The 57172-nt window shown below is 62.1% G+C and carries 53 protein-coding genes (2 of these 53 running past the window's edge); 28 read left to right on the plus strand and 25 right to left on the minus strand.

Annotated features, from left to right (window positions below):
- Together IE243_RS23845 and IE243_RS06265 are read right to left on the minus strand one after the other, a co-directional pair.
- Positions 1-453: the 5' portion of a Smr/MutS family protein gene (locus IE243_RS23845; RefSeq protein ID WP_308432020.1), read on the minus strand. 210 nt of this gene lie to the left of the window's left edge; the window shows 453 of its 663 coding nt (coding positions 1-453); the start codon lies at positions 451-453; its stop codon lies beyond the left edge, outside the window.
- A 202-nt stretch (positions 454-655) separates the two neighbouring features.
- The gene (locus tag IE243_RS06265) at positions 656-1378 is read right to left on the minus strand and encodes a Tim44/TimA family putative adaptor protein (protein WP_191318479.1); all 723 of its coding nucleotides are present in this window, start codon (positions 1376-1378) and stop codon (positions 656-658) included.
- Between the two features lie 341 nt (positions 1379-1719).
- On the opposite strand from IE243_RS06265, the gene secB reads away from it, so the two are divergent.
- On the plus strand, positions 1720-2205 hold the full coding sequence (gene secB, locus IE243_RS06270) for a protein-export chaperone SecB (RefSeq protein WP_191318480.1): 486 nt from the start codon (positions 1720-1722) through the stop codon (positions 2203-2205).
- Positions 2206-2315: 110 nt separating this feature from the next.
- On the opposite strand, the gene dnaQ is transcribed toward secB, so the two are convergent.
- From dnaQ to IE243_RS06295, 5 genes are all read right to left on the minus strand, one after another.
- Entirely contained in the window at positions 2316-3053 is a 738-nt protein-coding gene (gene dnaQ, locus IE243_RS06275) for a DNA polymerase III subunit epsilon (protein WP_191318481.1), read from the minus strand.
- A 99-nt stretch (positions 3054-3152) separates the two neighbouring features.
- Positions 3153-3779 carry a dephospho-CoA kinase gene (gene coaE / locus IE243_RS06280; RefSeq protein WP_191318482.1) on the minus strand — a complete coding sequence of 209 codons (627 nt, stop codon included), beginning with the start codon at positions 3777-3779 and terminating at the stop codon, positions 3153-3155.
- Positions 3776-4642: a shikimate dehydrogenase gene (locus IE243_RS06285; RefSeq protein ID WP_191318483.1), complete on the minus strand. Its 867-nt coding sequence runs from the start codon at positions 4640-4642 to the stop codon at positions 3776-3778. Before IE243_RS06285 ends, coaE begins: the two co-directional genes overlap by 4 nt.
- A gap of 3 nt (positions 4643-4645) precedes the next feature.
- The gene (locus IE243_RS06290; protein ID WP_191318484.1) at positions 4646-5266 is read right to left on the minus strand and encodes a Maf family protein; all 621 of its coding nucleotides are present in this window, start codon (positions 5264-5266) and stop codon (positions 4646-4648) included.
- A gap of 13 nt (positions 5267-5279) precedes the next feature.
- Positions 5280-6158, minus strand: a complete 879-nt coding sequence (locus IE243_RS06295) for a pyruvate, water dikinase regulatory protein (protein WP_191318485.1) — start codon at positions 6156-6158, stop codon at positions 5280-5282.
- A gap of 466 nt (positions 6159-6624) precedes the next feature.
- Here IE243_RS06295 and hemE point away from each other — a divergent pair, with 466 nt between their 5' ends.
- From hemE to IE243_RS06335, 8 genes are all read left to right on the plus strand, one after another.
- Entirely contained in the window at positions 6625-7671 is a 1047-nt protein-coding gene (hemE, locus tag IE243_RS06300) for a uroporphyrinogen decarboxylase (protein ID WP_244642851.1), read from the plus strand.
- Positions 7634-8113, plus strand: a complete 480-nt coding sequence (gene hemJ, locus IE243_RS06305; protein WP_308432021.1) for a protoporphyrinogen oxidase HemJ — start codon at positions 7634-7636, stop codon at positions 8111-8113. The genes hemE and hemJ overlap by 38 nt, the downstream gene beginning before the upstream one ends.
- A 238-nt stretch (positions 8114-8351) precedes the next feature.
- Positions 8352-9617, plus strand: coding sequence for a transcription termination factor Rho (gene rho, locus IE243_RS06310; protein WP_191318486.1), 1266 nt, complete (start codon positions 8352-8354; stop codon positions 9615-9617).
- A gap of 169 nt (positions 9618-9786) precedes the next feature.
- Positions 9787-11154, plus strand: a complete 1368-nt coding sequence (gene mnmE / locus IE243_RS06315; RefSeq protein WP_191318487.1) for a tRNA uridine-5-carboxymethylaminomethyl(34) synthesis GTPase MnmE — start codon at positions 9787-9789, stop codon at positions 11152-11154.
- Positions 11155-11216: 62 nt separating this feature from the next.
- Positions 11217-13088: a tRNA uridine-5-carboxymethylaminomethyl(34) synthesis enzyme MnmG gene (mnmG, locus tag IE243_RS06320; RefSeq protein WP_244642853.1), complete on the plus strand. Its 1872-nt coding sequence runs from the start codon at positions 11217-11219 to the stop codon at positions 13086-13088.
- Positions 13085-13738: a 16S rRNA (guanine(527)-N(7))-methyltransferase RsmG gene (rsmG, locus tag IE243_RS06325; protein ID WP_191318488.1), complete on the plus strand. Its 654-nt coding sequence runs from the start codon at positions 13085-13087 to the stop codon at positions 13736-13738. Before mnmG ends, rsmG begins: the two co-directional genes overlap by 4 nt.
- Complete coding sequence (locus IE243_RS06330; RefSeq protein ID WP_280514579.1) at positions 13735-14604, plus strand: ParA family protein; 870 nt, start codon at positions 13735-13737, stop codon at positions 14602-14604. Before rsmG ends, IE243_RS06330 begins: the two co-directional genes overlap by 4 nt.
- Positions 14605-14651: 47 nt before the next feature.
- Positions 14652-15536: a ParB/RepB/Spo0J family partition protein gene (locus IE243_RS06335; RefSeq protein WP_191318489.1), complete on the plus strand. Its 885-nt coding sequence runs from the start codon at positions 14652-14654 to the stop codon at positions 15534-15536.
- Between the two features lie 75 nt (positions 15537-15611).
- Here IE243_RS06335 and holA read toward each other — a convergent pair whose 3' ends face one another.
- From holA to leuS, 3 genes are all read right to left on the minus strand, one after another.
- Positions 15612-16640 (minus strand): DNA polymerase III subunit delta, encoded by a 1029-nt coding sequence (gene holA / locus IE243_RS06340; protein ID WP_191318490.1) that lies wholly within the window; start codon positions 16638-16640, stop codon positions 15612-15614.
- A gap of 165 nt (positions 16641-16805) precedes the next feature.
- Complete coding sequence (locus IE243_RS06345; RefSeq protein WP_191318491.1) at positions 16806-17366, minus strand: LPS assembly lipoprotein LptE; 561 nt, start codon at positions 17364-17366, stop codon at positions 16806-16808.
- Entirely contained in the window at positions 17353-19983 is a 2631-nt protein-coding gene (gene leuS / locus IE243_RS06350) for a leucine--tRNA ligase (RefSeq protein WP_191318492.1), read from the minus strand. The genes IE243_RS06345 and leuS overlap by 14 nt, the downstream gene beginning before the upstream one ends.
- A 377-nt stretch (positions 19984-20360) precedes the next feature.
- Between leuS and IE243_RS06355 the strand changes: the two genes are divergently transcribed.
- On the plus strand, positions 20361-21056 hold the full coding sequence (locus IE243_RS06355) for a YggS family pyridoxal phosphate-dependent enzyme (RefSeq protein ID WP_191318493.1): 696 nt from the start codon (positions 20361-20363) through the stop codon (positions 21054-21056).
- Between the two features lie 103 nt (positions 21057-21159).
- Here IE243_RS06355 and IE243_RS06360 read toward each other — a convergent pair whose 3' ends face one another.
- Positions 21160-21690, minus strand: a complete 531-nt coding sequence (locus tag IE243_RS06360) for a L,D-transpeptidase family protein (protein WP_244642856.1) — start codon at positions 21688-21690, stop codon at positions 21160-21162.
- A 113-nt stretch (positions 21691-21803) separates the two neighbouring features.
- Between IE243_RS06360 and IE243_RS06365 the strand changes: the two genes are divergently transcribed.
- Together IE243_RS06365 and IE243_RS06370 are read left to right on the plus strand one after the other, a co-directional pair.
- Complete coding sequence (locus IE243_RS06365; RefSeq protein ID WP_191318494.1) at positions 21804-22490, plus strand: response regulator transcription factor; 687 nt, start codon at positions 21804-21806, stop codon at positions 22488-22490.
- Positions 22491-22561: 71 nt separating this feature from the next.
- Positions 22562-23020 carry a Crp/Fnr family transcriptional regulator gene (locus tag IE243_RS06370; protein WP_191318495.1) on the plus strand — a complete coding sequence of 153 codons (459 nt, stop codon included), beginning with the start codon at positions 22562-22564 and terminating at the stop codon, positions 23018-23020.
- Positions 23021-23134: 114 nt separating this feature from the next.
- Here IE243_RS06370 and xth read toward each other — a convergent pair whose 3' ends face one another.
- From xth to IE243_RS06400, 6 genes are all read right to left on the minus strand, one after another.
- Complete coding sequence (gene xth / locus IE243_RS06375; RefSeq protein WP_191318496.1) at positions 23135-23965, minus strand: exodeoxyribonuclease III; 831 nt, start codon at positions 23963-23965, stop codon at positions 23135-23137.
- Positions 23966-24129: 164 nt separating this feature from the next.
- Complete coding sequence (locus IE243_RS06380) at positions 24130-24687, minus strand: outer membrane lipoprotein carrier protein LolA (protein WP_191318497.1); 558 nt, start codon at positions 24685-24687, stop codon at positions 24130-24132.
- Between the two features lie 595 nt (positions 24688-25282).
- Complete coding sequence (locus tag IE243_RS06385; RefSeq protein ID WP_191318498.1) at positions 25283-28627, minus strand: DNA translocase FtsK; 3345 nt, start codon at positions 28625-28627, stop codon at positions 25283-25285.
- 204 nt (positions 28628-28831) lie between these two features.
- Positions 28832-30331, minus strand: coding sequence for an ammonium transporter (locus IE243_RS06390; protein WP_191318499.1), 1500 nt, complete (start codon positions 30329-30331; stop codon positions 28832-28834).
- Positions 30332-30363: 32 nt separating this feature from the next.
- Entirely contained in the window at positions 30364-30702 is a 339-nt protein-coding gene (locus tag IE243_RS06395; protein WP_191318500.1) for a P-II family nitrogen regulator, read from the minus strand.
- Positions 30703-31193: 491 nt separating this feature from the next.
- Entirely contained in the window at positions 31194-32078 is an 885-nt protein-coding gene (locus IE243_RS06400; RefSeq protein ID WP_191318501.1) for an acyl-CoA thioesterase, read from the minus strand.
- Between the two features lie 178 nt (positions 32079-32256).
- On the opposite strand from IE243_RS06400, the gene IE243_RS06405 reads away from it, so the two are divergent.
- On the plus strand, positions 32257-33489 hold the full coding sequence (locus IE243_RS06405; protein WP_244642858.1) for an FAD-dependent monooxygenase: 1233 nt from the start codon (positions 32257-32259) through the stop codon (positions 33487-33489).
- A gap of 504 nt (positions 33490-33993) precedes the next feature.
- Entirely contained in the window at positions 33994-34953 is a 960-nt protein-coding gene (locus IE243_RS06410; protein ID WP_244642860.1) for a GDP-L-fucose synthase family protein, read from the plus strand.
- 168 nt (positions 34954-35121) lie between these two features.
- Here the strand turns inward: IE243_RS06410 and rfbD are convergent, their stop codons facing one another.
- The 5 genes from rfbD to ccmA all read right to left on the minus strand — a co-directional run bounded on the left by rfbD (position 35122) and on the right by ccmA (position 39191).
- A complete protein-coding gene (gene rfbD / locus IE243_RS06415) occupies positions 35122-36024 on the minus strand; it encodes a dTDP-4-dehydrorhamnose reductase (protein WP_191318504.1) in 903 nt (300 codons plus the stop codon).
- Between the two features lie 39 nt (positions 36025-36063).
- Positions 36064-36621 (minus strand): dTDP-4-dehydrorhamnose 3,5-epimerase, encoded by a 558-nt coding sequence (rfbC, locus tag IE243_RS06420; RefSeq protein ID WP_191318505.1) that lies wholly within the window; start codon positions 36619-36621, stop codon positions 36064-36066.
- Between the two features lie 28 nt (positions 36622-36649).
- Positions 36650-37711: a dTDP-glucose 4,6-dehydratase gene (gene rfbB, locus IE243_RS06425; protein WP_191318506.1), complete on the minus strand. Its 1062-nt coding sequence runs from the start codon at positions 37709-37711 to the stop codon at positions 36650-36652.
- A 122-nt stretch (positions 37712-37833) separates the two neighbouring features.
- Positions 37834-38502: a heme exporter protein CcmB gene (gene ccmB / locus IE243_RS06430; RefSeq protein ID WP_191318507.1), complete on the minus strand. Its 669-nt coding sequence runs from the start codon at positions 38500-38502 to the stop codon at positions 37834-37836.
- Positions 38499-39191, minus strand: a complete 693-nt coding sequence (gene ccmA / locus IE243_RS06435; protein WP_191318508.1) for a heme ABC exporter ATP-binding protein CcmA — start codon at positions 39189-39191, stop codon at positions 38499-38501. The genes ccmB and ccmA overlap by 4 nt, the downstream gene beginning before the upstream one ends.
- A 333-nt stretch (positions 39192-39524) precedes the next feature.
- Here ccmA and acnA point away from each other — a divergent pair, with 333 nt between their 5' ends.
- Positions 39525-42209, plus strand: a complete 2685-nt coding sequence (gene acnA, locus IE243_RS06440; protein WP_191318509.1) for an aconitate hydratase AcnA — start codon at positions 39525-39527, stop codon at positions 42207-42209.
- Positions 42210-42318: 109 nt separating this feature from the next.
- Here acnA and IE243_RS06445 read toward each other — a convergent pair whose 3' ends face one another.
- On the minus strand, positions 42319-43098 hold the full coding sequence (locus IE243_RS06445) for an ABC transporter ATP-binding protein (RefSeq protein ID WP_244642861.1): 780 nt from the start codon (positions 43096-43098) through the stop codon (positions 42319-42321).
- A 12-nt stretch (positions 43099-43110) separates the two neighbouring features.
- Positions 43111-43827, minus strand: a complete 717-nt coding sequence (locus IE243_RS06450; RefSeq protein WP_191318510.1) for an ABC transporter permease — start codon at positions 43825-43827, stop codon at positions 43111-43113.
- A gap of 480 nt (positions 43828-44307) precedes the next feature.
- Between IE243_RS06450 and IE243_RS06455 the strand changes: the two genes are divergently transcribed.
- The 7 genes from IE243_RS06455 (at position 44308) to IE243_RS06485 (ending at position 50745) form a co-directional block, all read left to right on the plus strand.
- Positions 44308-44589 (plus strand): acyl carrier protein, encoded by a 282-nt coding sequence (locus IE243_RS06455; RefSeq protein WP_132004164.1) that lies wholly within the window; start codon positions 44308-44310, stop codon positions 44587-44589.
- 73 nt (positions 44590-44662) lie between these two features.
- A complete protein-coding gene (locus tag IE243_RS06460) occupies positions 44663-45127 on the plus strand; it encodes a 3-hydroxyacyl-ACP dehydratase FabZ family protein (RefSeq protein ID WP_191318511.1) in 465 nt (154 codons plus the stop codon).
- Positions 45128-46270 carry a beta-ketoacyl-ACP synthase gene (locus tag IE243_RS06465; RefSeq protein WP_191318512.1) on the plus strand — a complete coding sequence of 381 codons (1143 nt, stop codon included), beginning with the start codon at positions 45128-45130 and terminating at the stop codon, positions 46268-46270.
- 30 nt (positions 46271-46300) lie between these two features.
- The gene (locus tag IE243_RS06470) at positions 46301-47584 is read left to right on the plus strand and encodes a beta-ketoacyl-ACP synthase (protein WP_191318513.1); all 1284 of its coding nucleotides are present in this window, start codon (positions 46301-46303) and stop codon (positions 47582-47584) included.
- 66 nt (positions 47585-47650) lie between these two features.
- Entirely contained in the window at positions 47651-48403 is a 753-nt protein-coding gene (locus IE243_RS06475; protein ID WP_191318514.1) for an SDR family NAD(P)-dependent oxidoreductase, read from the plus strand.
- Positions 48404-48552: 149 nt separating this feature from the next.
- Positions 48553-49575 (plus strand): zinc-binding dehydrogenase, encoded by a 1023-nt coding sequence (locus IE243_RS06480; protein ID WP_191318515.1) that lies wholly within the window; start codon positions 48553-48555, stop codon positions 49573-49575.
- 90 nt (positions 49576-49665) lie between these two features.
- The gene (locus IE243_RS06485; protein ID WP_191318516.1) at positions 49666-50745 is read left to right on the plus strand and encodes a MaoC family dehydratase; all 1080 of its coding nucleotides are present in this window, start codon (positions 49666-49668) and stop codon (positions 50743-50745) included.
- 174 nt (positions 50746-50919) lie between these two features.
- On the opposite strand, the gene IE243_RS06490 is transcribed toward IE243_RS06485, so the two are convergent.
- Positions 50920-51807 (minus strand): LysR family transcriptional regulator, encoded by an 888-nt coding sequence (locus tag IE243_RS06490; RefSeq protein WP_191318517.1) that lies wholly within the window; start codon positions 51805-51807, stop codon positions 50920-50922.
- A gap of 353 nt (positions 51808-52160) precedes the next feature.
- Here IE243_RS06490 and sdhC point away from each other — a divergent pair, with 353 nt between their 5' ends.
- The 6 genes from sdhC to zapE all read left to right on the plus strand — a co-directional run.
- Positions 52161-52580, plus strand: a complete 420-nt coding sequence (gene sdhC / locus IE243_RS06495; protein ID WP_191318518.1) for a succinate dehydrogenase, cytochrome b556 subunit — start codon at positions 52161-52163, stop codon at positions 52578-52580.
- A gap of 9 nt (positions 52581-52589) precedes the next feature.
- Positions 52590-52994 carry a succinate dehydrogenase, hydrophobic membrane anchor protein gene (gene sdhD, locus IE243_RS06500; protein ID WP_373301590.1) on the plus strand — a complete coding sequence of 135 codons (405 nt, stop codon included), beginning with the start codon at positions 52590-52592 and terminating at the stop codon, positions 52992-52994.
- Positions 52995-53099: 105 nt separating this feature from the next.
- The gene (gene sdhA / locus IE243_RS06505; RefSeq protein ID WP_191318520.1) at positions 53100-54920 is read left to right on the plus strand and encodes a succinate dehydrogenase flavoprotein subunit; all 1821 of its coding nucleotides are present in this window, start codon (positions 53100-53102) and stop codon (positions 54918-54920) included.
- Between the two features lie 89 nt (positions 54921-55009).
- Positions 55010-55795: a succinate dehydrogenase iron-sulfur subunit gene (locus IE243_RS06510; protein ID WP_132004132.1), complete on the plus strand. Its 786-nt coding sequence runs from the start codon at positions 55010-55012 to the stop codon at positions 55793-55795.
- A 177-nt stretch (positions 55796-55972) separates the two neighbouring features.
- Positions 55973-56605, plus strand: coding sequence for an AprI/Inh family metalloprotease inhibitor (locus IE243_RS06515; protein ID WP_191318521.1), 633 nt, complete (start codon positions 55973-55975; stop codon positions 56603-56605).
- Positions 56606-56715: 110 nt separating this feature from the next.
- Positions 56716-57172: the 5' end (the start) of a cell division protein ZapE gene (gene zapE / locus IE243_RS06520; RefSeq protein WP_191318522.1), read on the plus strand. Its footprint extends 770 nt past the window's final position; the window shows 457 of its 1227 coding nt (coding positions 1-457); its start codon is at positions 56716-56718; its stop codon lies off the right edge, out of view.

The following is a 57172-nucleotide window of genomic DNA, read 5'->3' on the forward strand; positions in this document are numbered from 1 at the left end:
TACGGTGCGGCAACCCGCAGCCGCGGAACGCAGCAGAAATGTTCGCAAAATATGTTGGGCTGCATCCTGACGTACGCCATGCAGGTCAAGTTTGGCGTCAATCTGCACGGCGCCCCGAACCACGGCCCGACGCTCCTTCCGGGCCATGGCGACCATGGGAGGCAGGGCTGCTGGCGCCAGTGGCCCAACGGACAGATCTCGCAGGCTCCTGGCCTTTCTCGCGGGTTGGGAAGCTGTTTCCTGAGCCTGTGACGGAGGCGAAACAATCTGTTCCACTGGCTGTGGTTCAGCGGAGAGTGACGGCGGCGGCCGACCCGGGAGCGGCGTCACGGTCCGCGCAACCGTTTCCCACAGGAGGCGCTCCTGCCGGTCAAGCTCCCGCGAGCGTTTGCGCGTCATACGGAACTCCAGCCAGGTCATTTGCGGCCGGTCAGGCAAAGTCTGAACCAACATAGTCCGGCGACGTATATCCGGCGCAACCGAAATGCTTCACGTGAATCATACCCGCCGGACGGTCGTCTTTGGCGTTCCAGCTGCCCGCAAGCTTTCTACATCCGGAAGCGCATTAACGAAATGGAGCGTTTCCATGACCTGGAAACGCTCCCGACTCAATCCATCACGTCACCCAAAGCGGGGGTAACCAACCAGACGCCGCTCAACCGGCAGCTTCGGTCGCCACCAGCCGCCAGTTGGGGTCACGGCTGCCCAGGGTGCGGGCGAACGTCCAGACGTCGGTGACATCAACCAGGCCTTCCGGATCACCGTCAACAACCTCCCCTGCCCTGTTACGGGTGGCGGCGATCAGTTTCGAGGTGAAGCGCAATGTTAACTGGGCATTCTTGCCGTTGACCTCAGCGTCTGAGATCACCGGCTGGGAGATGGCGACAAATGTTGTTTCTGCCCGCTGCCCCTCCTTCTCGCGCTCAGCGATCACCCGTTCAAAGCCTTCATAGACCTCCTGCGACAGCAGCGATTTCAGGGTAATGCGATCACCCCGCGAAAATGCCAGAACGATGGTCTCATAGGCGGATTTGGCGCCTTCCAGAAATTGTTTGGCGTCAAACTGGGGCTCAGCCGAAGCGATGCTGTCCAGGGCGGCGGCTATGGGCGTGTCCTTTTCAGCGATCCCCATCCAGCGCTCAGCAGATGGCTGGCTGGCGGGCGCCGCCGTGCCGCTGCCAGGCAAATGGATAACATTGCCGCCGCCATCCGGCTGCGAGATCTTCTCATCGGGTTTCGCCGCGTCCTTCCGGGAAAACGGATCGTAGGGCGGACGTTCGCTGCCCGTGCGCTGGCCGAGCACCGATCTCAGTTTCCAGATGATGAAAACCGCCAGGGCCAGAAAGATAATGGTAAGCGGGTCGAACGAATCCTGCATGGTCCCTGGAAGCCTGTAAAAAATAGCCAGTAAGAACCGCCGCTGGCCACGTCAGGCGCTACCCGCGGCGGACTGCTTTCAGACGTGGCGGGCGATATCGGTAACCGCCAGAACCACGTGTTTGCGAATGCTCCGGATAATATGGTGTGCTATCCTCCAACATCTAGCCTTTTCATCATTCCGACGACGGACAGGCAGCGCTTGTATGGGAGCCTGTTCCATGTTAGCGCGCCGCTTCCGCCCGCATGGCGTCATGGCTTCTGACGTCCGTCACGAATCATTCGCCGACAGATAACCGGCGACGCCGAGTATACGCGACGCATCCTGGAGAGGATCCTTTCATGTCAGACACGTCTGTAAACGGCGGCCCGCAGCCGCAAGACGGCGCTCCGCTGCTTAACGGCCTGGCGCAGTACACCCGCGACCTGTCGTTCGAGAACCCGAACGCGCCACGGTCGCTGACTCCCCAGGAGAAGGCCCCGCAGATCTCCATTCAGGTCAATGTCGGCGCCCAGCAACTGTCGGAAACAGACTTCGAAGTCGAGCTCAAGCTCGAGGGCAACGCCAAGATCGACAACGACACCCTGTTCGCCTTCGACCTGACCTATTGCGGCATCTTCCGCGCCCAGAACATCCCGGCGGAAGACCTGCATCCGGTCATCATGATCGAGTGCCCGCGCCTGCTGTTCCCGTTCGCCCGCCAGATTGTTGCTGACGCTGTGCGCGGCGGCGGTTTCCCGCCGCTGTATGTCGATCCGATCGACTTCGCCGCCCTGTACAGGGAACGCGCCCAACAGTTCGCCGAGCCCCCGGCGCAAGCCCAGTAAGACAGGCGTCTTTCAGGCCAGACAAAAAGGGCGGTGACTGGATCACCGCCCTTTTTGTTTGCCGTAAAAATCTGACGCCTGACTGCGGACTTGCCTGTCAGCTTACCCGGTCAATTTTCTGTCGCTCCACCATCGAGCTGGATATAGTCCAGCCAGATTGCCTTGTCCTTCATGCTGGCGACCAGGGCCCGGTGCGCCGCCAGATCATCTTCCGCCAGAAGGGAGGGCAACGGTGCGCTGCGCACCAGAATCTCCGTTTCCGAAACTGTCGTCTGGACAACAACCTTCGCGCGGGGCGACGCCTCGGCGACGCTCAGATCCAGACCTGTCTGCCGGCCGCCGCGCAGTTCCAGATACACTTCCGCCAGAATTTCTGCGTCGAGCAAGGCGCCGTGCTTTGTGCGCCGGCTATTATCGATGCCGTAGCGCGAGCAGAGGCCGTCCAGAGAATTGTTTGCGCCTGGATGCTTGCGACGGGCTATAAACAGCGTGTCGACAATCCGCCCCCTGTCGAGCTCGGGAATGCCGAGACGGGCAAATTCAGCATTGATGAAATTCACGTCGAACTGGGCATTATGAGCAACCAGCGGCGCATCGCCAATAAAGGCGCGAAACTCATCCGCCACAGACGCGAAAACCGGCTTGTCTGACAAAAACTCAGCGCTCAGTCCATGAACGGCGAACGCTTCGGCGGGCATGTCGCGCTGTGGGTTGATGTAGCAATGAAAGGTGTTGCCTGTCGGAAGATGATCAAGAATTTCGACGCAGCCGATCTCTACAACGCGATCGCCCTTGTTGGGGTCAACGCCCGTGGTTTCCGTATCGAAAACGATCTCCCTGAGCTTCAAGGCTGATCTCCGGTTGGCTAACGTTCATTGGCGGCAACCGCGCGGACATTCTCTCCGCGCCTGCAAGTTACCTTCGCGGCGGCGACCTGCCAGCAAAATTCAAGCGGCGGCCAGCAGCTGTTTTGCGGCCACGCCTTCACGCCCGGCGATGGCTTTGAGGATATCAGCCACCTGACGCCGCGCATGGTCGAAGCCATGGCCCGTGTCGATGATGAAATGGGCCCTGCGGCGTTTTTCAGCATCGGGCATCTGTTTCACGTGAATCATTTCAAATTTTTCAGCTGTCATGCCTGGACGCGCCAGAACGCGCTCGCGCTGCACTTCCGGATCGGCGCTGACCACAGCCACGGCATCGCAACGCCGCTCGCCGCCCGTCTCGAACAGCAGCGGCACATCCATAACGAGCACCGCGATATGCGCCTCAACGGCCTGCTGGACCAGATCAAACTGATGCTGGCGCAACAAGGGATGAACAATGCCCTCGAGACGCTTGAGCGCAGCGGGATCGCCCAGAACCGCTGCGGAGAGCCGATCACGATTCACAACGCCATTTTCATCGGCGACGCCCGGAAACGCCGCTTCAACCAGAGGCGTCGCCGGGCCGGCATAGATGGCGTGCACCGCCGCATCTGCGTCGTACACCCATGCGCCCATCTCGCGGAACATGGCCGAGGTAGCCGACTTGCCCATGCCAATGGAGCCGGTGAGTCCGAGAATGAAGGTCATGCCGCGCTCCTGTTCATGTCGTCGATAACCAATTGCCGAAGTTCGTCCGTTACCTGCGGCTTCTGACCAAACCAGCGGGCAAAGCCGGGCGCTGCCTGATGCAGCAGCATGCCGAGGCCATCGACCACCGGATTTCCACGCTGCCGGGCCGTACGCAACAGGTCTGTTTCCAGCGGCGCATAAACGATGTCGTGCACCACAGCCTGGATGGGCAGCGCCTCCAGGGAGAGGTCCAGCGCCGGTTGGCCGGTCATGCCCAGCGATGTTGTGTTGACAAGGATGGTGGCGCCATTCAGCGCGCCGGAGCGCTCCGCCCAGTCAACCGGAACCAACCTTCGCGCACCTTGTGGCTGCAAGTCTTCAGCCAGTTGCCGAGCGCGGGACGGGGAACGGTTGACGATGTCGATTTCATGAAAACCACGCGTCAACAACCCATAGATGATGGCGCGCGCAGCGCCGCCGGCGCCAAGAACTATCGCTTTTTCCGGCTTGCAGTCCCATCCAGGGCTACGTTCATCGAGATTGGCGAGAAAGCCGGTAACATCGGTATTGTCGCCCCAGACCTTGCCATTGTCTTCCCATACCGTGTTGACGGCGCCCAACCGCTGCGCTGTTTCGGTGAGGACGTCGACATGGCGCGCAACTGTCTCCTTGTGAGGAACAGTGACGTTGCCACCCCGGAGGTTGCCAGCGCGCACCTCCTGCAAAAATGCTTCGACCTCGCCAGTGGCCACCCTGCGACGGTCATAGACTCCTGTAATTCCCAGGCGCTCCAGCCAGTGACCATGAATCAGCGGTGATCGTGAATGGGAGATCGGGTCGCCGATAACGCATGCCCGCGCAACATTGTCTGCCTGTCCCACGCTTTACTCCGCCAGATAGCCCGCCGCCCGCAGATGGCCCATCAGGGGCAATAGCGGCAGGCCGAGAATGGTGAAATGATCGCCATCAATGCGATCGAACAGCTGAGAACCGAGACCCTCAAGCTGGTAGCCGCCAACGCTGGTCATGACCTTGCGGCCAACGGCCGTCACGTAAGCGTCAATGAATTCCGGGCCAAGACGGCGCATGGTCAACTCCGCCGATGACTGGGTTTCCGCCACCAGACCGCCGTCCTTTACGAGCGCCGCAGCGGAATGGAGATGATGGGCACGGCCGGAAAATGCCGCCAGATGCTCCCTGCCCTCCGCCACATTGGCTGGCTTGTCATATTGCCGGCCCTCGCACGCCAGGGTCTGGTCGGCTCCAAGCACCAGCCGTCCCGGATAGCGGGCCGATACTTCCATGGCTTTGGCCCGCGCCAGCAATGCCGCGACGGTCGCCGCCGCGGCGCCGGCGCGGCGCGCGGCGTCATCCACGTTCCGCTCGTCAATCATGGCCGGGCTGGTCTCGACAGGGATACCCGCCGCTTCCAGCATCCCGCGACGGGTAGCGCTACCGGACGCCAGCACCAGCGGCATGTCAGCAAGCCAGAGTCCCCTGGTCATGTCTTCCCTCTTGTCATGATGTCGTCCGGCCTGTTGCCGCTCCCTGCCCCCGGGCTTCCCACGAGCTGGTCTGACGCATCCTGTGATCGCGATACAGGTCCATGATAGCCGCTGCAGTCTCTTCGATTGACCGCCGCGTGACGTCAATTACCGGCCAGCGGTTCCTTGCGCAGATACGGCGGGTATCGGTGATCTCGGCGGCGACGGCGTCCTCATCCACATAGGATGAACTGTCGGACGCGTTCAGGCTGAGCAAACGGTTCTGACGAATCTGGACAATGCGCTCGGCGCTGGCCACCAATCCCACGACCAGCGGTCCGCGGAACTCGGTCATGCCATGGGGAACCGGAACGCCCGGCACATAGGGCACATTGGCGGTTTTGACGCCACGGTTGGCCAGATAGATGCTTGTCGGCGTTTTGGAGGTTCTGCTGACGCCGAACAGGATGACATCGGCGTCAGCAAGACCACTGACCAGCTGACCGTCATCATGCATCATCGTATAGTTCATGGCGTCGATGCGTTTGAAATAGTCGGCGTTGAGGGTGTGCTGGGCGCCGGGACGCCCGCGTGAGGCCGCGCCAAGATAGGCTTCGAACATGTTCACAACCGGCGATAGCACCGAGAGACAGGGCGAACCGGTTTCCAGGCAAACCTTTTCCACCTCCAGCGCCAGATCCGGGTCTACCAGGGTGTACAGCACCATGCCTGGCGCTGCCTGAATCCCTTCAGTGACGCGTTCCAGCTGGGAGCGTGAGCGCACCAGTGGGTAAACATGCTCGATCGCCGATATGCCGTCGTACTGGGCTGAAACTGCCCGCGCCACCGCGATGAGAGTCTCCCCGGTTGAATCCGATATCAGGTGAAGATGGAAAAAGCTCCGGCTGCCCAATTGACTGCTCCCGATCCCGATGGCGGCGACATTGTGACCGCGCCGGCAGCGCCACGCCACAGCAATCTTCAACGCCAACGACTGGCCGGAGCCTGTGGCGCCGGGTCCCTGCCCCCTTCAGGCGGGGACAGATGTGGACGCCTGTGCATGAACGGCCACTTTTGTCAGACATCCTGACGGTCGCGTGAATCCATGCACGTCCTTCTCAACACGAGCCGGCCTGTGAGTGGAATCCCCCCAGCGAACGCCGAAGGTGCATAACTTTGCCCGGAAGCCGCCACAATTATTAACGGACCGTTAACGCGCTTGCGTTCACGAAGCATTAACCATTTGTCCGGTCGAGGCGGCTTTGGACCGAGGGCTGGGGATGGTATGTGGACGGGATTGGGTAGGGGAAATCCCCCGCCTAAAAAGAAAAAACAGATTCAAAGATTCATATCTCTCTTTTTAAAGGACCGCTGTGCGCATGGGACAGGACGCATCGCTCTTCATGCAGGCATTGTCGGGAACAAAGACCCAGCGGCCGCCGCTCTGGCTCATGCGACAGGCAGGGCGCTACCTGCCTGAGTATCGGGCGACCCGGGCCAGCGCGGGCAGCTTTCTCGACCTCTGCTACAATCCGGCGCTGGCCGCCGAGGTCACCATGCAGCCGATCCGTCGCTTTGGTTTCGATGCTGCAATCCTGTTCAGCGACATCCTCGTGATCCCCCATGCGCTCGGGCAGAATGTCTGGTTTGCGGAGGGGGAGGGTCCCCGCCTTGATCCCGTAACCAACAATAGCGGATTGCTGGCGCTGGGTGCTCCCGGGAATCTCGGCAAACTCGATCCGGTTATCGAGACGGTCGTACGTGTCAGGAAGCAGCTGCAGGAAGAAACCGGCGGAGCGACTGCGCTGATTGGCTTCTGTGGGGCGCCATGGACCGTCGCCAGCTATATGATTGCCGGCAAGGGCACGCCGGATCAGGCGCCTGTCAGATTGATCGCCTATCAGGACCCTGCCTTCTTGCAGGCGATGATCGACCTTCTCGTGGAAGCGTCGACCACCTACCTCGTCGCCCAGATTGATGCTGGCGCTCAGGCCGTGCAGATTTTTGAGAGTTTTGGCGGCGCCTTGCCTCCGGCGCTGTTCCAGCGTTGGTGCTACGAGCCGGTTACGCGAATAATCCGCAGCGTGAAGGCGCAGCGGCCACAGGCGAGAGTCATCGTGTTTGCTCGTGGTGTCGGCCACAATCTGATGGCGTTTGGGGGCGTGGCTGAAGTCGACGCGCTGGGTCTGGATTGGGGCGTGGACGTGAACTGGGCTGCGCGGGCTCTACAGCCGATGAAAACGGTGCAGGGCAATCTGGATCCCCTGGCGCTGATGGCAGGTGGAGAGGCGCTGGCAGAGGGCGTCAGGCGTATCCTTGGCGCGCTGTCCGATGGTCCACATATTTTCAATCTTGGCCACGGCATCCAACCGACAACGCCGGTGGCGCATGTTGAGGAACTCGTTCGCCTGGTCAGGGGCGCCTGATACGGAGCTTGCCGTGCTGTATCTCTGGATCAAGACGCTCCATATAGCTGCGGTCATCTCGTGGATGGCCGGCATGCTGTATCTGCCGCGCCTGTTCGTCTACCACGCTGATGCACAGCGCAACGGGGAAGCTTCGACAACATTCCGGGTGATGGAACGCCGGCTGTTGAAGGGCATCATGAACCCGGCGGCTGCGGTGTCAGTCTTGGCTGGCGCATGGCTCGCCTGGGACGCCGGGCTGTGGCGTGACGGATGGTTTCACGCAAAAGTTGCATTAGTTATTCTACTGCTCGTTTTTCATATATTTCTGTCCCGTCAGGCGCGGGCATTTCAGGAGGACCGTAACCGTCACTCCAGCCGGTTTTATCGCCTCATCAATGAAATTCCGGCGGTGCTGATGCTCGGCATTGTCGCCCTTGTCGTCATCAAACCATGGCTTTGAGGCATCGGGATGGGCTTGTTATCGTTGAGGCATTGCGCTATGCATAGCCTCCCCTCCAATCCGTGTGGCGTGTGAGTGAGTACCGGTTTCACGGGAAATCCAGCGCATCCGGGCCATCCGAACTGTTGCGTCCTGGCTTGATGTTCGCCAGTCAGAGCGTATGCGCCATCTGGCGGTGGTCTATTCTTCCTTCCATTAAGAACTCCATCCGGAGTTGTAATTCGTGAGAGATTCCCCCATGCGGGAGATCAAGCTTCAGGATCTCAAATCCAAAACCCCTACTGAATTGCTTGCTTCCGCGGAGGAGCTTCAGGTCGAGAATGCATCGATCATGCGCAAGCAGGAGCTGATGTTTGCCATCCTGAAGCAACTGGCCGCGCAGGAAACCGATATCATCGGGGAAGGCGTCGTAGAGGTTCTTCAGGACGGATTTGGCTTCCTGCGCTCGCCGGATTCGAACTATCTTCCAGGACCCGACGACATTTACATCTCGCCATCGCAGATCCGGCGTTTTGGTTTGCGGACTGGCGATACCGTCGAAGGCCCAATCCGCGGGCCGAAAGAGGGGGAGCGCTATTTTGCGCTTCTCAAGGTCAACACGATCAATTTCGAGGATCCGGAGAAGATCCGGCACAAGGTCCATTTCGACAACCTGACGCCGCTGTACCCTTCTGAGCGTCTGCGTCTCGAAATTGAAGATCCAACCCGCAAGGACTATTCAGCGCGGATCATCGATATCGTCTCGCCCATAGGCAAAGGTCAGCGCGGTCTCATCGTGGCGCCGCCTCGTACCGGTAAAACGGTGCTGCTGCAGAATGTGGCGCAGGCTATCACCACGAACCATCCGGAATGCTATCTGATCGTACTGCTCATCGACGAGCGGCCTGAAGAGGTCACAGATATGCAGCGTTCGGTGAATGGCGAGGTAATCTCCTCGACATTCGATGAACCTGCCGCCCGCCACGTTCAGGTCGCAGAAATGGTGATCGAGAAGGCCAAGCGGCTGGTTGAGCATGGCCGGGACGTTGTCATCCTGCTGGACTCAATCACCAGGCTCGGCCGCGCCTACAATACGGTTGTGCCGTCATCCGGAAAAGTGCTGACCGGTGGCGTAGACGCCAACGCTCTGCAACGTCCGAAGCGGTTTTTCGGCGCCGCCCGTAATATCGAGGAAGGCGGGTCTTTGACGATCATCGCCACCGCGCTTATTGATACCGGCAGCCGGATGGATGAAGTGATCTTCGAAGAGTTTAAAGGAACTGGTAATTCGGAAATCATTCTTGACCGGAAGGTTTCTGACAAGCGCGTGTTCCCGGCGATCGATATTACCCGCTCAGGCACACGTAAGGAGGAGCTGCTTGTTCCCGCCGACGTCCTGAAGAAGATGTATGTGCTGCGCCGCATTCTGAATCCGATGGGCACGGTGGACGCCATTGAGTTCCTGCTCGACAAGTTACGCCAGACAAAGTCAAACTCGGATTTCTTCGATTCGATGAATACCTGAAACGCGGGTCTATGATTCACGTGAAACAACGCCAGGCCCCGGCCTGGCGTTTTTGTATCCAGACGGGGAACTGTGCTGTGGATCGCCGCTTCGGCTGTAGGGCATGTGTTGGTGTCCTGCTGGAACTGCGAATGATTCACGTGAAACAGGGCGTTATGAAAGCGCTGCCATGAAGTTCACATACGGCTCTGATGCTGACACGATATATGCGCCAGCTACTCCGGTTGGGCGAAGCGCACTGGCCATTGTCAGAGTATCTGGTCCTCAGACACAGCAGGTTTTTTTGCAGCTGTGTGGGCGCATTCCCGAGTCGCGCAAAGCCACCCTCTCGACCCTGAGGGACCGGACGGGGGTTCCGATTGATCAGGCCCTTGTACTCTACTTCCCGGGCGCGAGCAGTCCGACCGGTGAGGAAGCGGGTGAGTTTCATCTACACGGCAATATGCTTCTGGTCGACGCGTTTGCGCTTGAGCTTGAGCATTTGGGTCTCCGGCTCGCGCAGCCCGGAGAGTTCACGCGGCGAGCTGTCCTGGCAGGAAAGCTTGATCTGACCCAGGCCGAGGCGCTGGCCGACCTGGTTGAAGCGGAAACGACAGCCCAACGACGCCAGGCAGTATCTCAGCTTTATGGGGCCTTGGGCGATCCCGTACTGAGGTGGCGCAATAGGCTGCTTGATGCGCTTTCCCTGATTGAGGCGGACATCGATTTCTCTGACGAAGATGACGTCGGTGAGGGACTGTTTATGTCGGCACTGACAATCGCCTCCCAAGTGAGTGACGAAATTCAGACAGTGCTGAGAGATCGCGGAATTGGGGAGCGTGTGCGCGACGGCTTTCGGGTGGTCATCGCTGGTCCGCCGAATGCCGGAAAATCGACGCTCCTCAATTGCCTCGCTGGCCGGGATGTGGCGATTGTCACCGACATTCCTGGCACGACGCGAGATGTTCTCGAAGTTCGTCTTGATCTGGGTGGATTGCCGGTTCGGCTGTTTGATACCGCCGGTCTGCATGAATCAGGTGACGTTGTCGAGCAAATCGGCATGGCCCGAGCCAATGACCAGCTGGATGCTGCCGACGTGGTTCTTTGGTTGAAGCCCGCCGTAGGTCCGGATTCTGACCAGTCTCGAATTCCGCCGCCCCTGGTAGCCAAAGTTATTCACGTTCTGACCAAGGTCGATCGGCTTGGGGCCGGGGAGGCTACAATACAGGGGACTGGTGCTGACGTTGCTGTTTCGGCGGTTAGCGGAGCTGGCGTTGATGCGCTGGTTTTGGCCATACAGCAGGCGTTGCCCGTTAGCAGTGTCAATGAAGGAATGGCCATTACACGGCGTCGACATCGGGAAGCGCTTACTGCCGCTGTGGCCGCTCTTTGCCGGTTGCCACAAGGCACGGAAGAAAACCCAACGGATTGGACAGAGCTGGTTCTGTGGGCAGAGGATCTTCGCCAGGCCGTGTTCCATGTTGGTTGCATAACCGGTCACGCGCGCCCAGATGACGTGCTCGACCGGATTTTTACAGCTTTCTGCATTGGCAAGTGATAGAACTTCATCAGTGTTTGAGTCTGTTGGTTTTACGTGTTTCACGTGAAACAGGAGTTATCGTGAGTTCGATTTCCTACGATGTCCTGGTAATTGGCGGCGGACATGCTGGCGCCGAGGCAGCGGCGGCTTCCGCGCGTGTTGGCGCCAGGACTGCAATTATTACGTTAGCGGACGACAATATCGGCGTTATGTCCTGCAATCCGGCTATAGGCGGATTAGGGAAAGGGCACCTTGTCCGTGAAATTGATGCACTGGATGGCCTGATGGGGTTGGCTGCTGACCTCGGTGGTATCCAGTTTCGGGTTTTGAACAGGCGTAAGGGTCCTGCTGTTCGCGGACCTCGCGCTCAGGCGGACCGGAAGTTGTACGCTCGGGCTGTACGGTCGCTGCTTGGCACCTATGGGTCAAATCTTGATATCCTGGTTGGAGAGGCAAGCCAGCTTGTGCTTCGGGATGGGCGCATTGCTGGCGTGCAACTGGCTGATGGACGATTTCTTCGTTGCGAGGCCTGTATCCTGACAACTGGCACATTCCTGAACGGACGCATCCATATTGGCGGGGAAAAGCATGCGGCTGGTCGGATAGGCGAGCAGCCATCTGTCGCACTGTCTGGAAGCCTGCGTGCTCTGGGATTGTCGTTAGGGCGTCTGAAAACTGGCACGCCAGCCCGGATAGATACGAACTCGATTGCCTGGCATAAGCTCGATATGCAGGAAGGCGATACGCCCCCAGAGCCGTTCTCAGAATTGACGGATTCCATTTGTAATCCCCAGGTCGCCTGTGGGGTTACCCGTACAAATGCAAGAACCCATGAGCTTATTCGGGATAACTTGCATCGCGCGCCGATGTACTCCGGTGATATCGTCGGCCGGGGTCCGAGATACTGCCCCTCAATTGAGGACAAGGTCGTTCGGTTTGGCGATCGCGAAAGTCATCAGGTTTTTCTTGAACCGGAAGGGCTGGATAGTCCTCTGGTTTATCCAAACGGTATATCCACATCGCTTCCTGGAGATGTGCAGGAGGCCTTTATCCGGACGATGGAGGGGCTTGAGCAGGCGCGGATTGTCCGACCCGGCTATGCCGTGGAGTATGACTTTGTCGATCCACGATCCCTGGATTCCAGCTTGGCGGTTCGATCGGTTCCGGGTCTCTATCTTGCAGGACAGATCAACGGGACGACCGGCTATGAGGAGGCGGCGGCGCAGGGGCTTGTTGCTGGCATCAACGCTGCCCGGTTTGGCGGCGGGCTGGATCCGATCCAGTTTGACCGCAGTCGCTCATATATTGGCGTGTTGATCGATGACCTTGTGACGAACGGGGTCACGGAGCCGTATCGCATGTTTACTTCGCGGGCAGAGTACCGCCTGAGTTTGCGCGCGGATAATGCGGACGAGCGGCTTACCTCGTTTGGCCTCTCCATTGGTTGTGTCGGAACTGTTAGGGCGGGGCGCTTTACCGAGAAGCAGAAGCTTTTGGATGAGCTCAGACAAATTCTGAGCACGGCGACCCTGACTCCAAACGAAGCCGAACAGATTGGCATTCGGGTCAACCGCGACGGAATTCGTCGAAGTGCAATGGAGTTGTTGTCCCGGCCTGATTGTTCGTTTGAACAAATTGCAGCGGTCGATCCACGTCTTTCTTCAGCGTCAGAGGCATCGCGTGAGCGGCTGAAAACCGATGCTACCTACGCTGTTTACCTCGATCGGCAGCAGGCCGATATTTCCGCCTTCAGACGCTCGGAAGCGGTTATCATTCCCCGTGAGATGAGCTTTTCCATTCCCGGCCTTTCAGCGGAAATTCAGGCCAAGCTTGATGCTGTGAAACCGGAGACAGTCGGTCAGGCTGCGAGAATCGAAGGCATAACCCCAGCGGCGCTAACGTTGCTATCGGCCATGGTGAGAAAGTTTACATCCCAGAGGTCAATCGCATGAGCTCAGTTCATCCAGCTGGGCGACCGGATCTTGAGGTTCTAGGCGCCCTTGGAATTGTTTCACGTGAAACGATAGCCAGGTTCGGCATATATGTTGATGAGCTGTTTCGATGGCAGAAGGCCAAGAACCTGGTCAGCAACTCGACGCTTCAGGATGTCTGGCGGCGCCACGTGATCGATTCAGCGCAACTGTTTACGCTTGCTCCCGACGCCCGTCGCTGGCTCGATCTGGGCTCTGGAGGCGGAGCGCCAGGCGTGATGCTGGGCATTTTGCTCGCCGAAGCAGGGGGGCATATTCATCTTGTGGAAGCCAACGCCCGAAAGTGCGCCTTTCTGCGTCATGTCATCAGGATGACCGGGGCCTCAGCTACGGTTCATCAAAAGCGGGTTGAAGCCTGCATTGGCGACTTCGTTGGCGTCACCGATGTGGTGACCGCCCGCGCGTTGGCGCCGCTTTCACAGCTCATCGACTGGTCCAAAGACGTGTTGAGAAGTGGCGCTATCGCGCTGTTTCCAAAGGGACAAGATGTTGTGTCGGAGTTGACCCAAGCATCCATATCCTGGAGTATGGAGCACGAATTGATCACGAGTCGGACAGACAGTGCGGCGCGGGTTGTGCGGATCAGGTCAATCAGGGAAACGACGCCATGACGACGGTTGTCTCGGATAAACCGGCTTCCAATCAGTCTGATGAGGTTGCCGCTGGATCCATCGTCCGATCATTGCCGCGCGTCTTGGCTCTGGCAAACCAGAAGGGTGGGGTTGGCAAGACAACGACTGCGATCAATCTTGGCACAGCGCTGGCTGCTATCGGTGAGCGCGTTCTGATCGTTGATCTGGATCCCCAAGGTAATGCTTCTACAGGCCTAGGAATTGATGTTCCAGCCCGTCGGCTGTCGACATATGACGTGCTTATGGATGGCGTTTCCCTTGCTGAGTGTGCGCAGGAAACCGTCGTTCCAGGGCTTTGGGTGGCTCCCTCCACGTTGGACCTGCTTGGCGTCGAGCTTGGCATCGCTGCAGAACGGGACCGCGCCCAGCGTTTGAAGAATGCCATTGCTGCGATGGTGGCCGCTGATGGAGTTGAGGCGTTTACCTACGTTCTGGTTGATTGCCCCCCATCGTTCAATCTGCTGACGATCAATGCTCTGACTGCGTCAGATGCGGTTGTGGTTCCCCTCCAGTGTGAGTTTTTTGCATTGGAGGGCTTGAGCCAGTTGCTCAAAACTGTCGAGCAGGTGAAGGCGGCGCTCAATCCGCGCCTTGGTATTCATGGCGTTGTTCTGACCATGTTCGATCCCCGGAACAATCTGTCTAACCAGGTGGTTGACGATGTTCGACGCTATATGGGGCATAAGGTCTATGACACTGTGATCCCGCGCAACGTGCGGGTGTCAGAGGCGCCGTCGCACGGCAAGCCGGCGTTGCTGTATGATTTCAAGTGCGCGGGCTCCCAGGCGTATCTCAAGCTGGCCTCCGAGGTCATTGCGCGCGAACGCATGATCCGGGCCGCCTGAGCGCCCGTCTTTCAGTTGGTGGTTTGACATATTACAGGACGGCGGAAATGGCTGATGAACCTCGCCCGCGGCTCGGCCGTGGTCTGGCGGCGCTGATCGGCGAGGCCAGCAATGATGTTGCTTTGGGTGAGGTCAGTGGCGTGCGCGGACAGCGTCGGGTCGCCATTGAATTTGTGCGCCCCAACCCGCGCAACCCGCGACGGAATTTTGCCGAAAGCGATCTGGAAGAACTGGCTGCTTCGATTGCTGAGCGCGGCGTTATTCAGCCTGTGGTTGTGCGGCAACTACCGAACTTGCCCGATGTCTTTGAGCTGATCGCGGGTGAGCGTCGTTGGCGCGCCGCGCAGCGCGCTGGATTGACCGATATTCCGGTTGTTGTCATCGAGGCCGACGACAAGCTGTCGCTGGAACTGGCTATCGTTGAGAATGTTCAGCGCTCCGATCTGAATCCTATCGAGGAAGCGATGGGCTACGATCAACTCATGCAGGATTTCAGCTATACCCAGAATGATCTTGCCAAGATTATTGGCAAGAGCCGGAGTCATGTCGCGAACACATTGCGGCTGCTGAAACTGCCGGATTCCATTCAGAAACTGGTTAACAACGGTGATCTCACTGCTGGGCACGCCAGGGCGTTGCTGGCGGTCGCGGACCCGGAAGCGGTAGCCCAGAAGATCATCGAAAATGGTCTGAACGTGCGTGAAGCTGAACGCATCGCGCAAGAGGAAGCCGATCAGGCTGCGGACACGGCTCCCGCACGGTCCCGCGCCCGGGCGCCCAAGGATGCCGATACACGGGCGCTCGAAAAGGTTCTTGAGGACGTTCTGGGTGCGCGGGTGCGCATTTCCCACAACGGCGACAATGGCGAATTGCGTCTGCGCTACAGCTCGCTGCAGCAGCTGGACATGATCTGTCAACGTTTGCGGGGGTGAACAGGGCGGAAGCGATCTGTTCCGCAGATTTTGCACCTTGCCAGGCCGATCTGAAGCGGCTGAAAAAGCCGCTCTTCAGTTTCGGGTGCGGTGGCGCGCTGCGCGCATGGCGACCGCCCACATCGACACGCGCGCAATCTCATGCCGCATCTGCGCGTTTTGCCGACATCTCGCAATAGCCTGGCCCAGGTCGCCCGTAACAGAAAGCAGATCCCGGGCAGGCCAGATGTGCAGCTGACGCTCAATCGCGTCCTTTCGTTTGAAGTGAAGGCGCATCCTGTCAAGCGTCTGGCCGGCTGGGGCGCCGCGCTCGATCTGGGTGCGGGCGGACAGCAACATCAGGCTGTGTCTGAGGAGGAAACCCACCAGAACTCCAGGATCGTTGCCATCGGCGAACAGACGCCCGCTATTCATGTCGAGCCGCGGGATGTCACCAAGGAATGTGGCGTCGACGAGGGAATCGATGGCCAGTGAAGCGGCGTCGCCACAAATTGCATCGACATCCTCGATGGTCACGACGCCTGCCCCGCGTGCATAGAGCGCCAGCTTCTCGACCTCATTGCGCGTGGTTTGCCTGTCGGCCCCGAGGAGCGACAGAAGGTGAACGCGTGCATCGCCTTGCAGACGAAGTTCATGGTTGGCCATAACGTCGTCCACAAGGGCCGCGAGCTCACGCGGCCCGTCCGGGTAGCAGGGGATGGCCAAAGCCGCCCTGGAGCGCTCGCAGAGCGTTCTGAGAGGCGACGTTCGAGCCAGATCACCTGCCTGCACGATGATCAGGGCGTCCGGAGGCGGCGTATCAAGCACCGGCTTCAAAGCCGGAGCGATATTCTTTGAGCCGGCGCGAACAACGATGGCGCGCTTGCCGCCAAACAGGCTGATGGTGTTGGCTTCATCAGCCAGCCGCATGGGGTCAGCCGTTACTACCTCGCCATCCAGACGCACCAGGCGAAACGGATCATCGTCGTCTTTGATGACGAGGGCGGTCAGCTTGCCGACACGCTCCGCTACCAGGCCTGCGTCAGGCCCATAGACCAGCACCGCAGCGACATCTGGCGTGCGATTCAGAAGGGCGTTGATATCAGCTGGCTTGACAGCAACCATGTGTACCTGCTTGCCGGATCAGCATTCCGGGCTAACTGGCCCTGTTCTGATCGGCTTGTGCAAATCCGCGTCGCCGGCATCTGGCGTACGAGCCGAAGGAACGCGCCAGCCGGACGGGTTGGCGCGCTCCTCTTTTGAAATTCATCCAGATCCCCCTGACTACTCTCAGGGTCGCGAGACGAACCAACCGGCGAGCTTGGTTTGCAACTGCTCGGCGAGAACCTTTGACGCCCGGATTTCAGCATCGCGCGCCGCGCGCAGATTGGAATAGCGTTGCGGCGTGCGGTCATAACCGGCCGAGGCGCTGGCGCTGCCTTCTGCGAGCACCTTCGTGGAACCGCCCTCAATCAGCTTGTAGTTGGCCTTGATGCGCAGGATCGCGGCCACGGCCTGACCTGTGGTCTGGTTCACCGACGATGTCAGCACCTCCTGGCTCAGATCCAGTTCAAGCCGGTAAGCCTTGGCGGCCGGGCGTCCGCTTCCGTTCAGGTTGAAGCGCAGCTCCTGCTCCACATAATGGGCAAGGCGTTCCTGGGAGGTTTTCGGCAGGACCACCACGTCCACGGATGCCAGCTGGTCGGCTACGTTATGGCCCGTAGGCGAGGTCCCGTACAGCGGCCGGAAACAGCCGCCCAGGGCCAGGGATACGCCAACTGCCAGCAATGGCAGCACACGCGCCGGCTGAAGGCGGCTGCGAACCGTACGTCCACTATCAGATGACGACATTCACGATCCTCTGCGGCACGATGATGATCTTCTTCACGGCGGCTTCGCCGATAGCCCGCTTCACGCTGTCCGCCGCAAGCGCAGCTTGCTCGATGGTAACGCGGTCCGCGTCGCGGGCAACGGTGATGTCAGCGCGCCGCTTGCCGTTCACCTGAACCGGCAGGGTTATCTCATCTTCCACCAACATGGCCGGATCGTGAACGGGCCATGATGCTGTCGCCACCAGCCCCCCATGACCCAGCGCCTGCCAGCAGCTTTCTGCAAGGTGCGGCATCATCGGCGCGAGCAACTGAATAAGGACGGTGTTGGCTTCGCGCAGTGCATTGATGACATCAGCCGAGCCGTCCTCCGCTTCCGATGCGCTGTTGATGGCGCCCTGGATGGCGTTGGCCAGCTCATAGATCTGGGCGACGCAGCGATTGAAGCGCAGCTTCTCGACGTCGTCACTGACCGTAGCGATAGCATGGTGGGCGGCTTTGCGAAGGATCCTGGCCACCGGGGAAGAGGCTGCGCCCGTTCCGGCCTCCAGCGAGGCGACTTCCTGAGTGATGCGCCAGACGCGCTGGATAAAGCGCCACGCGCCCTGGACGCCCTCGTCGGTCCAGATCACGTCGCGCTCGGGCGGCGAGTCTGAAAGCATGAACCAGCGGGCCGTATCGGCGCCATAGGCGGCGATAATGTCGTCAGGATCGACCGTGTTCTTCTTCGACTTGGACATTTTCTCGATCGGTCCGATCGAGACTGGTTCGCCAGTTTTCACGTGAACCGCGTGACGATCGGAGCCAGAGCCTTCGATGCGGACGTCGCCAGGTTCGGTCCACGCGCCGCTGGCGTCACGATAGGTCTCGTGCACCACCATTCCCTGTGTGAACAGGCCGGTGAATGGCTCGTCCAGATCAACGTGTCCCGTTTCCTTCATCGCGCGAGTGAAGAAGCGTGAATACAGCAGGTGCAGAATGGCGTGCTCGACGCCGCCAATATACTGGTCAACCGGCATGAACCTGGCGACGGCCGTCGCGCTCGTGGGCGCGCCAGCGTTCCACGGATCGGTGAAGCGGGCGAAATACCAGGACGAGTCGACAAAGGTGTCCATGGTGTCGGTTTCACGACGGGCAGGCGCGCCGCAGTGCGGACAGTCGACTTTCCCCCATGTGGGGTGCCGGTCGAGTGGATTGCCCGGCTTGTCGAAGCTCACATCTTCCGGCAGCGTCACCGGCAATTGATCGACTGGAACCGGCACTACGCCGCAGGCGTCGCAGTGGATCATCGGGATCGGGCAGCCCCAGTAACGCTGACGGGAAATGCCCCAGTCTCGCAGGCGGAAGTTGGTCTTCCGCTCGCCCATTGGCGCCCCATCGAGTTGCGCAGTCTCCAGGCGGCGGGCGACGTCCTCATAAGCGTCACGAGCCGACATGCCGTCGAGGAAGCGCGAATTGATCAACCGGCCTTCACCGTCATAGGCTTCATCGCCAATGATAAATGTAGCCGGATCAACATCAGGCGGGCAAACGACAGGCGTGACCGGAAGGTCGTGAGCGCGGGCAAAATCCAGGTCGCGCTGATCATGGGCGGGGCAGCCGAAAATGGCGCCTGTTCCGTATTCGAGCAGGACGAAATTGGCTACATAAACCGGCAATGTCCACTCGGGATCAAACGGGTGGGCGACGCGAAGGCCAGTGTCAAAGCCGCGCTTCTCCGCCCTGTCGATCGCCTCCTGGGCGGTGCCTGTCCTTCGGATATCTTCGATAAAGCCAGCCAGGGCCGGATTCTGCGCCGCCAGCGCCTTCGCCAGCGGATGGTCAGCGGCGATGCCTATGAACGAAGCGCCGAACAGCGTATCCGGGCGGGTGGTGTAAACCTTCAGATCACGCTGATCTTCCGCGCCGGGCGTCGCCGCGGCGTTGGCGATGGCGAAGCGCACCAGCAGGCCTTCCGAGCGGCCGATCCAGTTGCGCTGCATGATGCGCACCTTTTCGGGCCAGCGGTCCAGGCTATCGAGAGCAGTATCAAGTTGGTCGGCAAACTTTGTAATGCGCAAGAACCATTGCGTCAGCTCGCGCTGCTCCACGACGGCTCCGGAGCGCCAGCCGCGACCATCGATGACCTGCTCATTGGCCAGTACGGTGTGATCGACCGGGTCCCAGTTGACCTTGGCGGTTTTGCGATCGACCAGGCCAGCCTTGTAAAAGTCGATGAACAGGCGCTGCTGATGTTTGTAATAGGCCGGATCGCAGGTGGCGAACTCCCGCGCCCAGTCCAGCGACAGACCAATCGGCTTCAGCTGATTGCGCATGCTGGCGATGTTGGCCCAGGTCCATTCGCCGGGATGCACCTTGTTCTGCATGGCGGCGTTTTCGGCCGGCATGCCGAAAGCGTCCCAACCCATCGGATGCAGCACGGAGAAACCTTTGGCGCGCTTGTAACGCGCCAGCACATCGCCCAGGGTGTAGTTCCGAACGTGGCCCATATGGATGCGCCCGGACGGGTAGGGGAACATCTCCAGCACGTAGTACGCCGGGCGGCCGTCGTCATTGGACGTTGAGAAGAGCTTCTTCTCTTCCCAGGCTGCCTGCCAGCGTGGTTCGGTTTCCTTCGGGTTGTAGCGCTCGCGCGTCATCTTGCAGCCTGGTCCAGTTCATCATCTGCCGGATGACGGCGTCCCGCCCCGGCAAGCGCCCACGGGCGCTCGGGTCAAACTGGCGCGGACTAGGACACGATTGCCGGCAGGGGTCAATGCGGCGCGGGCGCAAGGCAATGACCGGCGCGCCATGGATAGCCTGGCGGCGTCCGCCGGGCCGCGCCGTTCGACATCCGTGCGAGCGTCGGAGACGCATATATTTCCCTCCCTGGCCGGGCTGATGTACGAAGGGCGTCGCGTTCCCGTACACGCCCGGATGTTCGGGAGGGCCCTCATTTTCCGCGACCTGTCGCAAATCCGGGCGCAGGCCGCCTGCGCTTCTGCGGCGTCCGCCCTGACCAGGCCAGAGATTGTTCATGAACGCTGCAACGCCAACCTCCGCCCCTCTCCAGTCTGCTGGCGCGCGCCTGGCCGCCGTCCGCCACGCGTGCGACCGCGCGGCGGCGGAGAGCGGCCGGAAGGGGGGAGACGTCACCCTGATCTGCGTCTCGAAAACCTTCGGGTCGGAGGAGATCGCGCCGGTGCTGGAAGCTGGGCATCGTGTGTTCGGAGAAAACCGCGTCCAGGAAGCCAGTGGCAAATGGCCAGCGCTCCAGGAACGGTTTGGCGGCGTTTCCCTTCACCTGATCGGCCCCCTGCAGAGCAACAAGGTTCGGGAAGCTGTCGCGTTGTTTGACGTCATTCATACCCTGGACCGGCCGAGCCTTGCGGAGGCGCTGGCCCGGGAAATCGACCGGACGGGCCGCAAGCCGGAGCTGTTCATTCAGGTGAACACGGGCGAGGAGCCGCAGAAGGCCGGCGTAACGCCCGCTGACGCAGATGACTTCATTGCCCGTTGCAGGGGAGAGTTTGGCCTGGAGATCATCGGGCTGATGTGCATCCCGCCGGTTCAGGACCCGCCCAGCCCGCATTTCGCTCTGCTTGGCAAGATCGCAGCGCGGAATGGTCTGTCCCGGCTGTCAATGGGCATGAGCGGCGATTTCGAGCAGGCGATCATGCTCGGCGCCACGCACGTTCGCGTTGGCAGCGCCATCTTTGGGTCCAGGGCCTGAGTGTTTTCACACGGGGCCATGTATCCCCAGCTGATTCGCGAAAATGTGAACATTCCCCCGTCGCCATTGGATTTTGTGGCTGTCGCCGCCCCCGATGCGTAAATTATCGGATCTCGATTACCGTTTCGGGCGATATCAGGCGCAGCAACAGGCGCAGATCGCGCGGACGCAGGGCGACGCATCCCTGGGTGGGCGACCGCCCAGGGTGCATCAGATGAATGAACACGGCGCTGCCTCTTCCCTGGATGCGCGGACGCAGGTTGTGGTCGATTTCCACAACGAGATCATAGAGATGATCTTCCCGCCACATGTGTTCGCAACCATATTTGCAGGGCAGTTTGACGTGACGGTTGTAGGCTCCGGCTCCGGCGGAGTCGCACCAGCCGTCCGTCCGCCGCAGTGGGGCGACAGGGAGGGTGGTAATGGGTCTCTTAACCCGATCGGCCCGGTAGAATATCTTGCGGGCGCGGAAGCGTCCCTGGGGCGTTACGCCGTCACCTTCAGTTTTCAGCGCCTGAGGCCGCAGGCCGCTTCGGCCGATTACGCATGGAAAGCGCATGAAACCTGCAATCAGGGTTGCGCTTTTGGGATTACCTGGAGTTTGATAAACAACGACGCGCGTAATTTTTTTCATGCTGGACGTCTTGAGTAGCAACAGCCGCAGTCTGGCTGACCTGCGGGCCAGATGTTGCCTGAAGGTCGCCACCTGGTCTACCTGTGGGCTGGCGCCGTCTGGGAGAGAATCGCTTGAGCCATCGTAGCCACATTCTCATCGTCGATGACGAGAAGGATTTGCGGGACACCCTGTCGGAGCAGTTATTGCTCAATGACGAGTTTACCGTGGAGGGCGCCGAAACGGCCAGCGCCGCAATCGAACGGGTCAGGGACCGTCGTGTCGATCTGGTCGTCATGGATCTGGGGCTTCCCGACATGGACGGCCGTGACGCCGTCAAGGTGATGCGCCAGAACGGGTTCAAGAGCCCGATTATCGTGCTCACCGGCTATGACACCGACACGGACACGGTGTTGAGCCTTGACGCCGGGGCCAATGATTTCGTTGTCAAACCGTTCAAGTTCGCCGTGCTGCTGGCGCGCATCAGGGCCCAGTTGCGACAGCATGAGGCCAGCGAAGACGCGGTTTTTACCATCGGACCCTATACCTTCCGGCCGAGCGCCAAGCTGTTGGTCAACAGCCGCGGCTCCAAGCTGAAGCTGACTGAAAAAGAGACGGCGATCCTGCGGTTCCTGTATCGCGCTGACCGCAAGGTTGTGAGCCGCGAAACCCTGCTTCAGGAAGTGTGGGGGTACAATGCGACCGTGACCACGCACACCCTGGAAACCCACATCTACCGTTTGCGTCAGAAAATTGAGGAAGACCCGGCGCGGGCGCGGATTCTCGTGACCGAAGCCGGGGGGTACAGGCTGGCGCCATAGTGGCGATGTGGGAGAATGACCACCTCGCCAGTCGCTGTGGCGGTTTCAGGAAGCAGGCGGGCTGGTAGCTGATGTCACTGGACCAGGATGTCGCCGTATTGGCGCGAATGCCTGCACTGCGTGGTTTTGAGCCGGACGCCCTGCGTTTGCTGGCGTTCGCGGCGACCCACGCCACGTTTCAGCCCGGCGACCTGCTGTTCGAGGCGGGCGCCGTCGCCGAGGGCGCCGTCGCCATCCTCTCCGGTCGTGTGATCCTTGCAGATCTGGCCCTCGATATCCGCGCTGAGGCTGGACCTGGCGATCTGCTCGACGAAATGGCCATGTATGTGGACACCGAGCGCGCCGTGCGGGCCGAGGCCGTGGAAACAGCCACAGTGATGGTGTTGCCCCGCGACATGGTGCGGCGCGTGCTGGTCGAATTTCCGGCGTCGGCGGCTGCAGTCAGGGACAGCCTGTCAGGCCGTCTCGACCAGCTGTCGGATGAGATCGGCCAGATCGGCCAGCGTCTGGGGAAACTGGACGCGGAATAGGGCGCATCCAGCAATGTGATATTGATTTGTGCGCCTGGAGCGCGAGCAGCGCCCCCGGCGCCTCACTTCTGAAGAGCGTGAGAAAAGCCTGTTTCAAAATGAGCGGATTTGGCTTCAGGCCGCCGCTTGCTGAACCGCTTCCAGATTGAGCCGCACCGTGACGGGCACATGATCCGATGGTCGCTCCCAGCTTCGCGCATCCCTGGAAATCACGAAATCCTCCAGGCCTGCGGCGACGCCTGGCGATAGCCAGATGTGATCCAGCCGGCGGCCACGATCATTCACCGTATGATCTTTCGAGCGGTAGCTCCACCAGGTAAAAATTTTCTCGGGCTCGGGCGCCAGTTTGCGGACGGCGTCGACAAAACCTGCCGTTGCCCGGATGTTTTCCAGCGCTTCGGTTTCGATTGGCGTGTGACTCACGACGTTGAGTAGCGCCTTGTGATTCCAGACGTCGGTGACGTAAGGCGCGACGTTCAGGTCGCCCACCAGGATGCTGTTGCGCCGGGCCGGCTGGTCAGCGTCAGTCCAGGCCAGCATTTCCCCCAGAAAATCAAGCTTGTGGCGAAATTTCGGATTAAGCTCCGGGTCCGGAACATCGCCGCCGGCCGGGACGTAGAAATTGTGAATTTCCAGGTCTGCGCACTGCGACGGCAGACGCACCGAGATATGACGGCAGTCATTCTGGCCGCAGAATGCCTTCACGTCCGTTCGCACGAACGGGATGCGCGAGAGAATGGCCACCCCATGGTAGCCCTTCTGACCATTGACAGCGATGTGCCCGTAACCACGTTGCCGGAATACGGAGCTCGGAAACTGCTCGTCAGGGCATTTGGTTTCCTGAAGGCAGACGATGTCCGGATTACATGCCTCGATGTGGCGGATGACCTGATCGGCGCGCAGCCGCACCGAGTTGATGTTCCAGGTGGTAACGGAAAGCGGCACAGCTGCTCCGGCAGTTCAGGACGTCAGCAGCGGTTTCCGGTTCAGTTGCGCTGATCTGGACGTTAAACCTCAGGGATCGCCCGCATGTAGAGCAAGTGGCCGCTGAAGGGAATTGTTAATGGCGGCGGACGCGCTCACACTACGCTGTGGCGCTCCTATCAGGCTCACCGCCGCGATTCCTGAATGTTGTAGAGCGCCACCGTGGTCCGGTAGCCTTGCGGGTCAACAATATTCCACTGCTTGAGCTGGTTGGCGCGGGAATCGAAGATCAGGGTGATCTGCGATGTGCCGCCCAGCGTCGAGGAATCGGACAGCGCCACCCGCACGATGCCGTCGGCGTCGGTCGCCACATTCAGCAATTTTGTATCGCTGGCGAGGTTGATGCGATCCTTCAGCAGGAACTTCAGCGGCGTCTGGCTGATGGAATAAACGTCATTGGTGCGCAGTTTGCTGTCACGCACCGCGACGGATTTGCCATCCGCCACCACTTCGAGGGTGCTGGGCGGATCATACTTGAACACCAGCTGGCCCGGGCGCCGCACATAAAGCGAGCCTTCAGCCTTCTGGCCTTGGGCATTGTGCTGAATGAAGCGCGCCTGAATCGCCTCATAGCTGTTGAGCCATTCATTGACCCGCGCCAGAGCCTCGGCAGACGAGGTGGGAACGGGATTTGCGCCCGTGCGCGTCGCTGCTTTCGCGGCCTCCGCAGCGGCAGCCTGCACGCCCGGACGCAGCGGCGTAGCCGCGGGCGCGCCGGCGGTTGCTGGCGCGGCGCCCTGGAGATTGGCGGGCCGCTTCGGTGGCAGGGGAGCCGTTGCCTGAGGAGAATCCGGCTGCGGCGCAGCCGGGGATGTTGTCGCCTGGACCGGCGTCGGGGCGGCCGCGGGTTTGGCAGCCGCCGGATTCTGCGGTTTCGGTTTACCAGGTGCTGTCGCTGGCTGCGTCTTGCCCGGCGCGGTCAGGGAAGCGGGTGGGGGCGCGACCGGGAGACGTTCTTCCTGAGGCGCAACCTGCTTGCCAAAGCCCGGTTTGAAAGGGTTCCACTGGAATTCCGCCTGGGCCCTCCCAGCGAAGCCAAGGCAAATGACCGCAGCAACGCCAGGCGCAATCCAGAGGGCTGGGCGATGTCCAGGCAGGCGATGCGCCTTGCGGGTCCCTGCAGAGACTGTCTCTGGCGACACATGCCGCATGACGTCACGCTCTCTGTTGTTCGTCTGCCGCGTCGGGAATGATGTTTCCCACGAAGGCTTGTCAGTCAAATGGCTCATTTTTCACAATATAGGCCGGGAAGCCGACATTGTGAGGGCGGGCTGGGAATCAGTCGTCTTCCTGCTCCCCACCGCCCTGAGCCAGAATCTCGCGCTTGCCGGCGTGGTTGGCCGCGCCAACGATGCCCTCCAGCTCCATGCGCTCCATCAGCGATGCAGCGCGGTTGTAGCCGATCTGCAGGCGGCGCTGGATATAGGACGTCGACGCCTTGCGGTCGCGCAGCACGATGGCGACAGCCTGATCGTAGAGGTCGCCGCCGGCGGAGGCCATGGCGCTCTGGTCGAAGACCGCGCCGCCTTCCTCGCCCTCGCCCTCTTCCATGGCCGTGACGGCTTCCAGATACTGCGGGCGCCCCTGCGACTTGAGGTGGGAAACGACCTTTTCCACCTCATTGTCGGAGACGAACGGACCGTGCACGCGGGTGACGCGACCGCCGCCGGCCATGTAGAGCATGTCGCCCTGGCCGAGCAGTTGCTCGGCGCCCTGTTCGCCAAGGATGGTGCGGCTGTCGATCTTTGAAGTGACCTGGAAGGAAATACGCGTCGGAAAATTGGCCTTGATCGTGCCGGTGATCACGTCCACCGACGGGCGCTGGGTGGCCAGCACCACATGGATGCCGGCGGCGCGGGCCATCTGGGCCAGACGCTGGATTGTGCCTTCGATCTCCTTGCCCGCCACCATCATCAGGTCGGCCATTTCGTCGACGATGACGACGATATAGGGCAACGGATCCAGATCCATCGCCTCTTCTTCGTACACCGGCTCGCCAGTTTGCTTGTCGAAACCGGTCTGCAGGGTGCGGGTGATGATCTCACCCTTGCGCCTGGCCTCGCCGACGCGGGTGTTGAAGCCGTCGATGTTGCGCACGCCGAGCTTCGACATCTTCTTGTAGCGGTCTTCCATCTCGCGCACCGCCCATTTGAGGGCGACGACCGCCTTCTTGGGGTCGGTGACGACCGGCGTCAGCAGGTGCGGGATGCCGTCGTAAATCGACAGCTCCAGCATCTTGGGGTCGACCATGATGAGACGGCATTCATCCGGCCGCAGCCGATACAGCAGCGACAGGATCATGGTGTTGATGGCGACCGACTTGCCCGATCCGGTGGTGCCGGCCACCAGCAGGTGCGGCATGCGGGCCAGGTCGGCGATCACCGGCTCGCCGCCGATCGTCTTGCCGAGGCACAGGCCAAGACGGGATTTGGACGACGAGAAATCTTCGCTGGCCAGAAGCTCGCGCAGATAGACCGTCTCGCGGTTGCTGTTGGGCAGTTCGATGCCAATGGCGTTGCGGCCGGGCACCACCGCCACGCGGGCCGAGATGGCGCTCATGGAGCGGGCAATGTCGTCGGCCAGGGAGATAACGCGGGAAGACTTGGTGCCCGGCGCCGGCTCCAGTTCGTACAGCGTCACCACCGGGCCAGGGCGCACATTGATGATTTCGCCCCGCACGCCGAAATCTTCCAGCACGCCTTCCAGTAGCGTGGCGTTCTGTTCCAGCGCTTCCACCGACAGCATGCTGTTGGCGGCTGGACGACGCGGCTCCGCCAGCAGCGCCAGTTCCGGCAACTGATAGCTCTCCGTATCGAACGTCGGCTGGGGCGGGGCTGCGGGGGTGCTGGCGACCGGCCGCGCCGTCGCCACGGCCACAGCGCCGCCCTGGGTCAGGGAAGGGCGCGACGCGACGGCGTCATCGTTCGCGGGACCTGCGGAGGTCATGGCGGCGGGAACCCCGACCCGGAGCGCATGAGGTGGAATCCGTGGCGCCATGGGGGCGACGGGGGCCGATTCCCCAGCCACGTCCACGTCGGCGTCGCTGATGGCGTCGTTGTCGTCTTCTGCTTCTTCCAGATCAGGCGCAAGGTCGCTCTCAGGTTCCTTGCGCTTGCGGCGCAGAACGAATGGCTGCGTTGCTTCGACAGGTGCGGTCCCCATCGTGTCGGTCACGCCAGAGGGATAGCCAGTCGTGTCGTCGCCGGCTGTATCTTCGCCATCGGGATTTTCCTCCGGCGCTGAGGCCTTCCTGCGGACGCGGGCGGCAAAGCGCGACGACAATTCAGCGGCGGCGGCAATTGCAGCGGCAGTCGGAATGATCTTCTGCGGAGCGGCCGCAACCCGGGTCGCAACGCCGGCTGCAGTGCGGGCTGCGACCGCCGTCGTCTCGGCCACATGCGTTATGGCGTGTGGGGTAACGGCCGCAGGCTCATGAGCCCGGACCGGCTGAGGTTGGGCATAGGCCGTTGGTGCTTCAACTGGCTCGGACCAGGCGGGAGCGACAGTCATATGCGACGCGGCCATGTCGGCTTCCGCGCCATAGCCAGCGTCCACCTCCTGACTGGCGGCGCGCATATGTGCGGGGGCATAGGCGGCATGCACCGGCGAGGGTGCTTCCTCCTGGCGCCACGGCGGTTCGATGACGCCCGACGGGGCTGCGACGCCCGGCGCTTCTTGCCACGTCGGCGGCATGCGCACGCGGGAGCGGGGAGCTTCGGCTGGCTGCGCCGAAGCTGCTGCATGCGCCAACGCCGGGGCGTAGTCTGGGCCGGTGTGGGAAAACTCATCAGGGAACGCGGCGGGCTCGACACGACCGCCGGACGTCCTGGCTGCGGCTCGGGAAGCCCCTGCCATGGCCGCAGCGCCAGCCGTGGCGGCCGTCATTTTGTTGCGGCGGCTGCGCCGGCGGCCAATCGCGGCCTTGAGCATCATGAAGCCATGCACGACGGCGCCGAGCGATACGATGCCGAGGCCGGGTTCGTCCGAATCAGTCTCCTTGCCCCGGGAGGCGCGCCATGAATCCATATCCGTGTCGTCTTCGCTGGCCTGATCGTCAAATCCGTAGCCGCAGGCCGCACTGAGGGCGAGAATGGCGATTGCGGCCATAATGAAGCCGGCGAGAACCCTGCCGAAGGCGCCGAGCACGCCCAATACGCCGCGTGCGGCGGACAGCAGGCCGTCGCCAACGACTCCGCCCAGCCCCGTGGGCAGCGGCCAACTACCCGTTGCCGGCATGGCGCTGGCGACGGCCGCTGCGGCGGCGGCGCCGATGATCCAGAGTGGAATCCGCCATTTCATGCCAGGCATGGTTCGGCGCGCCACCAGCGACACGCCCCAGACCGCCAGCGGCAACAGCCAGGCCACTGAGCCGAGCCCGAACAATTGCATCGCCATGTCGGAGATGACAGCGCCGGGCGCGCCCAGCCAGTTGGAAATCCGGCCATCGGTGGCGTGGGTCAGGCTGGGATCGCCGACCGACCACGTGATGAGGGCGATCGCCATGGTGATGGCGAAAACGATCAGGGCGATTCCAACCAGATCGAAGGCGCGCCGCTTCATGAAGTAGCGGGCGGCTAACGAGAGATCATGGGCTGGCGAGGTGGAACGTCTGACGGTGCGCATGCCGACCTGGCGGTTCGTGGAGATAGGGTGTGAGGCTAGCGGGCGGGGGTTAAGACCCGCTTAACCTTGTGACGGCGGCGCACGGCATTTGCCGGGCCCTGCGTGAAAAGAAAATCTCCGCGCCACGGGGCGCGGAGACGTGTGACGACTGTCGGGTCCGGGAGGAATTTCCAGGTCTGTTTCTCAAGGCCCCGGAGGTTTCCCTCAGTAGTTGTAGGCGCGTTCGCCGTGGTCGGAGATGTCGAGGCCTTCGCGCTCCTCCTCGACCGAGACCCGCAGGCCGATGACCAGATCGACGATCTTGAACAGGATAGCCGAGCCGACGCCCGAGAAAACGATGGTGAACAGCACCGCCTTTATCTGGGCCCAGACCTGCGTCGCCATCACATAGGTCGCAGGCGAGGCGGTTCCGGGATTGGCGGCGTAGTCGACAAGTCCGACGCCGCCAAGCGCCGGGGCGACGAGAACGCCGGTGGCGATGGCGCCGACGATCCCGCCGATGCAGTGCACGCCAAAGACGTCCGCCGTGTCGTCATAGCCAAACGTGTTCTTCACGGTGGTGCAGAAGAAGAAGCAGACCACGCCGGCGACCAGACCGAGGATGATTGAACCCATCGGACCGGCGAAGCCAGCCGCCGGGGTGATGGCGACCAGGCCGGCGACGGCGCCCGACACCAGACCGAGGAGCGACGCCTTGCCCTTGAAGGCCCACTCCACGAACATCCACGCCAGAGCCGCGGCGGCCGTGGCCACGAAGGTGTTGACGAAGGCCAGGGCGGCGCCGCCCGTCGCTTCCAGATTGGAGCCGGCGTTGAAGCCAAACCAGCCCAGCCACAGCAGCGATGCGCCGATCATGGTCATGGTCAGGGAGTGCGGCGCCATCAGTTCGCGCCCATAGCCAATGCGCTTGCCGATGATCAGGCAGCCGACGAAACCGGCAATGCCCGCATTGATGTGAACGACGGTGCCGCCGGCGAAGTCGAGCGCGCCCCACTTGAACAGCATGCCGGCGTCGGCGTTGACCGCGTCCAGCTTGGCCTGCGCCGCGGCCTTGGCCGTTTCGGTGGTCGCCGCCGCCAGTTCACGCGCCGCAGCCGCCACCGCGTCGGGACCGGCCCAGTACCAGACCATGTGCGCCATCGGGAAGTAGATGAAGGTGAGCCACAGACCGACGAACACCAGCAGCGCCGGGAAGCGGACGCGCTCGGCGAAGGCGCCGACGATCAGCGCCGGCGTGATGCAGGCGAAGGTCATCTGGAACGCCATGTAGATCAGCTCGGGAATCACCACGCCGTTGGAGAATGTGCCAGCGGTGCTCTCAGGCGTAATTCCGGACAGGAAAGACTTGGAGAAGCCGCCGACAAAGCTGTTCAGGGAGCCGCCATCGGTGAAGGCGAGGGAGTAGCCGTAGCAGACCCAGATCATCGCCGCGAGGCAGACGATGGCGAACACCTGGGTCAGGACGGAGAGCATGTTCTTGGTGCGGACCAGGCCGCCATAGAACAGGGCAAGGCCCGGGATCGACATTGCCAGAACGAGGATGGTCGAGATCGCCATCCAGGCAACGTCGCCCTTCGCTGGCGTGGGCCCGGCTGCGAGCGCCGCGGGAGCGCCCGCGAACAGGGCAAGCCCAATGCCGGCGGCGGCGGATCCCAGGGCCCTGGGCAGGCGCCGTGGCGCGCCGGTTGTGCGCATGAGCGTCATGTCATTTCTCCAGATACTGGCCGGCAGCGGGCTCAGAGTGCGTCTTCGTCAGTTTCGCCAGTGCGGATGCGCAGGGCTTTTTCAATGGCGGTCACAAAAATCTTGCCGTCGCCAATCTGGCCGGTGCGCGCCGCGCCAGCGATGGCCTCGACCGTCGCCTCGACCATCGCGGACGGCACTGCGACCTCGATCTTGATTTTGGGAAGGAAACTGACGGCGTATTCGGCGCCGCGATAGATTTCCGTATGGCCCCGCTGACGGCCGTAACCTTTGACTTCCGTTACGGTGAGGCCGTGGACGCCCAGGGAGGTGAGCGCATCGCGCACTTCCTCAAGCTTGAACGGCTTGATGATCGCCATGACGATCTTCATTGCTTTCCCCCGATTGCTGGTCGCGCGACAGGCCGGCGTGTCAGCCAGCATGTCGGTCGGCCCCAGTTCCTCCATGCATCCGTCGCAACGGCGGCCATGGCTCTGGATACGGAAAAGCAAGAATGGCGCCAGTTCTACGCGAACCAGTTATATTTTAATAATATTGTTTTGTTTCAATATGATATGAGATTGTCAGCAGGCCGTTTGACAGGCGCTGTCTCAGGCTGACGCCGGAATATATGGGACGGCCGGTCAATCGCGCCGATGTTCAACGGCCCACGGGAACAGTTCTGAACCGCCATGACGGCCTGGGAGCGCTGTTCCCAAAAAGTGGTTCTGAATCAGAACGATAAGGAAATTGATGGCAGTTGACCCCAAGGCCAGACCCGGGAGTGACTTCTGACGATATGGCGGGCAGGAAAGAGTACAGGCGCCGTTCGTATGGGCGCCTGTTTTTTAATCAGCGGCAATGACGTCTGCGTGTGCGCTTCCTAATCACGCGCCAGATCGGGGCGGGGACGGATCAGGCCTTCCTGCGCCACAGACGCGATCAGGCGGCCGTCCCGGGTATAGATGTTGCCGCGGGAGAGACCGCGGGCGCCGCCGGCGACTGGCGTGTCCTGAACATACAGCAGCCACTCATCGGCGCGGAAATCGCCATAGAACCACATGGCGTGATCAAGGCTGGCGCTCTGGATCGTCGGTTCGATGACGCTACGACCGTGGGGAAACAGGCTGACGTCCAGCAGCGTCATGTCGGAAGCATACGCCAGCACGCATTGATGAATGGCCAGATCGTCGGGCAGGCGGTTGGCGGCCCGAATCCACACGCAGAACGGCAGGGTCGTTGGTTCGCGGGCGAAATAGCGCGAGAAATAGTGTTGGTAGTCGACGGCCTTGATCTCGATTGGCTGCGCCGTTGAATAGTAGCGGCGCTGGTTCTCCGGCATTTTCGCCAGCAAGGCCGGATCAATGTCCGATTGGCTGGGAAGGTCTTCGGGCTGCGGCACATCTGGCGGCGGCTGGATATGTTCGAGCCCGGTCTCATCGACATGGAATGAGGCCGTGAGTGAAAAGATGGGTCGGCCGTGCTGGATGGCCGACACGCCACGCGTGGTGAAACTGCGTCCGTCGCGGATCCGGTCCACTTCATAGACAATTGGGACACGCGGATCGCCGCCGAGCAGAAAATAGCAGTGCATCGAATGCAATGTGCGCTGCTCGACGGTGCGGCACGCTGCGACCAGGGCCTGGCCGATGACCTGCCCGCCAAATACGCGCTGCCAGCGATCCTGCGGGCTTCTGCCGCGGAACAGGTTCACCTCAATCGGTTCGAGATCCAGAATCGACAGAAGGTTGTCGATGGCCTTGCTCATGGCGCCTCCGCCGGCCCTTCCGGGCCGATTGACCGTTGTTCCGGCGAAGTGTGACGCCTTTGCCGGTTGCTGTCATGTCCGTCCGGCGCGAAGGACAGGCGCTGGCATCCGCGCCGGCGTGAAAGTTGTGAGCGGGCGCGCTATATAGCGGATGTCCCGATCACAGGCAGGAAGCGTCGTGTCCCATTCCCCCCAGACCATCATCATTGCAGGCGGCGGCATTGCGGGAATGGCGCTGGCGGTGCTTCTGAAACAGGGGCTCGGCTCCGGCCTGGAGGTCGTGGTCTGCGACCCCGCGGCCCCGGAGGCCGCGCGAAATGCGCCAGGCGACAGTCCTCTCCGGGTCTCGGCGCTGGCGGCGGACGGCAGGCGGCTGCTTCAGCGCCTTGGCGTCTGGGAGGGGATTGCCTCCCGCGCACAGGCAATCGACAGCATGGACATCACCGACAGCATGCTGGCTGATCCGGTGCGTGCGAAACTGCTTTCCCTTTCAGGGGATGTCGGCGCCGGCGAACCATTCGCTCATATGCTGGCGAATGACCATGTATTGCACGCCCTGGCAAAAGCCGCTGTCGATGCTGGCGTCGAACTGTGCGAGGCGCGCGTCGAGCGCTGGCGGTGGAACGGGGCGGCGGCCGGCTTATCCGGAACGGCGACCCTTTCCGGTGGAGCGCAGCGTCAGGCCAGCCTGCTGGTGGCGGCCGACGGCTCCCGCTCGCGCCTGCGCGCTCTGGCAGGCATTGGCTGGCATGGTTGGGGCTACGGGCAAACCGCCATTGTCGCCACGATCGCACATGAGCGTCCGCACGCGGGCAGGGCCACCCAGCACTTTCTGCCTTCCGGTCCGTTCGCCATCTTGCCGTTGACCGGATGCAGGTCATCAATCGTCTGGACCGAAAGGGCGGCCGACGTGCCAGCCCTTATGGCGATGGACGCCGAGGATATGCTCACGGAAATCCGCCGCCGGTTTGGCCTGGAGCGCGGTTCACTGCGGCTTGAAACGTGGCCTGTGGGCGTGTTTCCGCTTGCGCTCGGCGTGGCGCGCCGCTTTTACGCCGATGGTCTGGCCCTCGTGGGCGACGCCGCCCACCAGGTTCATCCGATTGCCGGCCAGGGGCTCAATCTGGGCCTGAGGGATGTGATGGCGCTGGGCGACGCTTTGATCGACGCCATTCGCATTGGTTTGCCGGCTGGCGGCATGGATTTGCTGCGCGCCTATGACCGTAACCGGCGCACTGACGTTATCGCCATGGCGGTGGTGACCGACGGACTGAACCGGTTGTTCTCCAATGATTTTACTCCGGTACGGCTGATTCGTGATCTGGGCGCGCGGCTGGCCGGACGTTCTTCAACTGTGAAACAGATGTTGATCCGCGAAGCGGCTGGCGTCGGCGCGCCCACACGCAACTGAGAGGTAGAAGCGGCCCCTGTCATTGGGGAACAAGGGCTTGGAAAGTTCAGGTTCCATCGGAGCGCACGCAACCTGGCCTCTGGATGTTGCGCCTGATGAAGGCAGCAACTATGTGTTCCTGCCTTCTGTTCCTCCTGCTTTCATTTGTCTTCTTCCAACTGGACGTGTGCATACATGTGGCCTTCAGTTTGCCGAAGAAGGCGGCCAGTTATCGATAGGCAGACGTAAAAGATTTTATATGAAAAAATAATGAAAATTGTTGTATTGATATTTCAATTTATTTGGTAGCGTTCGCTTAAAGCTACATGAGTGATGAGGCGACGCTCAATGAAGGCGCTTTCTTATGTCGGCCATGCAAGATTAACGTCGGGCGCTGCGACACAGGGCCAAACTATTAGTGCACCTCACATTTCTCCACTTCCGGGCATCGTCGGGCGCATTGATCTGCCTGCGCCAGGAAATGATGTCCTCCCGGCGCCCTCGTGCAGGCTGGAGCGCGCGCGGGTGTTCATCGCGGGTCACGCCGGGCTGGTTGGCGGTGCGTTGCGGCGACGGCTGTTGCAGGAGCGCTGCGATATCCTGACAATCGACCGGCGGCGGCTGGACTTGCGACGGCAACAGGACGTCGAAAACTGGATGGCGGAAAACCGGCCCGACATCGTGTTGCTGGCCGCGGCGACAGTCGGCGGCATTGTCGCCAACAACACCCGGCCAGCGGAGTTTCTGACGGATAATCTGGCGATTGCCTGCAATGTCATCGAAGCCGCTCGCAAATACGATGTTGGCAAGCTGGTATTTCTTGGATCAAGCTGCATTTACCCTAGAGATGCGTCGCAGCCGGTGACGGAGGACGCCTTGCTGACGGGTGCGCTGGAACCGACCAACGAGGCCTACGCCGTTGCCAAGATCGCTGGACTGAAGTTGGCGCAGGCGATCCGGCGACAATATGGGCGGGACTTCATATCGGTGATGCCGACTAACCTGTATGGGCCGGGCGACAGGTTCGATCCGGAGCGCGGGCATGTCATCCCGGCCCTGGTTCATCGCATGAGTGAGGCAAAAGCTGCAGGAACTCCTGAATGCGTGATCTGGGGCTCGGGGCTTGTCTGGCGTGAGTTCCTGCATGTGGATGACTGCGCCGACGGCGTCGTTCATGCCCTGCAATATTATTCTGGCGATGCGCCCCTCAACATCGGCTCGGGCGAGGAAGTGTCGATCGCGACCCTGGCGACCCTGATCGCGCAGGCGGTGGGCTATCGGGGCCGGATTGTTTTCGACCCGGCGCGTCCGGAAGGTCCGCGGCGCAAGTTGCTCGACAGTTCGCGGATCCGGGCGCTTGGCTGGCGTCCCCGCGTTGGTTTGCGCGATGGCCTGGTGGATACGGTGCGCTGGTGGCGCGCGCAGGGCCATGTGGCGCCGGCGCCCAGTTCCGCACGACTGGCCCTATGCCATGCCGAGGTTTGATCCGCCGGAGTTCGATTGTGAGGCAACGCCCCGAACTGGATCCGTTCCCGGGAGATTGCTCCTGAGATCCCCGTGAATGGGGAACCGACTGTCCTCACAAGACGGGGGTCCTGATCGAATTGCTCTTCGGCACAATCAGGATCGCGTGCTGGCGAGACGTCGCGCGCTTCAGCCGTCGGCCAGAATGCGCCGGACGATATCCGCCACCGGCTTTTCCCAGAATGGCAGGCGCACGCCGTGCGCCTGTTCCAGTCGTGTGCAATCGAGCAACGAGTTGCGCGGCCGGGCGGCGGGGGTTGGATATTCGGCTGTGGTGATGCGGCGCACCTGAGCCGAGGGGCCGCCAAGATCGCGGGAGGCGCCGAAAATCTGTTCGGCGAAATCCGCCCATGTCGGGGCCGTGCTGCCTGCGGTCGCCGTCATGTGGAACACGCCGTGCAGCGCACGATCATCAGGATGGGCGACAAGATGGCGGGCTACGGCGATCACGCCGTCAGCGATGTCAAGAGCTGAGGTTGGCGCCCCGGTCTGGTCGGCGACAACGGACAGCTCGTCACGGCTTTCAGCAAGTCTGAGCATGGTTCTGACGAAGTTCTTGCCGAACGGGCTATAGACCCAGGCCGTGCGCAGGATGACAGCTTTTGGCGTGGCCGCCTGCACCGCCATTTCGCCGGCAAGTTTGGTCTTGCCATAGACAGAAAGTGGATCGGGGCTGTCGTCCTCGGTCCAGGCGCCGGCCTTCTGGCCATTAAAGACATAGTCGGTTGATATCTGGATGAAGGGGATGTTGGCCCGCGCCGCCGCCTGGGCCACGGCTTCGGCGCCATCGCAATTCACCGTCTGGGCGACGCCGGGTTCGGATTCGGCCTGATCCACCGCCGTATAGGCTGCGGCGTTGACGATCACATCGCAGTCGACGCGGGCCAGCGCACTGGCGATGGCGTGCGGCCGCGTCAGGTCAAGGTCCGGCCTGCCCATGGCGATAACCGACAGGTCGTCGTCTGCAACCTTGGCCCGCTCCAGCAGCGAACGCACGAGCTGCCCTTCCGTTCCGGTCACCAGAATCCGCATGCGATCTCCACCGTCATGTTCCGTCATGCCTGTCGGCGCTCAATCGAACCAGGGCTGAAGCTCGGCCAGGCGCGGCTGCTTCTGGTCCTTCGGCGACAGCAGGGCCTGGGCGCCCGATACCGGCCAGTCGATGCCGATATCCGGGTCGTTCCACAATACGCCATGGTCGTTGGCGGCCGAATAGGGCGCCGTCACCTTGTACTGGACCTCGGTGTCAGGCTCGAGCGTGCAGAAGCCATGGGCAAACCCCACAGGCACCCAGAGCTGGCGCCAGTTTTCGGCGGAGAGCTCAACAGCCACGTGCTGCCCGTAGGTCGGCGATGACCTGCGCAGGTCGACGGCGACGTCGAGAATCCGTCCGCGCGACACGCGCACCAGCTTGTCCTGGGCGAACGGCGCCGACTGAAAGTGCAGGCCACGCACTGTGCCAACCGGACCGGACAGCGAATGGTTGTCCTGGACGAAATCGGCGTCGACGCCCGCTGCGCGCATGGCCTCCCGATTCCAGGTTTCACTGAAGAAGCCGCGCTGGTCGCCGTGGCGCGCCGGCGTGATGATTTTGACATCCGGTAGAGCTGTGGAGGTGACGGAAAGCATGGGAAGCCTACTGTTTTTCTATGGCGGATCAGGCGGACAGACCGAGGCGTTCACCACGATAGCCCCCCGAACGGACCCGCTCCCACCATTGCTGGTTGGCGAGGTACCATTCAACGGTTTTGCGCAGGCCGCTTTCAAACGTCTCTTTCGGCTTCCAGCCCAGTTCGCGCTCAATCTTGCCGGCGTCGATGGCGTAGCGCTGGTCATGGCCGGGACGGTCCGCGACCCAGTTGATCAACCGCTCATGGCCGCCTGCGGCGCCGTCAGGCGCCAGTTCGTCGAGCAGGGCGCAGATGGCGCGCACCACGTCGATGTTCGTCCGCTCGTTCCAGCCGCCGATATTGTAACTTTCGCCGACGCGGCCGCGCGTCGCCACTTCGATCAGCGCCTCGGCGTGATCGTCGACGTACAGCCAGTCGCGCACGTTGTCGCCCTTGCCGTAGACCGGCAGCGGCTTGCCCTCGAGCGCGTTGATGATCATCAGCGGGATCAGCTTCTCGGGAAAGTGATACGGCCCATAATTGTTCGAGCAATTGGTCATCACCGTGGGCAGGCCATAGGTGTGATGCCAGGCCCGGACGAAATGGTCGGACGCCGCCTTGGAGGCGGAATAAGGCGAGTTGGGCTGGTAAGGCGTTTCTTCGTGGAAAAAGCCGTCGGCGCCCAGGGAGCCGAACACCTCGTCCGTCGAAATGTGATGAAAGCGGAACGCCGCGCGTCCAGCTTCGTCCAGACCGCGCCAGTAACCGAGGGCGGCCTGCAGCAGGATGAAGGTCCCGGTAACGTTGGTGGACAGGAACTCGGCTGGGCCGTCGATCGAGCGATCGACGTGACTTTCGGCGGCGAGATGCATGATGACGTCCGGCCGGAAAGAGGCCACTGCTGCGTCCATGGCGTCTTGGTCGCGAATGTCGGCCTGCAGGAAGCGGTAACGTGGGCTGTTGGCGACCGGCTCGATCGAATCGAGGTTACCGGCGTAGGTCAGCGCGTCGACAACGAGCACGTCGTGTGGCGTGTCGCGCACCAGTTTGCGGACCACTGCGGATCCGATGAAGCCCGCTCCGCCAGTAACCAGAAAACGTTTCGCCATAACCTGCCTGCATAGCTTCATCTAAATAAGGATTTGCACCGACCATGTATCATGGGGGGCGTTTCAGGCCCAGAGTGGGCGCCGTTGCCTTGCTGTCAATCCTCGGATCGGCCGGCCTCGGCTCAATCGTTCGCCCGGAGCGCTGCGGCCGACGCCGCGCAGCCGACAACCATGGAGAACAGACTCAGCGCCGCCAGCGCCAGTATGGGCGTCCGGAATGGCGTCAGGCCGTCCAGAGCCGCCATGGTGGCTGATACGCCGAAAATCAGCACGGGCGTCATCAGCGGCAGCGACAGGATCGCCAGCAACAGGCCGCCGCGTCGCATTCCGGAGGTCAATGCGGCTCCGGTGGCGCCGATAAAAACCAGCGCTGGCGTGCCAATGAGCAGGGTGATGGTGACAGCCAGCATGGCGACCGGCGATAGCGCCAGCAGCAGCCCATAGACGGGAGCGGCGATCACCAGGGGCAGACCGGTTACAAGCCAGTGCGCCGTGGCCTTGGCCAGCACAACCAGTTCCAGCGGAGCCGATGACAGTCGCATCTGCTGCAGCGAACCATCCTCGACATCAGCCTGAAACAGGCGGTCCAGGCCGAGGAGGATGGACAGGACGGCCGCGAGCCAGAGCATCGCCGGCCCAATACGCGCCAGCAGCGCCGGATCAGGTCCGATGGCCAGCGGCGTCATGGTGACGATCAGCAGAAAGAAAACCAGGCCAAGCGCCGCCCCACCGCCCTGACGCAGGGCGAGACGAATGTCGCGCTGGAGGATGGCCGCCAGCGCTCCGGTCATTGTCCGGCCCGCGCTGGAGCGTATCCCATCAGCAATTCGTCTTCGCAGTCATCGTCCTCCCAGAAGGGCTCTTCGTCGCCGGCGTCAACCGGAGGAGGGGCAAGATGCAGCGTCTGGGCGTCATCAATGCCAAGGGGTTGATGGGTCGCTGCAACGATAATGCCGCCTTCCGCCAGGTGCCGTTGCATCAGACCGGTGAGGCCGCGAATCGCGCGTTGGTCGAGGGCGCCCGCCGGTTCATCCATCAGCCAGATCGGCCGGCTGCATGACAGGAGACGCGCAAGGGAAACCCGACGGCGCTGCCCGGCTGAAAGATGCTCCACCGGCATAGCGATGGCATGGCTGAGGCCAACAGCCAGCAAGGCTTCGTCAATGTCCATGGCGGAGGCGCCCAGAAGGTTCCGCGCCCAGGACAGGTTTTCCTGGACGGTCAATGACGGCTTCAGACCGTCGCGATGCGCCATCAGGCCGATCAGTTCGCCGGGCGTTTGCTCAGGATCGCCGGAGAGCGCGATCTCGCCTTCAGCCGGCGTCAGAAGTCCGGCAATCATGGCGATGAGGCTGGATTTTCCCGCGCCATTGTCTCCGGTGACGACAAGCGCTGATCCTGACGCCACGCGAAAGGAGATGTCGCGGAAAATGAGGCGGCCGCCACGGCGGCACGACAGGTTGCTGGCTGTGAGGATCATGATGGCTGTGTGCCATGCCGCGAAGCGCCGGGCAACGGGCCGGAAAGGCGTCGAACCGACTGGCGAATGGCGGCGCGCGTAGATTGGAATGACTCGCGGCTATGGCGGAAGATGAAGAAACGCTCTATAAAATCAGGAGCTGCGCCGCGCGCGTGACGCGCGGGGCCTGGGCACTCCCGGGGCGGCGCGCGCATTGGGCGCCCAGACGATGCCGGCCATACCGGCGACGTCAGGGGTCCGCTGTCATCCGGAAGGTGACCGGTCGCCCTGTCCGCAGGCGTTGGCGACACAGGCGTCGGTCGGTCTCCCCCGCAGTCACGCTCAGGAATCGCCATGACTTCTCTCGACAGTTTCAAAAGCCGCCAGATGCTTCAGGTCGGCGAACGCGCCTATGCCTATTATTCTTTGCTGAAGGCAGAGGAAAATGGCCTTCCGGACGTATCGCGCCTGCCGTTTTCTCTGAAAGTTCTGCTCGAGAACCTGCTGCGGTTTGAAGATGACCGCTCCGTCCGCAAGGACGACATTCTGGCGATCGCCGCTTTCGTCAATAACCGGGGCGCCGAAGAGCGTGAAATCGCCTTCCGTCCGGCTCGCGTACTGATGCAGGATTTTACTGGCGTGCCGGCGGTGGTGGATTTGGCGGCCATGCGCGACGCCATGAACAGCCTCGGCGCCGATCCGGTGAAAATCAATCCGCTGGTGCCGGTTGATCTGGTTATCGACCACTCGGTGATCGTCGACGAGTTCGGTACGCCGAGAGCCTTTGGCGACAATGTCCGTCTGGAATACCAGCGTAATGAAGAGCGCTACAAGTTCCTGCGCTGGGGGTCCGAGGCGTTCAACAATTTCCGCGTCGTGCCGCCCGGCACGGGCATTTGCCACCAGGTGAACCTCGAATACCTGTCGCAGACCGTCTGGACCCGTGATGAAAACGGCGTCGAAATGGCCTACCCGGATACCTTGGTCGGGACCGATTCGCACACCACGATGGTCAACGGCGTCGCCGTGCTTGGCTGGGGCGTCGGCGGTATCGAGGCTGAGGCGGCCATGTTGGGGCAGCCGCTGTCGATGCTGATTCCTGAAGTGGTCGGCTTCAAGCTCGCTGGCAAATTGCGCGAAGGCGTCACCGCGACCGACCTGGTCCTGACCGTGACCCAGATGCTGCGCAAGCGCGGTGTGGTCGGCAAGTTCGTTGAGTTCTACGGCCCAGGCCTCGACGCCATGACCGTTGAAGACCGCGCCACCATCAGCAACATGGCCCCGGAATATGGCGCCACCTGCGGTTTCTTCCCGATCGATCAGGCGACGGTTGACTGGCTGGCCAAGACCGGCCGGGCTCCGGAGCGCGTGGCGCTGGTGGCCGAATATGCCAAAGCTCAGGGTCTTTTCCGCACGACCGATACGCCGGATCCGGTTTTCAGCGACACGCTGTTTCTTGATCTGAACGATGTGGAGCCATCACTTGCTGGCCCCAAGCGTCCGCAGGACCGCGTACTGCTGAGCGGCGCGAAGCAGGGCTTTGTTGTTTCAATGGAGAGCGAGTTCAACAAGGCTGCCGAAATTGCAAAGCGCTATCAGGTCGAAGGCAAGAACTTCGACCTTGGCCACGGCGATGTGGTGATCGCCGCCATCACCTCCTGCACCAATACCTCCAACCCCAGCGTGATGATCGGCGCCGGCCTGCTTGCCCGCAACGCCGCCGCGAAGGGGCTGAAGTCGAAGCCGTGGGTCAAGACTTCGGTGGCTCCCGGATCACAGGTCGTGGGCGAGTACCTCGCCAAGTCAGGGCTGCAGGCCGAACTCGACAAGCTGGGTTTCAACCTGGTCGGCTTCGGCTGCACGACCTGTATTGGCAATTCGGGTCCGCTGCCGGCGGAGATCTCCAAGGCGATCAACGACAATGATATTGTCGCCGCCGCCGTGCTGTCGGGTAACCGCAACTTCGAAGGACGCGTCAATCCGGACGTGCGCGCCAACTATCTGGCTTCGCCGCCCCTGGTCGTCGCCTATGCCCTCGCAGGATCGCTGCAAGTCGATCTGACAAAGGACCCGTTGGGCGTCGGTTCTGACGGCCAGCCGGTGTACCTGCGCGACATCTGGCCGAACTCCGCCGAAATCCAGGAGTTCATCGACCGGAACATCTCGCAGGCGCTGTTTCGCGCCCGATATGCTGACGTGTTCACTGGCGACGAAAACTGGCGGAAGATCGAGATTTCTGGCGGTAATACCTATGGGTGGGACAACAAGTCCACCTATGTGCAGAATCCGCCCTATTTCGTCGGCATCACCAAAACGCCGAAGCCGGTCGAGGACATTGTCGGCGCCCGCGTGCTCGGACTGTTCCTCGACTCGATCACAACCGACCACATTTCGCCCGCCGGCTCCATCAAGGCGGCGAGCCCAGCCGGCAAATATCTGCTGGAGCACGGCGTCGCGGTGGCGGATTTCAACCAGTACGGCACCCGCCGCGGCAACCATGAAGTCATGATGCGCGGCACCTTCGCCAACATCCGCATCAAGAACCAGATGGTTCCGGGCGTGGAAGGCGGCGTCACCGTCCATTATCCGGATGGCGAACAGATGCCGATCTACGACGCCGCCATGAAGTACCAGGCCGAAGGCACGCCGCTGGTGGTGTTCGCAGGCAAGGAATATGGCACCGGTTCGTCGCGTGACTGGGCCGCCAAGGGCACCAATCTGCTTGGCGTGCGCGCCGTGATCACCGAGAGCTTCGAGCGCATCCACCGTTCGAATCTGGTCGGCATGGGCGTATTGCCGCTGGTGTTCGAGCCTGGGACAAACTGGCAGACCCTCGGTCTGAAGGGCAACGAAACTGTCACGATCCATGGCCTCGGCGAAAGCCTGAGGCCGCGTCAGACGCTGACGGCGGACATCACCCGCGCCAACGGCGAAAAGCTGAGCGTGCCGCTGATTTGCCGCATCGATACCCTCGATGAGCTGGAGTATTTCCGCAACGGCGGCATCCTGCACTATGTGCTGCGTCAGCTCGCGGCCTGAGGCGACGACGCACGCAGCTGCAAATGAAATGGCCCGGGACAGATGTCCCGGGCCATTTTTTTGTCAGGGTATATGGCTGGCGGGCCGCCGGGGCCGGAACCCGCAAGGACTACGCGCCGCTTACCGCGGAGGTTTCTTTTTTCATCTCAGGAATTTCCATCCCATGCCGCACGATAGCCTCCTCAATTGGGCCGTCGAAGGCGATCTGGCCATGCTCCATGACGATGCCGCGCGTACAATATTCCAGCAACGATTTTGGGTCATGCGAAGCCAGCACAAGAATGCCGGCGCTGGCGATCAGTTCCTGTACCCGTTGCCGCGCCTTGCTGGCGAAAGCGGCGTCGCCGACGCTGATCAGCTCGTCCATTAGCAGGATGTCGGGGCGGATCGCCGTGGAGATGGCGAAGGCCAGTCGCATGTTCATGCCGGATGAATAGGTCCGCATGGGCAAATCGAGAAAATCACCGATTTCGGCGAACTCGGCGATTTCTGGAATACGCTCCCGCGCTTCCGGAATGGTCATGCCGATGATCGCTCCACGCAGGACAATGTTTTCAGCGCCGCTCATCTCCGGGTCCATGCCCATGGTGATGTCGAGCAGTGACGACACGGCGCCCTGGATTTCGGCGGAGCCTGACGATGGCTCATAGGCGCCCGAGAGCACCCGCAGCAGCGTGGATTTGCCGGCGCCATTGTGGCCGAGAAGGCCCAGCCGGTCGCCATTGGTCAGCCTGAGATTGACGTTCTTCAGGGCGTTGACAGAAACAACGTCGCCGTCAGCAGCGACAGAGCCACCGACGCGAGCCATCAGATTGCGCCGGATTGAGCGGCCGCGTGCGTTATAGATCGGGAATTCGACGCAGGCGTTTTCAAGGATAATCGAGGCCAAGGCGTCTCTCCCTCACAGCCAGTAAACGATACGCGCGCGCAACCTGGCGAACAGGGGGCCGGTGACGGCGTACAGCAGCGCGATCATGAGAAAGGCGACGCCCCAGGTCCACAGGCTTGGCGCACGTCCATTCATCGGTTCGGCGACGATCCGCAGGAATATGGCGAAGGGATTGAGGCCGACGACGAAGGGGGCGGCGGAGCCCAACTGGTCGACCTTCCACATGATGGGCGTGAGGAAGAAAGCGATCTGCAGTACGTTCTGGATGATCACCGGGGTGTCACGAAAACGGGTGGAGATCATGCCAATCAACATCACAACCGGATAGGCGGCGACCAGCAACATGATCATGCCCGGAATGGCGAGCAGCATTTCCCAGTCGGGCCAGATGCCGAACAACAGGAACACCAGCGGAATAATGATAATGTTATGCGCAAACATAATGAGGTTGCGCATGATAAGTCGCATGGCGAACAGGGTTTTCGGCATCGCCTCCTGGCGGAGATAAACGCCCGAGCTGCTAAATACGCCCGTTGCGTCCATGATGATGCCCTGGATCAGCGTCCAGACCACGTAGTTAACCGCCAGATAGGGCAAATAGGTGCGAATATCCTGCTTGAACAACGTCGAGTAGACAAGGCCAATGCCGCCCACGAACGCCGCCATGCTGAGGGTGATCCAGAAAGGACCGACGCGCGAACGCTTGTAGCGCTGGCGTATGTCGGTCATCGCCAGCAGGTTCCAGACATGCCACGCTGACAACCCCTGTCGCGCGTCTGCGATCGCCCGTTGCCAATCCCGGGGTGATGGCTTGAGAGACATGATACTCCTGGAGCCTGGTCGCCCCATCGGGGCGATGGCGGGGCGGACGCGACGCCGGCTCACCGCTCTGTTAGAAAAATGTGACCTTGTATGAGTGGTGGGCCACCAGATCGAAAGGCGCACCTATACATCATGGACGCATGCCGCGATACGGCGTCTTGTGGTGGATGACAGGCTGATGGTTCATGTCACAATCGGCCAAACCTCTGGATAATTGCGGCGCGAACGCGGGAAGCGCCGCGATCAAATCCGCCGAACGCCATTGGACAACACCCCCGACGGCGGTATAGGTACGCCCAAACCGGGCAGCGCACGCTGGCTGGAATCATTTCAGCAAGTTGATGTTTCTGCGGATGCATCAGGCTTGTACAGGATCAGGAGTGCGTAATGGCGTCCACTTTCGACACCGTTGCAGACATCATTGCCGACACCTGCGATATTCCGCGCGAGCAGATTACGCCGGAGTCGCACGCCATCGAGGATCTCGGCGTTGATTCGTTGGCCTTCCTCGACATTGCCTTCGCGATCGACAAGGCTTTTGGCATCAAGCTGCCGCTTGAGCAGTGGACCCAGGAAGTCAATGAGGGCAAGGTCCCGGCGGAAGAGTATTTCGTCCTGAAGAACCTGTGTGATCGCATCGACCAGCTCGTTGCCGCGAAGCAGGGCTGAATAACGATCTGTTCCGAGTTTGGGGAGACGTATCCAGCCGGATGCGGCTCTTCAACCCGTTGAAGGCGCCTCTATGCATCTCGAATATTTCAGGATGATCGACGGGGTCGCTGCGCTCGACATGGGCGACAAGCGCATCCTTACGACAGCGACCGTTCCCATGGAAAGTCCTGTGTTCGAAGGGCATTTCCCTGGTTATCCGCTGATGCCGGGCGTGCTGCTGACAGAGACGATGGCCCAGGCCTCCGGCTTTCTCTTGCTCGCCCTGAGCGACTATGATCGTATGCCCTTCCTTGCCGGGGTGGAGAAGGCAAAGTTTCGTTCATTTGTTGGCCCCGGCGCGCGTCTTGAAATCGAGGCCCGTCTTGAGCACCTCGGATCTGGTTATGCGGTGACGAAGGCCCGGATTCGCAGCGGCGACAGAACAATCTGCGACGCGGAGCTCATGTTCCGGCTGCTGCCATTCCCTGACGGTATGGCTGCGCTGATGCAGGAGAGGGCGCGCGATATCGGTCTTGCTCCTTCGGAGGCGTCCTGAATGGACCGCGAAATCTGGATTACTGGCGTTGGCATGGTGTCGTCTGCGGGCGTTGGCGTCGCGGCGCACCTGGAGGCGCTCAAAAATGGCGACGCGCCCCGGGTTGATAACGACAGTTTCGCACCCTATCGCGTTCACCCGGTCGTCGCGGTTCCATTCGAGCAGCAAATCCCCAAGAAGGCCGACCAGCGGCAGATGGAAGCCTGGCAGAAGCTCGGCGTCTTTGCCGCCGGCATGGCGCTGGACGCTGCGGGTCTGAAGGGCGATGCGGAACGGTTGGGCCGGCTCGAGATGATTGTTGCTGCTGGCGGCGGTGAGCGCGACTACGCGGTCGACGGTCAGATCCTGACCCAGGCCCCGCTTTCTGAGCATCCGGCCGAGATGCTCAATGAGCGCCTGATGAGCGATATCCGGCCGACCATGTTTCTGGCCCAGTTGTCCAACCTGTTGGCCGGTAATATCTCGATCGTGCATGGTGTGACCGGCGGCTCCCGCACCTTTATGGGCGAGGAGCAGGCCGGCGTCGACGCCTTGCGCATTGCCGAAGCGCGTATTCGCGCCGGTCAGGCTGACGCATTTCTGGTCGGCGGCTCCTATAACGCTGAACGTCCCGACGTGCTGCTGATCTACGCCATGGCCGATTACCTCTGGGCCCGGGATTACGCGCCTGTGATGGAACGTGACGCCCATGGCGGCGGGTTCATTCTGGGGTCCGGCGCAGCTTTCCTGGTGGTCGAGGCGGCGGATGTCGCAAGGGCGCGCGGCGCCAAGCCGCTCGCCCGTCTCGACGCCGTTGCGTCGGATATGCCCGCGCGCAAGTCAGGATCGGTTGCGGCGTCGCTGGACAGTATGTGGGACCGGATCGCTAAGGGCTTCAATCCCTCGCGGGGCGTGGTGTTTTCCGGCGCTTCCGGCGCTGCTGGCGTGACCGCTGAAGAGCAGTCCGTGCTCGCCCAGCGTGCTGGCGAGGCAGCGGTCCACATTACGGGCGATCTGTTCGGGCATATGGTTGAACCACAGTTCCCGGCTGGCGTTGCGTTGGCCGCGGCCGCCCTTTCCGAGGGGTGGTATGACGACGCGGTGGTGACCGGCGTCGGTCACCGGCGAGGGGAAGGAACCGCGCGTCTGTCGCGCGTGGATTGAACGCATGGGTTTTCTGGCGGAGCAGCGCGCATGACGTCGCCACATCGCGATAGGGCAGGCCGGCCACTGGTGGCTGTCACCGGTCTTGGTATCGTCACTTCTCTCGGCGAGGGCAAGGAAGACAACTGGGCCGCGCTTACGGCGGGCCATTCCGGCGTGAAGCGGCTCAGCCGTTTTCCGGTTGCGGGTCTGAAGACCACGATCGCCGCGACCGTTGATTTCATCAAGGCGGAGCCGTTTTGCGCTCCGGCGCTGTCGCAGGAAATGGCGATGCGGGCCGGCGTTGAAGCTGTTGGCCAGGCTGGCATTGGAGCGCCTGGGGATTTTCCCGGGCCGCTATTTATCGCTGTGCCGCCCGTTGAAATGGAATGGCCCCACCGGCGAGCGCTGGCGGAAGCCGGAGCCAATGGCGAGGACGTGACGTACGCCACCCTGCTGGCAGGCGCGCGCACCGGAAAATTCCGGGAATGGTATGAACTGTTCCTGTTCGGCACGGTCGCGGAGAATGTGGCCCGACGCTTCGGCACCAAAGGCTCGCCGATTTCGCTGTCGACGGCCTGCTCGTCCGGCGCAACCTCGATCCAGCTCGGCGTTGAGGCGATCCGGCGGGGCGAGGCGCAGGCGGCGCTGTGCATGGGAACTGATGGATCGGTCCACCCCGAATCACTGATCCGCTTCTCGCTGCTTTCCGCATTATCGACGCAAAACGATCCCCCGGAGGGGGCTTCCAAGCCGTTTTCCAAGAACCGCGACGGTTTCGTCATGGGCGAGGGCGCGGCTGCGGTGGTGCTGGAGGATTATGACCACGCTCTGGCGCGCGGCGCCAGGATCCTTGGCTTCGTGCTGGGGTGTGGCGAGAAGGGCGACAACTTCCATCGCACGCGTTCCAGCCCGGACGGCGCGCCGGCGATCGCCGCCATCGAAGGCGCGATCCACGATGCGGGCCTGTCGCCGGACGACATCGATTATGTCAATGCTCACGGCACCAGCACGCCTGAGAACGACAAGATGGAAGCGTTGGGACTGGCGTCGGTGCTTGGCGAGCGGATGAAGTCCGTGCCGATTTCGTCCAACAAGTCGATGGTGGGGCACACCCTGACAGCCGCTGGCGCCGTCGAGGCGGTGGCGTCGCTGATGACTATCGCCACGGGGCGGATTCCGCCGACGATCAATTACAACGTTCCAGATCCGGCCATTGAGCTCGATGTGGTGCCGAATGTCGCTCGTGACGCTAATGTGCGTTACGTTCTGTCGAACTCGTTTGGCTTCGGCGGGCAAAACACCTGCCTGGTGTTTTCGGGAGAGCCAGGCTGAACTGGCTGAAACGGGTTGCAGACCGACGCGGCGCCACGGGCGCCGTGTTCATTTGAAGGAAGGTTTATGAGCAGGCGCGTTCTGGTGACTGGCGGCGGCAAGGGGCTTGGAGCGGCGATCGTCCGCGCACTGGCCCAGGCCGGGTTCGACGTTGATTTCACCTACCGGTCGTCGGGCTCCGCCGCAGAGGCGCTGATTGCCGAACTGTCCGCATCGCCGGTATGCGGATCCTTCCGCGCCTTCCAGCTCGATCTGGCGGATCAGGCCGCTGTCGACGCTTTCTGCGCCGCGCATGAAGACGAGGGCTACTACGGCTTCGTGCACAACGCCGGCCAGTCTTACGACGCCCTGGCGGCGATGATGTCCCGCGAGAAGGCCGACGAGGCCATGCAGGTCAATTTCTGGTCGCTGACGACGATTGCCAAGGCGCTGGTGCGCGGCATGGTTCGCGGACGCTCCGGCCGTATCGTGGCGATCGGCTCGATCACGTCCATTCACGCCAATGCGGGCAACGGGGCTTATGCAGCTTCCAAGGGCGCTGTCGCCTCATGGTTGCGCACGCTTGCGGTGGAAACGGCAAAACGTGGCGTTACGGTGAACACCATTGCGCCCGGCTTCATCGACACCGACATGATGGCGCGTTACGCCGAGCACCGCGCCACGCTTGAAAAACAGATTCCGGCTGGTCGCTTTGCGCGCGCCGAGGAGGTCGCCGCCATGACGGCTTTCCTCCTCGGCGACGCCGCTTCCTACATCACCGGCGCCGTGCTGCCGGTCGACGGCGGCCTGTCGGCCCAGATCAGCGCGCACCGGTATTGAGGCGCTTTGCCCACCGGCTGCCTGACGTGCGCCGGCGGGATACGGGTCCGGGCTGGAACAACAGGCCGGACTGGACAGCCAAACGGCGCGCAAGCCCCCGTTTGGCCGCTGTATTCAACGGCCCGGGAACGGGCGCATCAGGACAGGCCATGCGCGCACTTCAGCTTTTTGGTGACCGGGATCTTCGGCTGACCGACATCGAGCCGCCGCCGCCGCCCGCCGCAGGCGAGGTGCAGATTCGCACGCGCGCGATCGCACTGAACTATCTGGACGTCTGGGGCTTCCGCGGCATGGCCTTCGCTCGCCGCAAGATGCCCCAGGTTGCGGGCGTCGAAGCTTCCGGTGAGGTTGTGGCGGTTGGTGAGGGCGTCAGCCGCTTTAAGGCCGGCGACAAGGTGGTGATGTACGGCGCCGAGACCTGCGGGCATTGCAAGGCTTGCAGGGAAGGCCGCGACAATTTGTGTGAGAACGTCGCCGGAATTCTCGGTTTCCATGTCGATGGCTTTGCCCGGGAACTGATTAACCGCCCGGAACGTCTGGTCATCAAGGTTCCGGACAACGTCAGCTTTGATGACGCTGCCTGCGCTCCGATCGGCTTCGGCACCGTGCAGCACATGCTGTTCGACAATGCGAAACTCGAGCCTGGGGAAACCATCTTGGTGCATGCGGGTGGATCCGGCATTGGCACCGCCGCCATCAAGATGGCCAAGGACATCGGCTGCTACGTCTATACGACGGTCGGCGACGACGCCAAGGGCGAACGGGCGAAGGCGCTCGGCGCCGATATGGTCATCAATTATCGCACCGAGCGCTTCGAGGGCGTCGTGCGCAAGGCGACCAGGCGCAAGGGCGTCGATGTGGTTTTCGAACACGTCGGCGTCGACACGTGGAATGGCAGCCTGCTGTGTCTCAAGCGCGGCGGTCGCCTGGTGACCTGCGGCTCAACCTCGGGCATTTCCACCACCCTGAACCTGATGCAGCTGTTCCAGCAGCAATACCGCATTACCGGCTCGTTCGGTTGCAGCATGGGCAATATCGTCCAGTCGCTGGACAAGATGGCGCGGGGCATGAACCCGGTGATCGATTCGGTGTTTGAACTGCCGGATTTCCTGAAGGGGCTTGAACGGCTGGAAGGACGTCAGGCGTTCGGCAAGGTGATCGTCCGGTTCTGACCCAATACCCTCACGTTCTGGTTTCACGCATTGTCTTCCGGCGAGCTGACGCGCATTTCGCCGGACAGTGCTTCAACACATGAGCTGGCCATGACTGCAGATAACAAGGTGTCCGGGGCATCGCAGAAGACCGATCCGGGTCGTTTTTTCGAGCACTTCCGCATCGGCGAGGTGATCCGTCACGCGACGCCCCGCACCATCACCACCGGCGATGTGGCGCTCTACACGGCGCTATATGGGCCCCGCTTCGCTGTGCAGTCGTCCGATGAGTTCGCGCGTGGCGTTGGTTATGCCCGCAGTCCGGTGGACGATCTGCTCGTGTTCCACGTGGTGTTCGGCAAGACGGTTCCTGACATTTCGCTCAACGCTGTGGCCAATCTCGGCTACGCGGAGGGCCGTTTTCTGCGCCCCGTCTATCCCGGCGACACCATCTCCACCGTGTCCGAGGTGATCGGACTCAAGGAGAACTCCAATCGCAAGACGGGCGTGGTCTATGTCCGCTCCACCGGCTTCAACCAGAACGGCGATCCGGTGCTGGAATATGTGCGCTGGGTGATGGTGCGCAAGGCGGACGAAGCAGCCGCGCCCACCGGCGAGCACGTGCCGCAACTCGGCAAGGCTGTCGCCGCGACTGACCTGGGCGGCGCCGTTCCGTCGCTCAATGTGGGCGCCTGGTCGAACGAACTGGCTGGAAGCCGCTACCGGTTTGATGACTATCAGGTGGGCGAGCGCATTGACCATGTCGACGGCATGACCGTCGAGGAGGCCGAACAGCAGATCGCCACCCGTCTGTACCAGAACACCGCCAAGGTGCATTTTGACGGCCACGCCGCGAAGGACACGCGCTTCGGCAAGCGCCTGATCTATGGCGGCGTGGTGATTTCGCTGGCGCGGGCGCTGTCGTTCAATGGCCTCGGCAACGCCTTCCACGTCGCGGCTATCAATGGCGGCCGCCATGTGGCGCCGCTGTTCTCGGGCGACACTGTCTATGCCTGGACCGAGGTGCTGGACAAGGCGGAAGTTCCCGGCCGCGCCGACGTCGGCGCGTTGCGCCTGCGCACCATCGCGACCAAGAACCAGCCCTGCGCCGCGCATCCTTACAAGGTTGGCGACGATACGGACCCGTCGGTCATTCTCGACTTCGATTATTGGGTTCTGGTGGTTCGTTAAGCCGGAAAACCGATATCCGCCAGATATCAGCAGAAACATCAAAAGGGCGCCCTGATCCGATCAGGGGCGCCCTTTCTGATGTCTGGCTGCGGCTGCGCTCCGCGAAACCGGGGAGCTGCGATACGTCCGGCGCCCCTGATCAGCAGGTCAACCTGGCCCCCGGCTTTTCAGACGTCAGTTGTGTTGCAGGTGATTGACCAGTTCCCGCGCCAGCGGCGTCAGTCCGGCGTAACTGCGCACGCACAGGAACAGCTCGCGTTCGGCCCAGGCGTCACTGAGCGGGACGGCGGCGATTTTCATGATCCGCTTCGCCCGTTGCGCCGTGGTTTCGGGCACGACGCCGACGCCGACCCCACATTCGACCAGCCGGCACACGCCGTCGAACGAGCGCAACTGCACCCGCAGGCGTAGCGGCCGGCCGGCGCGGGCCGCTTTGGCGGCGAGGAAGCGCTGCAGGGCGCTGGACCGGTCGAGACCGACAAATTCATGGTCCAGTATGTTGGCGAACGGGATCTGCGCTTCCCCGTGGGCCAGCGGGTGGTCCTGGGCGACCACCAGCACGAAGCGGTCACGCCGGAAAGGGAACGTTTCGAGCGCGCCCCGGTCCACGGTGCCAGCGACGATGCCGATTTCGGCGACGCCCTCGGCGATCAGGCCAACAATCTCCCCGGACAAACGCTCCTCCAGATCGACAGAAACATGCGGATGCGCGGCCAGAAACGCCGAAAGGGCTTCCGGCAAAAACTCCGTCAGGGCGTTGGTGTTGGACAGCACGCGGATATGGCCAGCCAGCCCGTCGGTGTAGCGCCCCATATCCTCCTGCAGCCGCTCCGTCTGGTCGAGCAGGGTGCGGGCATGCTGGAGAAAGGTCAGGCCAGGCTGGGTGAGGCTGACGCCTTGCCTTCGCCGCACAAGAAGCGCTGCGCCAAGGCTCTCCTCCATCTGCCGGATGCGGGTGGAGGCCGCTGCAAGCGCAAGATTGCTGCGCTCGGCGCCTCGGGTGATGGAGCCGGCTTCAGCGATATTGCGAAACAGCAGGAGATCAGTGAGATCGAAGCGCATGCCTCACCCTTCGTGAATGGCGAAGGATGGGTACATGAAAAGCTCATTGATTGCGAGCCATTACAGATTAACGTCATTCTAAACAGGTGCGGCTATCCGCTGGATGGCGTCTTTTCCGTGTTTGTGTGGGCGCCGTTTCGCCGGGGCAGGCCACAGGGTGATTCGCACGATTGTCGAATCGTCCGTTGCAGGCGACGCGAACATTGGTTAGGAACCATTCCAAATTAGGGCGGGCCATGTGTCGCAGCCCCTTGCAGACGGCGCGGCGGTCACAGGTCATGGGCCTGAGGCGCGCATCGCAGTGTTGATGTCATTCGCGGCGAAGGCCGCGCGGGTTGAGTGGAGACGTCTTCATGGCGGAGGTTCAGGCGAAATCGCCCGCAAGGCGGCTGGAAGATATCCGGCCGCTGTCGCCGCATCTTCAGATTTACCGGTGGACGTGGACCATGGCGATGTCCGTGTTCCACCGCATGACGGGCATGGCGCTCTACGCTGGCACGGTGCTCATCGTCGGCTGGCTCCTGGCCCTCGCCGCCGGACCCGGGCCGTATGAATGCGCCCGCTGGCTGATGACCTCGATTATCGGCAAGCTGGTGCTGATCGCCTACACATGGGCGCTGTTCCATCATCTGCTCGGCGGCGTCCGTCACTTCATCTGGGATACTGGCGCCGGCTTCGAACGTGACGCCCGCATGGCGCTGGCGAAATTCACCCTGGTTGGCTCCATCGTGCTCACCATCGCCTTCTGGGTGATCGTGGCGCTGGTGCGCTGAGGCATGGCAATGGCTACGCAAAACCGTTCTTTCCGCACGCCCCGCGCCAATGTCACCGGCCTTGGCGCGGCTCATCATGGCACCGAGCATTTCTGGCGCCAGCGCCTGACGGCGCTCGCCAACCTGCTGCTGATCGTGCCGTTCCTCTGGATTCTCGCCGCCGCCTACGGCCGCGATTATGCCTCTGCTGTCGCGATCGTGTCGCATCCGTTCTCGGCGGTCGTCCTGCTGCTCCTGGTCGTATCCGTCGCCATCCACATGCGAATCGGCATGACGGTGGTGATCGAAGACTATCTGCCGAACAAGGCGCAGCGCGTTGTCGCGGTTATCGCCAACACTTTCTTCTGCGCGGCGGTCGGGCTGGTTGGCGTGTTCGCTATCGTCAAGCTCAGCGTGGGACGCCTGCTGCTCTGAGGCTGTCCGGCGGATTGCCGCCGGAAGTCCTTCCAATCGTCGTATTTCGCCTCTCCGCCGCCGGAAACCCAGCTGTTTCCCCGGAGAGCCTCAACGGGGTGATCGATGTCAGCCTCTGCTACCTACACCATTAACGGCCGGGCCTACCCGATCACCGACCATACGTTCGACGTGGTGATCGTCGGCGGCGGCGGCGCTGGTCTGCGCGCCACCGTCGGCTGCTCCCAGGCCGGTCTGCGCACCGCATGCATCACCAAGGTGTTCCCCACCCGCTCCCATACGGTGGCCGCCCAGGGCGGCGTCGCTGCGTCGCTGGGCAATATGGGCGAGGACAACTGGAAGTGGCACATGTTCGACACCGTCAAGGGGTCGGACTGGCTGGGCGACCAGGACGCCATCGAATATCTCGTGCGCAACGCGCCGGCCGCCGTTTATGAGCTGGAGCACTGGGGCGTGCCGTTCTCGCGCACCGAAGACGGCAAGATCTACCAGCGCCCGTTCGGCGGCATGACCACCGACTTCGGCAATGGCCCGCCGGCCCAGCGCACCTGCGCCGCCGCCGACCGCACTGGCCACGCCATGCTGCATACGCTGTACGGCGAGGCGCTGCGCAATTCGACCGAGTTCTTCATCGAATATTTCGCCATCGACCTGATCATGGACAATGGCGCCTGCCGAGGCGTCATCGCCATCAAGATGGATGACGGCACCATTCACCGTTTCCGCTCGCATCTGACGATGCTGGCCACCGGCGGTTATGGTCGCGCCTATTTCTCCGCCACTTCAGCTCATACCTGCACCGGCGACGGCGGCGGCATGGTGCTGCGCGCCGGCCTGCCCCTGCAGGACATGGAGTTCGTCCAGTTCCACCCCACCGGCATCTATGGCGCCGGCTGCCTCATCACCGAGGGCGCGCGCGGCGAGGGTGGTTATCTGACCAACTCCGAGGGCGAGCGCTTCATGGAGCGTTATGCGCCGTCGGCCAAGGACCTTGCCTCGCGCGACGTGGTCTCCCGTTCGATGACCGTTGAAATCCGCGAAGGTCGCGGCGTCGGCAAGAACAAGGATCACATCTACCTGCATCTGGATCACCTCGATCCGGCGATTCTCGCAGAGCGCCTGCCGGGCATTTCCGAGAGCGCCAAGATTTTCGCTGGCGTCGACGTGACCCGCGAGCCGATCCCGGTGCTGCCCACCGTTCACTACAACATGGGCGGCATTCCCACGAACTACCACGGCGAAGTGCTGACGAAGGTTGGTGGTGATCCGGATTCGGTGGTGCCTGGCCTGATGGCGCTCGGCGAAGCCGCCTGCGTGTCGGTGCATGGCGCCAACCGTCTCGGCTCGAACTCGCTGATCGACCTCGTGGTGTTCGGTCGCGCCGCCGGTCTGCGCGCCGCTGAACTGGTCAAGCCCGGCGAAAAGCACGCTGAGTTGCCGGCCGATTCGGCTGACATGGCCCTGTCGCGTCTGGACAAATTCCGTTACGCCAATGGCGGTACGCCGACAGCGGAGCTGCGGCTGGCCATGCAGAAGACCATGCAGTCCAACTGCGCCGTGTTCCGCACCGGCGAGGTTCTGGAAGAAGGCAAGAAACTTATCCACGACGTGTGGCGTTCCGCCGCAGACGTGCGCGTCACCGACCGCTCGCTTGTCTGGAACTCAGATCTACTGGAGACGCTGGAGTTCGACAACCTCATCACCCAGGCCGTCGTCACCATGGAAGGCGCCGTCAACCGCCAGGAGTCTCGCGGGGCTCACGCGCGCGAGGACTTCCCGGACCGGAACGACAACGAGTGGATGAAGCACACCCTGACTTGGGTTGATGATCACGCCCGCAGCGTCACCATCGACTACCGTCCGGTGCATACCTACACGATGACCGACGACATCGAGTACATCAAGCCGAAGGCGCGCGTGTACTGAGCATCCTCGTCCGGACGCCGGACGGACGTTGAGGTGGCCCGGCCGGCGAAGGTCGCCGGGCCGATGACGAGATTGAGGCTGGACGCGAGATGGCCGAATTTTCCCTGCCCAAGAACTCCCGGATTTCCGAGGGTAAGACCTGGCCGAAGCCTGCCTCGGCCGCCCGCATCACCACGTTCCGCATTTATCGCTGGAACCCCGATGACGGCAAAAACCCTGTTATCGACACCTATTATGTCGACCGCGATGATTGCGGGCCGATGGTTCTGGATGCGTTGCTCTGGATCAAGAACAACGTCGATCCGACCCTGACGCTGCGTCGCTCCTGCCGCGAAGGCATCTGCGGCTCGTGCTCGATGAATATCAACGGCGCGAATACGCTGGCCTGCACCATCGGCATTGACGAATGCGTCGACAAGGGCGTGGTGCGTATCTATCCGCTGCCGCACATGCCGGTGGTCAAGGATCTGGTGCCTGATCTCACCACCTTCTACGCACAGCACGCCGCCATTGAGCCTTACCTGAAAACGGTGACGCCGGCACCGGAGAAGGAATGGCGCCAGTCGCCGGAAGACCGGCAGAAGCTGGATGGTCTGTACGAGTGCATCCTTTGCGCCTGCTGCAGTACCTCCTGCCCCAGCTACTGGTGGAACGGCAGCCGCTACATGGGTCCTGCCGCGTTGCTTCAGGCCTATCGCTGGCTGATCGACAGCCGTGACGAGGATACCGGCGCCCGACTCGACAAGCTGGAAGATCCCTTCAGGTTGTATCGCTGCCACACCATCATGAACTGCGCCAATGTGTGCCCCAAGCACCTGAATCCGGCAAAGGCGATCGCCGAAATCAAGAAGATGATGGTCGTTCGCCAGGTTTGACCGCACCCAGGCGTTTTCTGCATGAGCGGCGTCGGGCCTTGCCCGGCGCCGCCTTGTTTTGAGGCCACAGTTACGTGAATATCGGACGACTGGCGTTTCGCCCGGGCCATGTTCCGGGCTAGACATGGCGTGATCCCCTGTTGGGGATCGTATCAAAGAGGTCCGGGAAACGCGCACATGCTGCTTGGCACTTACTCCCAGCTTGAACGGAAGAGCGGCGCTGGCTTCCTGCGTCTGGCGGCCGTTGTGTCGGTCGCCGCTACGCTCGCCGCTTGTCAGTCCAGCCGTTTCGATGACGGCGGCGGTTACCGGCGCTCTGCGCCTTCGCGTCAGGCGGCGGTTGAATCTGATATTGAGCCCGGTCTTGGCGGCTCTCCGGCGGGTCGTGTGGAAAGCAGCCCGTTGCCGCCGGCCCCGGGCGCCGTGATCGCTCCCGATCCGAACATGCCAGGCGCGGCGGCTCCCGGGTCAACCAATGTCGCTGGCCTGTCTCCGGCAACGACGCCGTCCGCGACGCCGGCTGCGCCTCCGCCGGCGACCCGCTCCAGCGCCATCGGCCGGTGGACAGCCAGGGAGGCGGCTGGCAATTGCGGCGTGACATTGTCGTCGACCCCATCGCTTGACCTGTATCGGGCCAGCACCTCCGGCTGCGCCAACAAGGACCTTCAGAGCGTCAACGCCTGGGAGTTCCGCGATGGCGAGGTGTATCTGTACGCCCGTGGCGGTGTCGTCGCCCGTCTGCGCGATAGCGGCGGGCAGTTCAACGGCGTTATCGCCAAATCTGGCGCGCCGCTGTCGCTCAGCAAATAAGGCTTGCGTTACAGCGCAGTTGGAAACAGAACGGCGCCTGCGGGCGCCGTTTGCCTGTGATCAGATGGTTATTGATATTCCCCGCTGTCGGGCAGGGATGGAGCGAAACATTGGGCGCCCAGTCTGCATCGGCTATCGCGCGGCGTGACGGCGCCGGCAAGGTGCAGGCGCGCTATGACGCGCTTGTGGCCAGCGAGGCAATTGAACGTGATCCGGCGCAGGAGGCGCTGGTTCACGAGTTCGACGCACTGCTTCAGCGGATGGAGGCCGGCGCGGTCCAGGGTGGCGGTGGTCTGTTGGGGCGATTGTTCGGCCGCAGATCCCCCGCGCCCGAGCCGTTGCGCGGCCTGTATATCTGGGGTCTGGTCGGGCGTGGCAAGACCATGCTCATGGACCTCTTCTTTGAGGAAGTTGCCATCGACCGCAAACGGCGGGCGCACTTTCACGAGTTCATGGCCGATGCGCACGACCGCATCTTCACCTTCCGGCAGCAGGTCAAGGACGGCAGGACGAAGGACGTCGACCCCATCCCGGTGGTCGCGGCGCAACTGGCTTCCGAGGCGCGGC

The sequence above is a fragment of the Camelimonas fluminis genome (assembly GCF_014656355.1).
Taxonomy (GTDB): domain Bacteria; phylum Pseudomonadota; class Alphaproteobacteria; order Rhizobiales; family Beijerinckiaceae; genus Camelimonas; species Camelimonas fluminis.

What these genes read in the sequence shown, in the direction of transcription:
- IE243_RS06345 (WP_191318491.1), bottom strand. Translation starts at nt 17,366, where the DNA reads ATGTCGTCATCTGATAGTGGACGTACGGTTCGCAGCCGCCTTCAGCCG.
- hemE (WP_244642851.1), top strand. Translation starts at nt 6,625, where the DNA reads ATGGGACAGGACGCATCGCTCTTCATGCAGGCATTGTCGGGAACAAAG.
- IE243_RS06395 (WP_191318500.1), bottom strand. Translation starts at nt 30,702, where the DNA reads ATGAAGATCGTCATGGCGATCATCAAGCCGTTCAAGCTTGAGGAAGTG.
- IE243_RS06455 (WP_132004164.1), top strand. Translation starts at nt 44,308, where the DNA reads ATGGCGTCCACTTTCGACACCGTTGCAGACATCATTGCCGACACCTGC.
- IE243_RS06400 (WP_191318501.1), bottom strand. Translation starts at nt 32,078, where the DNA reads ATGAGCAAGGCCATCGACAACCTTCTGTCGATTCTGGATCTCGAACCG.
- acnA (WP_191318509.1), top strand. Translation starts at nt 39,525, where the DNA reads ATGACTTCTCTCGACAGTTTCAAAAGCCGCCAGATGCTTCAGGTCGGC.
- IE243_RS06490 (WP_191318517.1), bottom strand. Translation starts at nt 51,807, where the DNA reads ATGCGCTTCGATCTCACTGATCTCCTGCTGTTTCGCAATATCGCTGAA.
- IE243_RS06265 (WP_191318479.1), bottom strand. Translation starts at nt 1,378, where the DNA reads ATGCAGGATTCGTTCGACCCGCTTACCATTATCTTTCTGGCCCTGGCG.
- hemJ (WP_308432021.1), top strand. Translation starts at nt 7,634, where the DNA reads ATGTTGAGGAACTCGTTCGCCTGGTCAGGGGCGCCTGATACGGAGCTT.
- sdhC (WP_191318518.1), top strand. Translation starts at nt 52,161, where the DNA reads ATGGCGGAGGTTCAGGCGAAATCGCCCGCAAGGCGGCTGGAAGATATC.
- IE243_RS06290 (WP_191318484.1), bottom strand. Translation starts at nt 5,266, where the DNA reads ATGACCAGGGGACTCTGGCTTGCTGACATGCCGCTGGTGCTGGCGTCC.
- IE243_RS06360 (WP_244642856.1), bottom strand. Translation starts at nt 21,690, where the DNA reads ATGAAAAAAATTACGCGCGTCGTTGTTTATCAAACTCCAGGTAATCCC.
- rfbD (WP_191318504.1), bottom strand. Translation starts at nt 36,024, where the DNA reads ATGCGGATTCTGGTGACCGGAACGGAAGGGCAGCTCGTGCGTTCGCTG.
- IE243_RS06470 (WP_191318513.1), top strand. Translation starts at nt 46,301, where the DNA reads ATGACGTCGCCACATCGCGATAGGGCAGGCCGGCCACTGGTGGCTGTC.
- IE243_RS06355 (WP_191318493.1), top strand. Translation starts at nt 20,361, where the DNA reads ATGAACGCTGCAACGCCAACCTCCGCCCCTCTCCAGTCTGCTGGCGCG.
- rfbC (WP_191318505.1), bottom strand. Translation starts at nt 36,621, where the DNA reads ATGCTTTCCGTCACCTCCACAGCTCTACCGGATGTCAAAATCATCACG.
- IE243_RS06510 (WP_132004132.1), top strand. Translation starts at nt 55,010, where the DNA reads ATGGCCGAATTTTCCCTGCCCAAGAACTCCCGGATTTCCGAGGGTAAG.
- rsmG (WP_191318488.1), top strand. Translation starts at nt 13,085, where the DNA reads ATGAGCTCAGTTCATCCAGCTGGGCGACCGGATCTTGAGGTTCTAGGC.
- leuS (WP_191318492.1), bottom strand. Translation starts at nt 19,983, where the DNA reads ATGACGCGCGAGCGCTACAACCCGAAGGAAACCGAACCACGCTGGCAG.
- sdhD (WP_373301590.1), top strand. Translation starts at nt 52,590, where the DNA reads ATGGCTACGCAAAACCGTTCTTTCCGCACGCCCCGCGCCAATGTCACC.
- ccmA (WP_191318508.1), bottom strand. Translation starts at nt 39,191, where the DNA reads ATGATCCTCACAGCCAGCAACCTGTCGTGCCGCCGTGGCGGCCGCCTC.
- coaE (WP_191318482.1), bottom strand. Translation starts at nt 3,779, where the DNA reads ATGACCTTCATTCTCGGACTCACCGGCTCCATTGGCATGGGCAAGTCG.
- rho (WP_191318486.1), top strand. Translation starts at nt 8,352, where the DNA reads ATGCGGGAGATCAAGCTTCAGGATCTCAAATCCAAAACCCCTACTGAA.
- secB (WP_191318480.1), top strand. Translation starts at nt 1,720, where the DNA reads ATGTCAGACACGTCTGTAAACGGCGGCCCGCAGCCGCAAGACGGCGCT.
- IE243_RS06390 (WP_191318499.1), bottom strand. Translation starts at nt 30,331, where the DNA reads ATGACGCTCATGCGCACAACCGGCGCGCCACGGCGCCTGCCCAGGGCC.
- IE243_RS06370 (WP_191318495.1), top strand. Translation starts at nt 22,562, where the DNA reads ATGTCACTGGACCAGGATGTCGCCGTATTGGCGCGAATGCCTGCACTG.
- IE243_RS06465 (WP_191318512.1), top strand. Translation starts at nt 45,128, where the DNA reads ATGGACCGCGAAATCTGGATTACTGGCGTTGGCATGGTGTCGTCTGCG.
- IE243_RS06385 (WP_191318498.1), bottom strand. Translation starts at nt 28,627, where the DNA reads ATGCGCACCGTCAGACGTTCCACCTCGCCAGCCCATGATCTCTCGTTA.
- mnmE (WP_191318487.1), top strand. Translation starts at nt 9,787, where the DNA reads ATGAAGTTCACATACGGCTCTGATGCTGACACGATATATGCGCCAGCT.
- IE243_RS06335 (WP_191318489.1), top strand. Translation starts at nt 14,652, where the DNA reads ATGGCTGATGAACCTCGCCCGCGGCTCGGCCGTGGTCTGGCGGCGCTG.
- IE243_RS06460 (WP_191318511.1), top strand. Translation starts at nt 44,663, where the DNA reads ATGCATCTCGAATATTTCAGGATGATCGACGGGGTCGCTGCGCTCGAC.
- holA (WP_191318490.1), bottom strand. Translation starts at nt 16,640, where the DNA reads ATGGTTGCTGTCAAGCCAGCTGATATCAACGCCCTTCTGAATCGCACG.
- IE243_RS06475 (WP_191318514.1), top strand. Translation starts at nt 47,651, where the DNA reads ATGAGCAGGCGCGTTCTGGTGACTGGCGGCGGCAAGGGGCTTGGAGCG.
- IE243_RS06480 (WP_191318515.1), top strand. Translation starts at nt 48,553, where the DNA reads ATGCGCGCACTTCAGCTTTTTGGTGACCGGGATCTTCGGCTGACCGAC.
- sdhA (WP_191318520.1), top strand. Translation starts at nt 53,100, where the DNA reads ATGTCAGCCTCTGCTACCTACACCATTAACGGCCGGGCCTACCCGATC.
- IE243_RS06515 (WP_191318521.1), top strand. Translation starts at nt 55,973, where the DNA reads ATGCTGCTTGGCACTTACTCCCAGCTTGAACGGAAGAGCGGCGCTGGC.
- IE243_RS06450 (WP_191318510.1), bottom strand. Translation starts at nt 43,827, where the DNA reads ATGACCGACATACGCCAGCGCTACAAGCGTTCGCGCGTCGGTCCTTTC.
- IE243_RS06485 (WP_191318516.1), top strand. Translation starts at nt 49,666, where the DNA reads ATGACTGCAGATAACAAGGTGTCCGGGGCATCGCAGAAGACCGATCCG.
- IE243_RS06330 (WP_280514579.1), top strand. Translation starts at nt 13,735, where the DNA reads ATGACGACGGTTGTCTCGGATAAACCGGCTTCCAATCAGTCTGATGAG.
- ccmB (WP_191318507.1), bottom strand. Translation starts at nt 38,502, where the DNA reads ATGACCGGAGCGCTGGCGGCCATCCTCCAGCGCGACATTCGTCTCGCC.
- rfbB (WP_191318506.1), bottom strand. Translation starts at nt 37,711, where the DNA reads ATGGCGAAACGTTTTCTGGTTACTGGCGGAGCGGGCTTCATCGGATCC.